We start from the raw sequence: 56,050 nt of genomic DNA on the forward strand, positions 1-56,050 counted from the left end.
TGGCCGCGTATTCGCCCGACAGGTTGGACGCCAGGTCCACCAGGCCCTTGGTGCGGCGCTGGATCAGCAGCAGGTTGGGGTCGCCGTCGGCGATGGCCTGGGCCTCGCCTTTTTCCACCGCCAGGCCCAGCATGTCGCCGGGGAACTGGCGCCAGGTCACGTCTTTTTCGGGGTTCAGGCCAGCCTTGGTCAATAGCACCGCGAAGAAGTTCTTGCCGGGGCTGTTGAGGTCCGACACCGCAATGGTCTTGCCCTTGAGCTTTTGCAGGCTGGTCACGCCCGCCGCCTCGTAGCCCACCAGGCGCGAGCAGCCGCCATGCGAGCTGCCCACCAGCTTCACGTCAAAGCCCGACTCCAGCGACTTGATCCAGCGGTGCACCATGCCCAGGCCCGCGTCGGCCTTGGAGGTGGCGATGGTTTCCAGCAACTGGTCGGTGGAGCCCGCAAAGTTGATCAGCTCGACTTTGAGGCCATGTTTTTCAAAAATGCCGCGCTCGATGGCGACCGGCGCGGCCGACAGGCAGATGGCGTTGGCGTTCCACGCCAGCTTCACTTCGCGCAGCTTGCCCGCGGCCAGCACGTGGCTGCCCACCACACTCGACGCCCCCACCACGCTGGCCGCGCCCGCTGTCTGCAACAGCTGCCGGCGCGTCCAGCGCCCTCCCACCCCACCTTGGTTTTGAAGCTTGCTCATGTTGTGCCCTTTTGGTTGTCAAATCCTGATCGGCGCTGCGATTGCCCGTGAATTCCTTGGGATGCCTGCGAGCCGGTCCGCGCCGCCGTTACGATGGATTGGCATTGAACTGAAAGACGCCTCGCAACAGAACGAAGAAAAACAGGGATGCATATGCAAAACACGCAACACACGGGCAGCCCGGGCGCTGGTGCAATACCGGGCATGAGTGCATTGCCCAACCCATCGACCCCACACACGTCCCCCTCCGCGCCGCAGGGCGCCCCCCACACCGCCCGCCTGCGCCACTTTGTGCAGCAGCTGGCCGCGCTGGTGGAGCAGCGCCTGCCCGAGCCCGACACCCTGGCCCAAGGCGCCACGCTGCTGCGCACGCTGGTGGCCCATGACGACTGGCTGCCCGACGCCTATGCCCAGCCCCACCCTGAGCGCTACCAGCAGTACCTGCTGCATGCCGACGCATTGGGGCGCTTTTCAGTCGTGAGTTTTGTGTGGGGCCCCGGCCAGGCCACACCCATTCATGACCACACCGTGTGGGGCCTGATCGGCATGCTGCGCGGCGCCGAGGATTCGCAGGCCTACTCCCGCACGCCCGACGGCCGCTGGACACCGCAGGGCGCGCCCGTGCGGCTGCAGCCGGGCCAGGTGGAGGCCGTCTCGCCCAACGACCCCGCCATAGGCGATGTGCACCGCGTAAGCAACGCGTGGGAGGGCCACACCTCCATCAGCATCCACGTGTACGGCGCCAACATTGGCGCGGTGCAGCGCAGCGTGTACCTGGAGGACGGCACGCGCAAGCCATTCATCTCGGGCTACAGCAACAGCACCCTGCCCAACCTCTGGGACCTGTCCAAAAACCCTGCACCGGCTGCCTGAAGCCGATCCGACCCAACACCAAGACCATGACCGCTCCCGCCCTGCCCCAGACTTCGTTCCACCAGGTTCGCGAGGCCCTGCTCGCCCGCCAGGAAATCGCCTTGCTCGACGTGCGCGAGGAAGACCCGTTTGCCCAAAGCCACCCGCTGTTCGCCGCCAACCTGCCCGCCGGCAAGATCGAGCTGGAGGCGTGGACGCGCATTCCGCGCCGCGACACCTTCATCGTGGTGTACGACAACGGCGAAGGCCTGGCCGAGCCCGCCGCGCGCAAGCTGCAGCAGCTGGGCTACACGCAGGTGACGCTGCTGGCCGGTGGCCTGCAGGGCTGGCGCGATGCGGGCGGCGAGCTGTTCATCGACGTGAACGTGCCCAGCAAATCGTTTGGCGAGCTGGTGGAGGCCGAGCGCCACACGCCCTCGCTGGCAGCCGAAGAGGTGCAGGCGCTCATCGACGCCCATGCCGATGTCGTGGTGCTGGATGCGCGCCGGTATGACGAGTACCACACCATGAACATCCCCACCGGCGTGAGCGTGCCCGGCGCGGAGCTGGTGCTGCGCGCGCAGGCACTGGCGCCCAACCCGGCCACGCGGATCATCGTGAACTGCGCGGGCCGCACGCGCAGCATCATCGGCACGCAGTCGCTGGTGAACGCGGGCATCCCCAACCCGGTGGCGGCCTTGCGCAACGGCACCATCGGCTGGCTGCTGGCCGGCCAGACGCTGGAGCGCGGCGCCACCCGCCGCTTTGACCCCGCCGTGCATGCCGACCGCGAACGCGCCCCGCAGCAGGCGCGCAGTGTGGCCGACCGTGCGGGCGTGCAGCGCGCCACCCGCGCCGACCTGGCGCGCTTTGCGGCCGAGGCGCAGCGCACCACCTACCTGCTGGATGTGCGCACGCCCGAAGAATTTGCCGCAGGCCACCTGCCCGGCTTTCGCAACACGCCCGGCGGCCAGCTGGTGCAGGAGACCGACCACACCGCCGCCGTGCGTGGCGCGCGCATCGTGCTGGTGGATGACGACGGCGTGCGCGCGAACATGAGCGCATCGTGGCTGGCGCAGATGGGCTGGGACGTGTGGGTGCTGGACGACGCGCCCGCCGCCGACTTCAGCGAGACCGGCGCCGTGGCCAACACCGTGCCCGAGCCCGAAGGCCCCATTGCCTGGGTCACGCCCGCGCAACTGGCGGCCTGGCTGAACGAAGAAAGCAAAGAGCGCCCCGGCCACACCGCCGTGCTGGACCTGACCACCAGCGCCAACTACGTGCAGCGCCACATCCCCGGCGCGTGGTTCGTGATCCGCTCGCAACTGGCGCAGGCGGTGGCCAGTATTCCCAAGGCGCAGCGTTATGTGTTGACCTGTGGCAGCAGCCTGCTGGCACGCTATGCCGCGCAGGACCTGGCTCGCCTGACGGGTGGTGCCGAGGTGGTGGTGCTGGAGGGTGGCACGCTGGCCTGGATCGCCCAGGGCCTGCCGCTGGAGCATGGCGAGACGCGCCTGGCCTCGCCCCGCATCGACCGCTACCGCCGCCCGTACGAAGGCACCGACAGCCCGCGCGAGGCGATGCAGGCCTACCTGGACTGGGAGTTCGGGCTGGTGAAACAACTGGGGCGCGACGGCACCCACGGGTTCCGGGTGATCTGATTCACTATCGATTTAATAGCTGCCAGCGCATGATTCACTAGCGCTACCGGCTGATTTCGCTACAAACCCTCTTCTGGGGCGCCCCAAGGGCGCTCACAACGCCCCGTACCGCCACGACACGTTCATCGCCAGCACCTCGCGCTGCGCCAAGGTGCGCAGGCCGGGCTGGCCCGGTTGGTGGAAAGCATCGATGGGCTGGGTGATGGGCTCAAAGCAGAACGCCGGGCCCTGCGGCGGGCGGTACACCAGGCAGTAGTGGTGGGCCGCGCCGCCGTCCTTGGCAAAGTCCGGCATGTGCGCGGTAAGGCGCAGACCGCGCTCGGGCCAGTCGATCTGCGCGGTGCCGCCCCAGCCGGTGTAGGCGTTGTCGATCAGGCCGCCGTTGGCGGGGGCGCCTGCATTCAAGTCCCAGCCAGGCGGAAACTGCTGCGTGTGCTCCGTGGGTAAAGGGTCGTCGCCACACAGCCACACGCCCTGCACCGGCGCCGTGATGCGCGTGCCGGGCGTGCGCGGAAACCAGGGGTGCAGGCCCAGGCCGTAGGGCAGCGGCTGCGCGCCCAGGTGCCGCACCTGCACCGACTGGTCCAGACCGCCATCCACCAGCCGGAAGGTCTGTACACATTCGTAGTGGTAAGGGTTGCCGTCAAAGCGCTCGGAGCGCAGCTGCATCTGCAGCGTGTCGGGCGCGGGCTGGGTCAGCTGCCAGGGCTGCAACCACCCGTCGCCGTGGATGGGGTACGGCTCGCCCACGCGGTTGGGGCGCATGGGGTGGAACTGGCCCGCGTGTTCAAACCCGCCGCTGCTGATGCGGTTGGACCAGGGCACCATGGCAAAGGATGCAAGCTGGTACAGGTCGGGCGTGGCGCCATCCCACGGCCGCCACAGGTCGATGCGTGCATCAGCCTCTTGCGGGTCGTCGATCTGCCAGGCCGCCACGCTGCCGCCCAGTGTGGGCACCAGGCCCAGGTGCTGCCCTGCGTGGTGCAGCCAGACGATGGGGTGGGATGAAGTGGCCTCGGTCATGGGCGGTGTGCTTTCTGCGGGATGGAGAAAAAAAGAGGCGGAGCCACGGCTCCACCGTTGCGTGTGGGGCCTGCCTTAGCCGCCAGTCATTCCGGAATCAGCCGCCAAAATGATGCGCGGGCAGGCCGGGCGTGCTGATGTCCACGGCAAACAGCGCACCCGCCAGCGGCTCGGCCGCGATCTGCTGGGGCGTGAGGCCGGTGCGGGCCGAGGTGATGTACAGCGTGCGCAGGTCCGCACCGCCAAAGGCGCAGTTGGTGACCTGGCTCACGGGCAGCGTGATGCGGGCCAACTCGTCGGCCGTGTCGGCGTCATGGCAGGTGACGCAGCCGCCGCCCCAATGCGCAACCCACAAGCGGCCCTGCGCATCGGTGGTCATGCCGTCGGGCACGCCGTCAGCCGCGGGCCAGCGCTTCCACAAGGTCTTGTCGCTCACGGTGCCGGTGGCCGGGTCGCAGCGGTAGCGGTAGGTGGTGCCCTGCACCGTGTCGTTGAAAAACATGGCGGGGCCCTGCGCGGTGGTGGCCCAGGTGGGGCCGTTGGTCACGGCAAAACCATCGTCGTGCCGCACGCAGTCGCCGCTGGCGGTGTAGGTGTAGAGCGCGCCTGTGGGGGCCTCACACGCAAAGTCCATGCTGCCACCCCAGAAGCGGCCCCAGGCGTCGCACTTGCCGTCGTTGAAGCGATTACCTGTCCGCTCTGGCTCGGGCTGGTGCAGGTAGCGCGGGGCGATGTCAGCAGCGGGGTCGAACAGTGCAAAACCCCGGCGCAGGGTGACGATGAAGCCGGGGGCGTTGGCGCGCTCGGCAATGGCGGAGATCTCTTCGTCAAACGTCCAGCGCTGGTGGGCCCCGGTGGCCGGGTCCCAGCGGTGCAGCTCGCGCTGCAGGATGTCCACCCAGTACACGGCCTGCTCGCGCACCGACCACATCACGCCCTCACCCAGTGCGTTGCCCAGTGCGACCACGCAGCGCAGGGCGCCGGTTGTTGTTGGAGCAGAGGCGGACGCGCCGCTGGACGGTGGGATGGGGGTATCCAGCGAAGGGCGCACGTTGGTTGTCTCCGGTCGTTTTTTTGCATCGGCCTGCGGCCAGGCACTTGACGAGCGGCATCTTATCAACGCCAATTGATGCTTGAAATGAATTTTTTTGCCATTGATTGATTGCAATATTGATATGACACAGCTTTTTACCCCCTCCTCTTCCTCGACCGACGCCACCGGCGCCCCCCAGGGCCTGGCGAAATTCCCCAGCCTGCAAGGCCGCGCCGTGTTTGTGACGGGCGGCGGCAGCGGCATTGGCGCGGCCATCGTGGCGGCGTTTGCCGAGCAAGGTGCCCGCGTGGCGTTTGTGGACGTGGCGCGCAACGCCAGCGAAGCCCTGGCCCAGCACATTGCCGACGCAGGCCTGCCCCGCCCCTGGTGGCGTGTGTGTGATGTGCGCGATGTGAACGCCCTGCAAGCCTGCGTGGCCGAAGCGGCCGCCGAGCTGGGCAGCGACTTTGCGGTGCTGGTGAACAACGTGGCCAGCGATGACCGGCACACGCTCGAATCCGTGACGCCCGAGTACTACGACGAGCGCATGGCCATCAACGAGCGCCCCGCCTTCTTTGCCATCCAGGCCGTGGTGCCCGGCATGCGCAGGCTGGGCGCGGGCTCGGTCATCAACCTGGGCTCCACGGGCTGGCAGGGCAAGGGCACGGGCTACCCCTGCTATGCGATTGCCAAGTCGTCGGTGAACGGCCTCACGCGCGGGCTGGCCAAGACGCTGGGGCAGGACCGGATCCGCATCAACACGGTGTCGCCCGGCTGGGTGATGACGGAGCGGCAGATCAAGCTGTGGCTGGACGCCGAGGGCGAGAAGGAACTGGCGCGCAACCAGTGTTTGCCGGACAAGCTGCGGCCGCATGACATTGCGCGGATGGTGTTGTTTTTGGCGTCGGATGATGCGGCGATGTGTACGGCGCAGGAGTTCAAGGTGGATGCGGGGTGGGTTTGATTTTTTGAAGTCTTTTTGGTCTCTGGCGCTTATGCATTAAGCGCTGGTAGCTATTGTTTTTGTAGTTCATAACGGTCCCTGCCCGGTCGGGCTGCGCGTGTCGAAGCCGAGGCGTGCTGGTTTGGGCGGCGTGCTTGGGTCAAGGGCGGAGGCCGGGAGTCGCCCGGCGTGCGAGTAACTTTCTTTCGCGTCGCCGAAAGAAAGTCACCAAAGAAAGGGCGACCCTACTGCGCGCGTCCCTTCGCTGCGCTACGGGCAACCTGCGATGCTCGCACAGAGGGTGCGCCGCAGAACTCACTGCGCGCTACGCGCTCCGTTCAAACAACTGCGGCAAGTCAGTGCACGAAGTACGTGTGTCCTTCGGCACACGCACGCACCCCCTGCCCTGCGCTTCTCGGCACGCGCAGAAGGGAACCCAAAAACGGACATCCACACGGGCCATTGCTTCGCTGCGCGGCGCTCGGCCCCGTCTCGCGGGCGCAAGCGCCACGCGCTGCGAAAGCTGGGCCGAGCGCAGCGATGGCCCGTGTGGCTGTTCGGCTGTTCGGCTGTTGGATGTTCGGCTCCTCACCCCTGCTGGCTGCGCCTGCGGCGGGGCGGTTGCGGGGTGAGCATGGGCGTCGCAGCGCCCATGCCTCATGCTCTGACTCGCCGTGGCTGTCTGAGCGGCGCGCGCAGCGCAAAGCGAGTTCCACGGCGCACCCCGCAACCGCACCGACGCAGGTTTGCCCCTTCGCAACGCGAAGGGGTCGCAGACTGGGGGGCGCCTTTTCTTTGGTGACTTTCTTTTGGCGAAGCAAAAGAAAGTTACTCGCTCGCCGGGCGACTCCCGGCCTCCGCCCTCAACCGAGGCATGCGGTTCAATCAGCGCACGAAGAAAAACACTACAAAATCAATAGCGACCAGCGCATATCCCACTAGCGCATCCAGCCAATATCAATTCAAAACCATCAATCCCCCACCTCCAGCCTCCGCCCATACTGCACCAGGCTCGTCTGCTTCAACGCCTTCATCATCACCTTCGCCGCCGGCGACAACAGCCGGTCCGACCGCGTGATGATCCCGAACGCATCCATATGGCACGGCATCGCCAGCGGCAACACCGTCACGATCCCATGCGCCGCGTAATAGCGCGCCACATCCTCCGCCACCACCGCAATCATGTCGCTCTGCTGCAGCATGCGCGTGATGAACAACAGGGCCGATGTCTCCACCGTGTGCAGCGGCGGCGCCAGCCCGTCCTGCTGGAACATCAGGTCAAACCGATGCCGAAGCACACTGCCCGCAGGCGGCACGATCCAGCTGGCCGACACCACATCGCGCAGCGTCAGCCCGCTCATGCTCGACAGTGGGTGCCCAGGACGGGTGATGGCGCAGACCAGCTCCTCCGTCAGCGACTGGTAGCGCAGGTTCTCCTTGTCGTGCTCCTCATACAGTCGGCCCACCACGATGTCGAGCTTGCCCTGCTCCAGCCGCTCCAGCAGCACCGGGCTGGTTTCGATGTCGAGCGAAATGCGCAGGCTGGGGTGCTCCTGCTTGACCAGCGCCACGGCGGCGGGTAGCAGGCTCAGGCCCGGTGAGGTGATGGCGCCGATGCCCACCTGGCCGTAGTGCCCGCGCTTGAGCGCGCCGATCTCGTCATGCGCCTGGTTCAGGTTGGCCAGGGCCATGCGCGCGTGGCGGATCATCGTTTCGCCGTACCAGGTGGGGCGCATGCCACGCGGCAGGCGGTCAAACAGCGACACCTCCAGCACATCCTCCAGGTCCTTGAGCAGCTTGGAGGCGGCCGGCTGCGTCATGCTGAGCACCTGGGCGGCGCGGTGGATGTTGCCCTCTTCGGCCAGAGCCACCAGCAGCAGCAGTTGGCGCGTCTTGAGACGGGCGCGGATGAACCAGTGGTTGTAGGTGCTCATGGATGGCGGAGGAGGAGGACGGGAAAAGGGAGGGGTTTTCCAGAATGCAAAGAACGATATGTATTTTGTCTAAAAAACGATTGGATTGATATCTAAACCTTCCATAGACTTCGCCGCAACTGCAACAAAGGCCTCTATCCATGAAGCTCGGCGACCTCCAGCTCAGCCCCCGGCACCTGATCAACGGCCGGTGGGAAATCGGCACCACCACCGGCGTCAGCACCAATCCGTCGGACACCCGCGAGGTGGTGGCCGAATACGCCCGCGCCGACCGCAACCAGACCGAATTGGCCGTGCGCACTGCGGCCGACGCCCTGCCCACCTGGAGCCAAAGCACGCCCCAACGCCGCGCCGACGTGCTGGACATGATCGGCAGCGAGCTGCTGGCACGCAAGGACGAGCTGGGTGCGCTGCTGGCGCGTGAAGAAGGCAAGACGCTGCCCGAAGGCGTGGCCGAAGTGGCGCGCAGCGGGCAGATCTTCAAGTTTTTTGCGGGCGAGGCGCTGCGCATACAGGGCGAGCTGCTGGCCTCGGTGCGCCAGGGCGTGCAGGTGGACGTGACCCGCGAACCCGTGGGCGTGGTGGGCATCATCGCGCCGTGGAACTTCCCGTTCGCCATCCCGGCCTGGAAGATCGCCCCGGCCCTGGCCTACGGCAACACCGTGGTGTTCAAGCCCGCCGAACTGGTGCCCGCCTGTGGCTGGGCGCTGGCCGAAATCATCAGCCGCAGCGGCCTGCCCGCCGGTGCCTTCAACCTCGTCATGGGCAGCGGCCGCGAGGTGGGCCAGACGCTGGTGGACCACCCGCTGGTCAACGCGCTGAGCTTTACCGGCTCTGTTTCCACAGGCGACCGCATCTTGCGCGCGGCCTCAGCACGGCGCGCCAAGGTGCAGCTGGAGATGGGCGGCAAGAACCCGCTCATCGTGCTGGCCGACGCCGACCTGGACCAGGCGGTGGACTGCGCGCTGCAGGGCTCGTATTTCTCCACCGGTCAACGCTGCACGGCATCGAGCCGTCTCATCGTCGAGGCCGAGGTGCACGACGCCTTTGTGGCGCGCCTGCGCAACCGGCTGGCCAGCCTGAAGGTGGGCCACGCGCTGGAGCGCGGCACCGAGATGGGCCCGGTGGTGGATGACAACCAGCTGGCACAAAACCTGGATTACATCGACATTGCGAAGAGCGAGGGAGCGGAGCATGTCTGGGGTGGCGAGCGCCTGGAGCGCCCCACCCCAGGCCATTACATGAGCCCCGCCCTCTTCCTGGCCCGCCCGGAGCACCGCGTGGCGTGCGAGGAAATCTTTGGCCCCGTGGCCTGCGTGCTGCGGGCTGACGACTACGAGCACGCACTGGCCTTGGCCAACGACACGCCCTTTGGCCTGTGTGCGGGCATCTGTACCACGTCGCTCAAGCGCGCCATGCACTTCAAGCGCCACGCTGCCGTGGGCATGACCATGGTGAACCTGCCCACGGCGGGCGTGGACTTCCATGTGCCGTTTGGCGGCCGCAAGGAGTCAAGCTACGGCGCCCGCGAGCAGGGGCGCTACGCCGCCGAGTTCTACACCACGGTCAAGACGGGCTACATGCTGGCTTGAGCCCTGCCCTTTTCGAGCGTTCCTTCTTTCCATCCCGCAACCGTCGTCAACCAACCATTACAGACAGGAGACAAGATGATGAAAATGAACCGCCGCACCGTTGCTGCCGCCTTGGCCAGCGTGCCCGTGGCCGCCTTGCTGCCCGGCACTGCCTGGGCGCAAAAGCCCCTCGTGCTGGGCTTCAGCCAGGTGGGGGCCGAGAGCGAATGGCGCACCGCCAACACCGAGTCCATCAAGTCGGCCGCCAAAGAGGCGGGCATCGAGCTGAAGTTCTCGGACGCGCAGCAAAAGCAGGAAAACCAGATCAAGGCCATCCGCTCGTTCATCGCACAGAAGGTGGATGTGATTGCATTCTCGCCCGTGGTGGAGTCTGGCTGGGAGCCCGTGCTGCGCGAAGCCAAGGCCGCCAAGATACCTGTGGTGCTGACCGACCGCGCAGTGAACACCAAGGACACGTCGCTCTATGTGACCTTCATGGGCTCGGACTTTGTGGAAGAAGGCCGCAAGGCCGGCCGCTGGCTGGTGGAGAAGATGAAGGACCAGAAGGGCGAGGTCAACATCGTCGAGCTGCAAGGCACCGTGGGCTCGGCCCCTGCCATCGACCGCAAGAAGGGCTTTGAAGAAGTCATCAAGGCCGACCCCAAGTTCAAGATCATCCGCAGCCAGACCGGCGACTTCACCCGCGCCAAGGGCAAGGAAGTGATGGAGGCCTTCCTGAAGGCCGAGGGCAAGAAGATCAATGTGCTGTATGCGCACAACGACGACATGGCGATCGGCGCCATCCAGGCCATCGAAGAGGCCGGCATGAAGCCTGCCAAGGACATCGTGATCATCTCCATCGACGCCGTGAAGGGCGCCTTCGAAGCCATGATCGCTGGCAAGCTCAATGTGAGCGTGGAGTGCAGCCCCCTGCTGGGCCCGCAGCTGATGAGCGCTGTGAAGGACATCAAGGCAGGCAAGGCGGTACCCAAGCGCATCGTGACCGAGGAAGGCATCTTCCCGATGGAAGTAGCGGCGAAGGAAATGCCGAATAGAAAGTATTAACCCCCTGAGGCGCTGCGCGCCTTCCCCCTTTCTCTCGCATCGCTGCGCGATGCGGGAAGGGGGACGCCACCAGTGCCCGCAAGTGAAACGCAGCCTTCGCTGCATGGCGCCCCTTGGGCGGTGGCACTGGCCTCAGGCCGCGCCAGTCCCCACGGGCAGTAGCAAGTCATAGACCATCCCCGAAAAACAAATTCAAAACAGGAGACAGAAATCCATGAAGCGTGCAATTTTCAAGGCCGTGTTGGCCACCGCGGCACTGGCTGCCATTGGCGCCACGTCCGTGGCATCGGCCCAGGACAAGGGCACCATCGGCATCTCGATGCCCACCAAGTCCTCGGCGCGCTGGATTGCCGATGGCGACAACATGGTCAAGGTTCTCAAGGACCGGGGCTACAAGACCGACCTGCAGTACGCCGAAGACGACATCCCCAACCAGCTCGCGCAGATCGAGAACATGATCACCAAGGGTGCCAAGGTGCTGGTGATCGCGTCGATTGACGGCACCACGCTGTCCAAGGCGCTGCAAAACGCGGCCGACAAGGGCGTGAAGGTCATTGCGTACGACCGTCTCATCAAGGGCTCGAAGAACGTGGACTACTACGCCACGTTCGACAACTTCCAGGTCGGCGTGCTGCAGGCCACCTCCATCGTGGACAAGCTGGGCCTCAAGCAAGGCAAGGGCCCGTTCAACATGGAACTGTTCGGCGGCTCGCCGGACGACAACAACGCCTTCTTCTTCTACGACGGCGCCATGAGCGTGCTGCAGCCCTACATCGACAGCGGCAAGCTGGTGGTGCGCAGCAAGCAGACCGGCATGAACAAGGTGGGCACGCTGCGCTGGGATGGCTCGGTGGCCCAGGCGCGCATGGACAACCTGCTGTCGGCCTACTACGGCAAGGACAAGGTGCATGCGGTGCTGTCGCCCTATGACGGCATCTCCATCGGCATTCTGTCCTCCCTCAAGGGCGTGGGCTACTGCACCGCCCAGCAGCCCTGCCCCGTGGTCAGCGGGCAGGACGCCGAGGTGCCTTCCATCAAGTCCATCCTCAAGGGCGAACAGTCTTCCACCGTGTTCAAGGACACCCGCGAGCTTGCCAAGGTGGCCGCCAACATGGTGGACGCCGTACTGACAGGCAAGCAGCCCGAGATCAACGACACCAAGACCTACAACAACGGCGTGAAGGTGGTGCCCTCGTACCTGCTCAAGCCCGTGTCGGTGGACGTATCCAACTGGAACACGGTGCTGGTGGGCAGTGGCTACTACAAAGAGTCCCAAATCAAGTGAGCGCGAGCGGCTTCTGCATGTAGAGCCGCCGCCTGCGAATGCTGCTGGGGCAGCGCAGGCGGCGTGCAACCGGGATGGGGCCAGAGGCCCCGCCAACAGACTGAGAGACCATGCTTCTTGAAATGCGGAACATCCGCAAAACCTTCCCCGGCGTGGTGGCGCTGAACCAGGTCAACCTGCAGGTGCAGGCCGGGGAGATCCATGCCATCGTCGGCGAAAACGGGGCGGGCAAATCCACGCTGATGAAGGTGCTGTCGGGTGTGTACCCACACGGCAGCTACAGCGGCCAGATCCTGTTCGACGGGCAGGAGCGCGAATTTGCGGGCATCCGCGACAGCGAGCACCTGGGCATCATCATCATTCACCAGGAGCTGGCGCTGGTGCCCTTGCTGTCGATTGCCGAGAACATCTTTCTTGGCAACGAAACCGCGCAGCACGGCGTCATCGACTGGATGGCTGCACACAGCCGCGCACAGGCGCTGCTGCACAAGGTGGGCCTGCGCGAGTCGCCCGACACACCGGTGGGCCAGCTGGGTGTGGGAAAGCAGCAGCTGGTGGAAATTGCCAAGGCGCTGTCGCGCAAGGTGCGCCTGCTGATCCTGGACGAGCCCACCGCCAGCCTCAACGAGAACGACAGCCAGGCCCTGCTGGACCTGCTGCTGGAGCTGAAAGCCCAGGGCATCACCTGCATCCTGATCTCGCACAAGCTCAACGAAATCTCGCGCGTGGCCGATGCCATTACCGTGCTGCGCGACGGCAGCACCGTGCAAATGCTGGACTGCCGAGAAGGCCCGGTGAGCGAAGACCGCGTGATCCAGGCCATGGTGGGCCGCGAGATGAGCGACCGCTACCCCCAGCGCCAACCGCAGATTGGCGACATTGTTTTTGAGGTGCGCAACTGGCGCGCCCACCACCCGCAGCGCAGCGACCGCGAGCACCTCAAGGGCATCGACCTGAATGTGCGGCGCGGCGAGATTGTGGGCATTGCGGGCCTGATGGGCGCAGGCCGCACCGAGCTGGCCATGAGCATCTTCGGCCGCTCGTGGGGCCAGCGCATCAGCGGCGAAGTGCGACTGCACGGGCAGCCCATCGACGTGAGCACGGTGGAAAAGGCCGTGCGCCATGGCCTGGCCTATGTGACCGAAGACCGCAAGGGCAATGGCCTGGTGCTGAACGAAGACATCCAGTTCAACACCTCGCTGGCCAACCTGCCGGGCGTGTCGTTCGCCAGCGTGATCGACAGCGGCCAGGAACACCGCGTGGCACAGGACTACCGCGAGAAGCTGCGCATCCGCTGCTCGGGCGTGGACCAGAAGACGCTGAACCTGTCCGGCGGCAACCAGCAAAAAGTGGTGCTGAGCAAATGGCTGTTCACCAGCCCCGAAGTGCTCATCCTCGACGAGCCCACGCGCGGCATCGACGTGGGCGCCAAGTACGAGATCTACACCCTCATCGCCCAGCTGGCGGCCGAGGGCAAATGCGTGATCGTGATCTCCTCCGAAATGCCCGAGCTGCTGGGCATCACGGACCGCATCTATGTGATGAACGAAGGCCGCTTTGTGGCCGAGATGCCAACTTCAGACGCCTCGCAAGAAAAGATCATGCGAGCCATCGTGAGTGCCCCCCCTGAGGCGCTTCGCGCCATCCCCCCCAAGGGGGACGCCGCCCGTGCGGCGGGGCGGCCCTTGCACAGCGGCCGCGCGTAGCTGCAGCGCCCCTTTTCAGCGCCTGATGAACCGCACAACGCATTGAACTGATAACCGAAATGAGCCAGACCACCCATCCTCCCTCCAGCACGCTGGCCGACGGCAACACGACAGCAGCGGCGCGGCACGACAAATCGCTGTTGCAGCACCTGCAGCACAACCTGCGCGAATACGGAATGTTGATCACGCTGGTGGCCATCATGGGCTTCTTCCAGTACATGACCGAGGGCACGCTGATGCAGCCCTTGAACCTGACCAACCTGGTGCTGCAGAACAGCTACATCGTCATCATGGCGCTGGGCATGTTGCTGGTCATCGTGGCCGGGCACATCGACCTGTCGGTGGGCTCGGTGTGTGGCTTCATCGGCGCGCTGGCAGCGGTGCTGATGGTCGAATACAACTGGCACTTCGTGCCTGCCACGCTGGTGTGCCTGCTGTGCGGCGGGCTCATCGGCGCCATTCAAGGCAGCTTTGTGGCGTTCTCGCGCATTCCGTCGTTCATCGTCACACTGGCGGGCATGCTGGTGTTCAAGGGCCTGGCGCTGGCGCTGCTGGCGGGTCAGTCGGTGGGGCCGTTCCCTTCGGCGTTCCAGATGCTCAGCTCGGGTTTCATCCCTGACCTGTTCAGCGTGGAGGGGCTGCGCCTGACCTCGCTACTGCTGGGCGCTGCGGTGGCTGCGGCCCTGGCCGTGGGCGGTCTGCGCCAGCGCGCCAACCGCCTGCACCATGGCGTGCAGACGGAGCCTGCTGGCCTGTTCGTCGCACGCACGGTGGTGTTTGGCGGGTTGCTGGTGTACTTCAGCTACCTCCTGGCCTCGTACAAGGGCTTGCCCAACGTGCTCATCGTGATGGCGCTGTTGATCGTGCTGTTCGACTTTGTCACCAGCCGCACCACCATTGGCCGCCGCATCTACGCCATGGGCGGCAACGAGAAGGCAGCCAAGCTATCGGGCATCAAGACCGAGCGGCTCACGCTGTATGCCTTCATCAACATGGGCGTGTTGGCAGCCCTGGCCGGGCTGGTGTTTGCGGCGCGGCTCAACACCGCCACGCCCAAGGCGGGCCTGGGTTTTGAGCTGGACGTGATTGCTGCCTGCTTCATCGGCGGCGCATCGGCATCGGGCGGCGTGGGCAAGGTGATGGGCGCGGTCATCGGCGCCTTCGTGATGGGCGTGATGAACAACGGCATGTCCATCCTGGGCATCGGCATCGACTACCAGCAGGTCATCAAGGGCGTCGTGCTGCTGGCAGCCGTGCTGGTGGATGTCTACAACAAGAATAAGGCATGACGGTTTCCATGGACGCATCCACCGTTCACGCCCCTGCTGCAGCGCCGGTGCTGCAGCTTTCGGGCATCCACAAGCAGTTTGCGGGCATCCCCGTGCTGCGCGACGTGCAGCTCAACCTCTACCCTGGCGAGATCCATGCGCTGATGGGGCAAAACGGTGCGGGCAAGTCCACGCTGATCAAGGTGCTGACGGGCGTGCTGGAGGCGAGCGGCGGGCAGATGCGGCTGGGCGGAGAATCGGTGTGGCCGGACTCGCCGCTGGCCGCGCAGCGCCTGGGCATCAGCACTGTGTACCAGGAGGTCAACCTTTGCCCCAACCTCTCGGTGGCCGAGAACATCTTTGCGGGCCGCTATCCGCGCTGCGGCATTGCGCAGGGCTTTCGCATTGACTGGGCCACGCTGCACCAGCGCGCCCGCGATCTGGTGGCGCGCATCGGCCTGCAGATCGACGTGACGCGCCTGCTGTCGGACTACCCCGTGGCCGTGCAGCAGCTGGTGGCGATTGCGCGCGCACTCAGCATCGAATCGCGCGTGCTGATCCTGGACGAGCCCACCTCCAGCCTGGATGACGACGAAGTGCAAAAGCTCTTTGAGGTGCTTCGGCGCCTGCGCAGCGAGGGGCTGTCCATCGTCTTTGTGACGCATTTCCTGAACCAGGTGTATGCCGTGTCCGACCGCATCACCGTGCTGCGCAACGGCAGCTGGGTCGGCGAGTGGCTGGCCAAAGACCTGGGGCCACAGGCGCTGATCGCCGCCATGCTGGGCCGCGACCTGGCCGCAGCATCGGAGCAACCCGCACCAGCGCCCGCCGTGGACAGCCGTCAAGCCACGCTGCTGCAAACCGAGGGCCTGGGGCAGGACACGCAACTGCAGCCGCTGGATCTGCAGATCCGCGCAGGCGAGGTGGTGGGCCTGGCGGGGCTGCTGGGCTCGGGCCGCACCGAGCTGGCGCGCCTGCTGTTTGGCCTGGAGCAGCCCGACCGGGGCGCGCTGCGCATCGACGGGCAGGTGGTGAAGTTTGCCAACCCCATGGATGCGATCCGCCATGGCCTGGCCCTCTGCCCCGAGGAGCGCAAGACCGACGGCATCGTGGCGGAACTGTCGGTGCGCGAGAACATTGCGCTGGCGCTGCAGGCGCGCATGGGTGTGAGCAAGTTCCTTTCGCGTGCCGAGCAGACTGCGCTGGCCGAACGCTATGTGAAGCTGCTGGGTATCAAGACCGAGACGGTGGATAAGCCCATCGGCCTGCTCTCGGGCGGCAACCAGCAAAAGGCGATCCTCGCGCGCTGGATGGCCATCGAGCCGCGCCTATTGATCCTGGACGAGCCCACGCGCGGCATCGACGTGGCCGCCAAGCAGGAAATCATGGACCAGATCCTGCGCCTGGCCCAGGCGGGCATGGCCGTGCTGTTCATCTCTTCCGAAATGAGCGAGGTGGTGCGCGTGGCGCACCGCATCGTGGTGCTCCGCGACCGCTGCAAGGTGGGTGAGCTGCCTGCGGGCAGCAGCGAAGACGCCGTCTACGAACTCATCGCCGCAGAACATGCTTGAACGTCCCTCCTCTCCTTCCCTTTTTGCCGCGCTGATGCGACACCGCTTGGCGTGGCCCGCCGTCACGTTGCTGCTACTGCTGGCCATCAATACGGCTTTCAACGCCAGTTTTCTGCACATCGAATGGCGCGATGGGCACCTGTACGGCAGCCTCATCGACATCCTGAACCGCGCCGCGCCGCTGGTGCTGGTGTCCCTGGGCATGACGCTTGTGATCGCAACGCGCGGCATCGATATTTCGGTGGGCGCGACGGTGGCCATTGCAGCGGCCGTGGCAGCGTGGCTGATCGGCGGCTCTGTGTCGGGCACCGAGAGCCGGTTTCCACTGCCTGTGGCCATCCTGGGTGCCATCGGCGTGGCGCTGCTGTGCGGGCTGTGGAACGGCGTGCTGGTGGCCAAGGTGGGCATGCAGCCCATCATTGCCACGCTGATCCTCATGGTGGCAGGCCGGGGCATTGCCCAGCTGATCACCGACGGGCAGATCATCACCATCTACTACACGCCCTACTTCTTCATCGGCGGCGGCTATCTGGCGGGCCTGCCTTTCTCGCTGTTTGTGGTGGCCGTGGTCTTTGGTGTGCTGTACCTCGCCATCACGCGCACGGCGCTGGGCCTGTTCATCCAGGCGGTGGGCATCAACCCCACGGCGGCGCGCGTGGCGGGTGTGCAGGCGGGGCGGCTCATCGTGGCGGCCTATGTGTTCTGCGGTGTCTGCGCGGGCATTGCGGGGTTGCTCATCAGCTCCAACGTGAAGAGTGCCGACGGCAACAACGCCGGGCAGCTGCTGGAGCTGGACGCCATCCTGGCCGTCACGCTGGGTGGCACCGCCCTCACGGGCGGCCGCTTCAGCCTGGTGGGCAGCGTGATTGGCGCACTCATCATCCAGACGCTGACCTACGCCATCTACTCCCTGGGCGTGCCGCCCGAGATCAACCTGGTGGTGAAGGCCGTGGTGGTGTTCATCGTGATGCTGCTGCAGTCGCCCGAGTTCCGGGCGCAAGTGGGCGCCCTGGCACGCCGCCCCGGCGCGGGAGCTTTGCCATGAGCGCCGTACCCAAGACCGCAGGCTTCGGCACCGTGAACCACCCTGCTCCACAGGCCACCGCCGAGCGCGCGCGGTTCAACCCCAAGTACCTGCCGCTGGCAGCCACCATCTCGCTGTTCGTGGCCATGGCCACGCTGGGTTCGGTGCTGTACACCGGTTTCTTCTCGGCCCAGGTGTTCCTCAACCTGCTGATCGACAACGCCTTCCTCATCATCGTGGCGGTGGGCATGACGTTCGTGATCCTGTCGGGCGGCATCGACCTCTCGGTGGGATCGGTGGTGGCGCTGACCACCATGGTGCTGGCCGCGCTGGTGGAACACCGGGGCTGGAACCCCATGGTCGCCATCCCGCTGGTGCTGCTGATGGGCACAGCATTTGGCGCGTTCATGGGCTTCCTCATCGAGCGCTTTCGGCTGCAGCCCTTCATCGTCACGCTGGCGGGCATGTTCCTGGCGCGCGGGCTGTGCTACCTGATCAGCATCGACTCCATCAGCATCACACACGAAGGCTACTCCGAGCTGGCCCAGTGGCGCCTGCCGCTGTGGGAAGGCGCATCCCTATCGCTGGGCGCGCTCATCGCCATCGCCGTGCTGCTGGTGGCCCTGTTCGTGGCGCACTGCACGCCGTTTGGCCGCAGCGTGTATGCGGTGGGCGGCAGCGAGCACTCGGCTGTGCTCATGGGCCTGCCGGTGCGCCGCACGCTCATTGGCGTCTACACGCTCTCGGGCTTTTGCTCAGCGCTGGCGGGCGTGGTGTTCACGTTCTACATGCTGTCGGGCTATGGCCTGCATGCTGTGGGCATGGAGCTGGACGCGATTGCCGCCGTGGTCATTGGCGGAACGCTGCTCACCGGTGGCGTGGGCTATGTGGCGGGCACGCTGTTTGGCGTGCTCATGCTCGGAATCATCCAGACCCTGATTTCCTTCGACGGCACGCTCAGCTCCTGGTGGACGCGCATCGTCGTTGGTGTGCTGCTGTTCGCTTTCTGTCTGCTGCAGCGGCTGCTTTCGCGCCGCTCGGGCAAGGCCCGTTGACTCTTCATTTCTCCTCTTTCTCTCGCACCCCACCATGACCACCCCCAAGCGCAAACTCCGCTCCGCCGAATGGTTCGGCACGGCCGACAAGAACGGCTTCATGTACCGCAGCTGGATGAAGAACCAGGGCATCCCCGACCACGCGTTCGACGGCCGCCCCGTGATCGGCATCTGCAACACCTGGTCCGAGCTGACCCCGTGCAACGCACACTTTCGCAAGATTGCCGAGCATGTAAAGCGCGGCATCTACGAGGCGGGTGGCTTCCCCGTCGAATTCCCGGTGTTCTCCAACGGCGAATCCAACCTGCGCCCCACGGCCATGCTGACGCGCAACCTGGCCAGCATGGATGTGGAAGAAGCCATTCGCGGCAACCCCATCGACGCGGTGGTGCTGCTGGTGGGCTGCGACAAGACCACGCCTGCGCTGCTGATGGGCGCAGCCAGCTGCGATGTGCCGGCCATCGTGGTCACGGGCGGCCCCATGCTCAACGGCAAGCTCGACGGCAAGGACATCGGCTCGGGCACGGCTGTGTGGCGCCTGCACGAATCGCTGAAGGCGGGCGAGATCAACGAGCACCAGTTCTTCGCGGCCGAGGCGGGCATGTCCCGCTCTGCCGGCACCTGCAACACCATGGGCACCGCCAGCACCATGGCCTGCATGGCCGAGTCGCTGGGCACCTCACTGCCGCACAACGCAGCCATACCGGCGGTGGACTCGCGCCGCTATGTGCTGGCCCACATGTCGGGCAAACGGATCGTGGAAATGGCACACGAAGGGCTCACGCTCTCCAAAATTCTCACGCGCGAAGCCTTCGAGAACGCTATCCGCACCAACGCCGCCATCGGCGGCTCCACCAACGCGGTCATCCACCTCAAGGCCATCGCAGGCCGTATCGGCGTACAGCTGGACCTGGAGGACTGGACGCGCATTGGCCGTGGTACGCCCACGCTGGTAGACCTGCAGCCCTCGGGCCGCTTCCTGATGGAAGAGTTCTACTACGCGGGCGGCCTGCCCGCCGTGCTGCGCCGCCTGGGCGAGAACGGCCTGCTGCCCCACCCCAACGCGCTCACCGTCAACGGCAAGAGCCTGTGGGACAACGTGCGCGAAGCGCCCCAATACAACGACGAGGTGATCCGCCCGATCAGCAACCCCCTGATTGCCGACGGCGGCATCTGCATCCTGCGCGGCAACCTGGCGCCGCGTGGCGCGGTGCTCAAGCCCTCCGCCGCCTCGCCCGAACTGCTCAAGCACCGGGGCCGCGCTGTGGTGTTCGAGAACCTGGAGCACTACAAAGAGCGCATCGTCGATGAAAACCTGGACATCGACGCGAGCTGCGTGATGGTGCTCAAGAACTGCGGCCCCAAGGGCTACCCCGGCATGGCCGAGGTGGGCAACATGGGCCTGCCCCCGAAGCTGCTGCGCCAGGGCGTCAAGGACATGGTGCGCATCTCCGACGCGCGCATGAGTGGCACCGCCTACGGCACCGTGGTGCTGCACGTGGCGCCCGAGGCGGCGGCCGGTGGCCCGCTGGCCGCCGTGCGCGATGGCGATTTCATCGAGCTGGACTGCGAAAACGGCCGCCTGCACCTCGACATCAGCGACGAGGAACTGGCAGCGCGCCTGGCTGCACTCTCGGCCAGTGACCACGGTGGCCGGGGTGGCTACCAGCGCCTGTATGTGGACCATGTGCTGCAGGCCGACGATGGCTGCGACTTCGACTTCCTCGTCGGCTGCCGTGGCGCCGCCGTCCCACGTCACTCTCACTGATGCCGACGGCCCACCCGCCACGGAGAATGCTACATATTTAATAGCTATTAGCGCTTGATAGACAAGCGCTAGAGCCGTATTTCACTCAAATTTTTACCTTTCCTCCGCATGCCAGCCACCCACACACTCCAGAACCCTCGCTACCGAGGCATCTTCCCCGTGGTGCCCACCACGTTCCATGAAGACGGCCGCCTCGACCTCGACAGCCAGAAGCGCTGCCTCGACTTCATGATCGACGCCGGTGTGGACGGCGTGTGCATCCTGGCCAACTTCTCGGAGCAGTTCTCGCTGTCGGATGCCGAGCGCGAAGTCCTCACCCGCACGTCGCTGGAGCATGTGGCGGGCCGCGTGCCGGTCATCGTCACCACCACCCACTATGGCACCCGCGTGTGCGCCGAGCGCAGCCGCGCCGCGCAGGACATGGGCGCGGCCATGGTGATGGTCATGCCGCCCTACCACGGCGCCACCTTCCGCGTGCCCGAGGCGCAGATCTACGAGTTCTATGCCCGGGTGTCCGATGCCATCCGCATTCCGATCATGGTGCAGGACGCACCCGCCAGCGGCACCGTGCTCTCGGCCCCATTCCTGGCCCGCATGGCGCAGGAGATCGAGAACCTGGCCTATTTCAAGATTGAAGTGCCCGGCGCCGCCAGCAAGCTGCGTGAATTGATCCGCCTGGGCGGCGACGCCATTGAAGGCCCCTGGGACGGCGAAGAAGCAATCACCCTGCTGGCCGACCTGGACGCGGGCGCCACGGGCGCAATGACGGGCGGCGCCTTCCCCGACGGCATCCGCCCCATCATCGAGGCGCACCGCCAGGGCGATATGGACCAGGCGTTTGCGCTCTACCAGCGCTGGCTGCCCCTCATCAACCACGAGAACCGCCAGGGCGGCATCCTCACGGCCAAGGCGCTCATGAAAGAAGGCGGTGTGATCACCTGCGAGGCGGGCCGCCACCCCTTCCCGGCCATGCACCCCGAGGTGCGGCGAGGCCTGATCGACATCGCACGGCGGCTGGACCCGCTGGTGCTGCGCTGGGCACGCTAAACGGAGCACCCATGGCGCCTGTGCGTTATCTGGTGCCCGCTGAAGCGGGCCTCATCGCCCTGGACTGGGGCACCAGCGCATTGCGCGCCTTCCGCATGGGCGCGCATGGCGAAGTGCTGGAAACCCGCCACCGCCCCTGGGGCATCATGAACCTGCCCCCCGCCACCGCGAGCGCGGCAGACGGCGAGCCTGGCGCCGCGTTTGAACGCGCACTGCAAGACACCTGCGGCGACTGGCTGGCCGCCACACCCGGCCTGCCCCTGCTGGCCTGCGGCATGGTGGGCAGCGCCCAGGGCTGGCGCGAGGCCAAGTACCTGCCGACGCCCACCTCGCTCGATGCATTGGCGCGGGGCCTGACGCTGGTGGAGCGGCGCGACGGCCCGCCGCTGCACATCGTGCCGGGCCTCTTGCAGCAGGGCGCACTGCCCAACGTGATGCGTGGTGAAGAGACCCAGGTGCTGGGCGTGCTGGCGGGCCTTGCGCTGCCAACGGACGCGCCCGTGCTCATCGGCCTGCCCGGCACCCACAGCAAATGGGTGCTGGCACGCCGGGGGCGCATCGAGCAGTTCCACACCTTCATGACCGGCGATGTGTTTGCCGCGCTGCGCGGCCACACCATTCTGGGCAAGACCATGCAGGCCACAGCCGCGCCCGACGACGCCGCCTTTGCGCGCGGGCTAAACGTAGCGCGGGGCAGCGATGCCGCACTGGGCCTGCTCTCGCACATCTTCAGCACGCGCACGCTGGGGCTGACCGGCGCGCTGGCGCCTACCGCGCAAGCGGACTACCTCTCGGGCCTGCTGATCGGGCACGAGGCGGCCAGCCTGGCACGCGCACAGGATCAAACCCAGGCAACACCACAAACGCTGGTGCTCTGCGGCGAGCCCGACCTGTGCCGCCGCTACGCCGTCGCACTGCAGACCTACGGTTTTGCCACACCCACCATCGCCACGCAGGCCACGGCCACCGGGCTGTGGCAGATCGCGCTGGCAGCAGGGCTGGTCGTTGCGCCCGCGCCCTCCCCCTCACACCCCTTCACCGCCGGGAGTCTGGCCGCATGAACCCCATCGACAAAGCCCTCTTCCACATCCTGCAGCGCTGCGGGCTCATCGCCATCCTGCGCGGCGTGCAGCCGCACGAAGTGGTGGCCATCGGCCATGCGCTGTACGACGCGGGGTTTCGCATCATCGAAGTGCCGCTCAACTCGCCCGAGCCGCTGGCCAGCATCCGCGCGCTGCGCGACGCGCTGCCAGCCGACTGCCTGGTGGGCGCGGGCACCGTGCTCTCCATCGACGCCGTGGCCGATGTGGCCGCAGCCGGTGGGCAGATCATCGTCATGCCCCACAGCGACCCCGACGTGATCCGCGCCGCCCGCGCTGCCGGCATGGCCTGCGCGCCCGGCGTGGCCACGCTGACCGAGGCCTATGCCGCGCTGGCAGCGGGCGCCAACATGCTCAAGCTGTTCCCAGCCGAGGCGCTGCCGCCCCATGTGCTCAAGGCCTGGCGCGCCGTCATCACGCCGCCCATGGCGCTGGTCCCCGTGGGCGGCATCGTGCCCGAAAGCATCGCCCCCTACGCAGCGGCCGGGGCCAGCGGCTTTGGCCTGGGCTCGGCCCTGTACCGGCCCGGCGACCAGGCCGCCGAGGTGGCGCACAAAGCCGCAGCGTTTGCGCGGGCCTGGCAGGCGTCATTTGGCACAGCGCCTGCCACTGCCTGAACCGCCCCTACTCGTTCCAGACAACCCAGCATTTCTGAACCGACTGCCCAGCACCCATGAAGATCACCCGACTCACCACGTTCATCGTTCCGCCGCGCTGGTGCTTCCTCAAAATAGAAACCGACGAAGGCATCACCGGCTGGGGCGAACCCGTACTGGAAGGCCGCGCCCACACCGTGGCCGCTGCCGTGGATGAGCTGGCGGACTACCTCGTCGGCAAAGACCCGCGCCACATCGAAGACCACTGGACGGTGCTGTACCGCGGCGGTTTCTACCGTGGCGGCGGCGTGCACATGAGCGCGCTGGCCGGCATCGACCAGGCGCTGTGGGACATCAAGGGCAAGGCGCTGGGCGTGCCCGTATCCGAGCTGCTGGGTGGCAATGTGCGCAGCCACATCAAGGTCTACAGCTGGATTGGCGGAGACCGCCCCAGCGAGACAGCCGCCGCTGCCCAGGCCGCCGTCGCGCGCGGCTTCACGGCCGTGAAGATGAACGGCACCGAAGAGGTGCAGTACGTGGACAGCTACGACAAGGTGGAGCGCTGCCTGCAGAACGTGGCCGCCGTGCGCGAGGCCGTGGGGCCGAATGTAGGGATTGGCGTGGACTTCCACGGCCGCGTGCACCGGCCCATGGCCAAGGTGCTGGTCAAGGAACTGGAGCCCTACAAGCTCATGTTCATCGAAGAGCCCGTGCTGAGCGAACACGAAGAGGCGCTCAAGGAAATCGCCCGCATCTCCTCCACCCCCATCGCCCTGGGCGAGCGCCTGTACTCGCGCTGGGACTTCAAGCGCGTGCTGCAAGGCGGCTATGCGGACATCATCCAGCCCGACCCGTCGCACGCAGGCGGCATCACCGAGACCCGCAAGATCGCCAGCATGGCCGAGGCCTACGACGTAGCCCTGGCCCTGCACTGCCCGCTGGGCCCGATTGCACTGGCGGCCAACCTGCAGCTGGACGCGGTTTGCTACAACGCCTTCATCCAGGAGCAAAGCCTGGGCATCCACTACAACCAGGCCAACGACCTGATGGACTATGTGTCCAACCCCGGGGTGTTTGCATACCAGGACGGCATGGTCGCCATCCCCACCGGGCCGGGGCTAGGCATTGAGGTGAACGAGGACTATGTGCGCGAGCGTGCGGCGGAGGGGCACCGGTGGAGGAACCCGGTGTGGCGGCATCGGGATGGGAGTTTTGCGGAGTGGTGAGGGGGTGGGAGCTTCGTTTACCAATTCAGCGAAATTGGGCTACTTCAGGCTGATTGCAGGCGGTCAGGTTCGCGGACCCCAATCACAGCCGCAGCCAGAACCTGCCACTCCATGTTTGCCGCGCGACCGACCGCTACACCACCAGCAGCGGCCACTCAACAGCGATGAGCCATATGAGGGGGCTGAGCGACTGCTTCGCACTGAGCGACCGGCTCTTCGCGACCCTGAACCGCCTACGTTGCATCGATTTGCTTGCCACAAAGCTGCCGATACAGCGCAATCGCGGGAACCCAAAGCGTTCGAACTAGGATGGGATTCGCCGGCGGACAGCCTCGGTTCAAGGTGACCTACGGTCTACCTTGCCAGCGACCTCCACAATGCGTTGGCGCAACCATTGCAACCCCGGGTCTTTGTCCTCTTTCGGATGCCAGTACATAGCCACCTCGAAATCTGGTATTGCGAGTGTTGGCTGTACCACCGTCATGTGGTCTGGCAATGACATGTTCTTGAGGAACCTCTGCGGAGCATTGAAGGCCCAGTGCCCGGCGCAGGCCAGTTCGATGGCGCTGGAGAAACTCCTGGCGCGACAAGCAATCTTGCGCTGGTGCATGCCAAACGTTGCGTCCGTCGGATTGGCCACTGCCTCCCCTGTCGCCAGCAGCACATGCTGCAAGCCAAGGTAGCGCTTTTGTGTCAGCGGCAGCGCTGCTTTGGGGACCAGCGTCTTGAATTGCTCTCGCAGCAACGGGCGCCGTTTGGCCCAAGGGTAGATCCCGTCCGGTGACAGCAGAGCGAGTTCGGCATCGCCTTGAACGCTGTCGACTCCGAGATCGCCGCCATTGAGCAAGTGAAAGCTCAAGCCAGGAGCCACCAAGCGTAATCGCTTCACCAACGGGGCCAACAGGACGTTGATCTCATAGTCGGTACAAGCGATGCGAAACACACGATCGCTTGTCGCCGGATCAAACAAAGTGGGCGCATTGAGCGCCTGCACGCGTTGAAGGATTTCCGCCAACTCCGGGCCCACGACCAGCGCGCGACTGGTAGGCACCAAGGTACGGCCTACGGCACACAGCAAGGGATCATCGAATGCCGCTCGCAGCCGGGTCAAGGCTCGGCTCATTGCGGACGGCGTGACGCCGCAAGCCGACGCGGCAGCGGCGACCTGACGATGCTGCAGCAAATGGTGCAACGCGATCAACAGGTTCAGGTCTAGGCCCAAGGCATCAATTTTGCGCATGTCACAAGTGAGTTGAACGCATTAATTATTGAACGAAGCCTCGCTAAAGTCACGCTCCATAAACCACGAACACCGGCCACGCTCCAGATGCCATAGAGCGTGCACGTGTGACTCTCATCCATCTCCGGAGACTTTGCATGCCTGTCCTGCTCCACAGTCCTTCAATTCTTGCCCTAGTGACCGCCTCAGCTCTTGTTCTCGGCGCCGCGCCCGCCCATGCAGCGGGCGATACACCGAAAGAGATCGTGGTCGCGTTTTTCGACCTGGCTTTCGTCAAGCGCAAGCCGACCGAGGCGGCGATGAAGTACATCTCGCCGACGCAGTACACGCAGCACAACCCCAACGGCGAGGACGGCCGCGAGGCCTTCATCAAGGGTTTCGCCGCCTTTCTGGAGAAGAGCAACTACCGCTGCAGCATCAAGAGGGTGATTGCCGAAGGGCCGCTGGTCGCCGTTCACAACCACTGCCAGGAGAACCCCGCTGATCCGGCGGATCGGGGTTCAGCCGTGGTCGACATCTTCCGCGTCGAAGCCGGCAAGATCGTCCAGCACTGGGACGTCGATCAAGCCGTGCCGGCGACCTCGAAGAATCGCAACTCAATGTTCTGAGTCGATCGCTGGAGGAAAAACATGAGTGAGCTCGAACGCCTGGACGATACCGGGCACCGCCGCGAGGCCCTGGGCCTGATCGTCAAGGCGGGACTGTTGACGGCCAGCCCCATGCTGTGGTCCGCCGCCAGCGCGCAAGGCCCAGGAACAGCAGGCTATTCGTCTGCACTGCTGAAGGGGTACACGTCCAACCAGGTGAAGATGAGTGCAGGCGAGTTCGGCGGCCGCCCGTGCATCACGGTGGAGCTCGCTGACGAGGTACAGCGGCGCATGCTGGCAGGCGGCGCGGGCAATGCGCCCAGCTTTGCCATCCGCGAAGGCGCGTTCACCGATGGCGTGATCGAGGTCGATGTCGCGGGCGAACTCACCGGTCGTGGCGTGGCCGACTCGCGCGCCTTCGTCGGGGTGGCCTTTCACTTGTCGAGCGACGCGCAGACCTACGAGGCCGTTTACCTGCGAATGACCAACGGCACGCTCAACGATCCGCCACCGCCGCCACCGCGCAACGTGCGCGCCGTGCAATACGTGGCGCATCCGGACTTTCACTTCGACGTGTCGCGTTCACGATCCCCTGGCCGCTACGAGAAGGCCGCGCCGGTGGCGCTGGGCCGCTGGCACAGGCTGCGCCTGGATATCAAAGGCAGGCGCGCTCAGGTACAGGTGGATGGTGCCAGGGTGCTGATCGTCGAGGACCTCAAGTACGCTGGCCGTACTGGTCGCATCGGATTGTGGGTAGACGACGGCACCAGGGGGCACTTTACTAATCTCAGCGTCACACCAGCTGGTTGAAGTCCCTTTTGTATCGGGTGGCAGAAAGCGGCGCGACTTCTAGGTGCATTGTCGCGGGGGACAGACTTCATTCAAGCGCTATGCGCTGACCATGACGGAATCAGCCTGCACGCTGCTATGCGATGCGCGCGCCTGCCCGTGCGTTGAGGCACGGTACGCAGACCCTACGTTATCGATGCTGTCGCGGCGGTGGGAGGCTGCGACGGATTCGACTGGAAAGCCGGAACGCCGACTGTAGCGACTGACAGCTCCTGGCCGTTATGGAAAGACTTGCATAACGGCCATCAGCGGCCATCTGATGCTCGAACTCGAATGGCTCTTGAAGGCGGAAAGCGGACTCCAATGTCAGACTGGCGCGGCCCAGGATGAAGCTCGCTGGTCGGGGTTTCGCGGCAGACTCCGGTTCGACTTGCAGCGCAGTTACGACAAACGAGCCTCGGGGCAATTCATGACATCCCCTTCGAACCTCGATACTCCAAGCTGATGACTGATACCCCACCCCACCCATTGAGCCATTCCTACGCCGTCGTCGATGTATTCAATGGCACGGCATTCAAGGGGAATGCCGTGGGTGTTGTCTTCGATGCAGATAACCTCTCCGATGCCGAGATGCTGTCCTTCACGCGATGGACCAATCTCAGCGAGGCGGTTTTCGTACTGACGGCTACGGATCCCCTGGCTGACTACCGCCTTCGCATCTTCTCTTCGCTGCACGAGCTTGACTTTGCAGGTCATCCAACACTGGGTGCCTGCCATGCCTGGTTGGAGAAGACCGGGCATCAGGCTCTGCGCGACTACGTGCAGCAGTGTGGTGTCGGCCTGGTGACTTTGCGGCGCTCGGTCGAGGGGCTTGCCTTCAGAGCCCCGCCTCTCATCAGGTCTGGGCTCATTGACGCGTCGTTGCTGGAACGGGTGTCTTCCGGGTTGAGACTTCAGGCTGTCGGGGCGCGCCTGGTGTCTGCCCAATGGGTGGACAACGGTGCTGGTTGGCTCGCCCTGATGATCGATGATCGCGACAAGTTGCTGGCCCTGAAACCCGATTTCGCTCAACTTGATGGGCTGGCCATCGGCGTTTTGGCACCGTGGCGCAGTCCGCCGTGCGACGGCGAGGTGGACTTCGAACTCCGCGCGTTCATCGCAGGCGACAGCTTGCCCGAGGATCCGGCAACGGGCAGTCTTGCAGCGGGCATTGCCCAGTGGTTCGCACAGACCGGTCAAGCACCCAGCTCCTACACGTTCAGCCAAGGCACTGCTCTGGATCGTCCCTGCCGGATTCGCGTTTCGACCATGGCTGATGGCATCTGGATCGGCGGTGCGACAAAGACATTGATACGCGGACAGGTGCAGTTCCCAGGCTCAGTTGCAAGTCGTGGATGAAGATCTCGGGATTGAAATGCCTTGACCAGCCATCAATAAAGCAAGGGCGCTTCGTCAGGCATCGACGAATATCACCTTGCCGGTGATGAAGCCATCAACCGAACGCTCGAAGGCTTTGCCTACCAGCGCGCTAGGGACGGGTTGGAAGCCCGGCATCATTTCCCCATAGACATCCCATGCCTCCTCCAGAACTGTGGGGTTGACTACGTTGATGCGAACCTGGCGTGGAAGCTCGTGCGCTACGCACTGTACGAAGGTGTCGATGGCGCCGCTCGTGGTAGCGTCCGCGATGGCCATGGGAATGGGTTTGACATTGAGAATGCCCGAAATCAGCGTAAATGAACCGCCGTCTTTGATGTAGTTCAGACCCACATTTACCAGATTGATCTGGCCGAGCATCTTGCTCTGGATAGTCGTGTCCCACTGCTCATCGGTCATTTCGCTGAAGTTGGCGTATTCGCAGTAGCCAACTGTATTGACGACGGCGTCGAACGACCCGACTTTTTCGAACAACGCCCTGATCGACGCCTTGCTGGTGATGTCGACCTTGTGGTCGCAGCCTGTGCCTGAGCGACTGGCGGTGATGACATTGTGCTTCTTGAGGCCTGTCATAGCGGCTTGGCCCATATGCCCTTGGGCGCCAATCAAAATTACAGTTTTCATAGAAATGCTTGGTTAAATGCTTGGGAACCAGTACTTTAGGCACCCACGGATACAATGCCAATCACGATTGGCTTGTATGAGATACAACTCAAATGACAGAAAGAATCGATGTAAGGCACATGCGGGTTTTGCTTCATCTCGTGCGCGAGAAAAACGTTTCTCGCGTTGCTGAGCAACTTGAGATATCGCAACAGGCGGTCAGCAATTACCTTAAGCGCTTGCGTGAAGTCTTTCCCTATGAGTTATTCCTGCGGCAGAGCGCAGGCCTACAGCCAACCGACTACGCGTATGAACTAGCAGCCAAATTCGAAAAAATAATAGAAGAGGTCGACGGTGTTTTCAATTCATTCCCATTCGATCCTGTAACGAGCGAGTACGTGTTCAGGGTCATCGCAAATGAATATGCACAACTGTCTATCATTCCGTCGCTCTCGCTGCTCATGCGCAAACGCGCAGCCGGGGTGAAGCTTGAAGTCATTGACTTCAATCCTACTCAACATGCCAAAATGCTGGAGCAAGGGGAGGCTGATCTGGTGATTGGTTTTTCTGACTACGTCGATTCAGGACTGGTACGAAAAACGCTGCGACGCGATCATTACTGCTGTGTCGCCCGGGAAGATTCGATTCTCTCTCGGCAGATAAAAGAGCTAGGCGATGTGTCTTCCCATCCCCATGTGGATTTCGCCAGCGGTGTAGGCAATTTGGGAAGCCGATTGGATGATTTCCTTGGCGCCCAGAAGGTGAGTCGCACCGTGATTGCCACTTTGCCCTGCTACACGTCTCTGCAGGCGTTTATGCGCGTGAACGACACATTAGCTTTTGTACCCTCGGCAATTGCCGCCGCTGGAGGCTTTCAGGTGATGGATATAGACATGTCTTCCCTGAGTTTTAATGTGGTTATGGGGCGGCATCGCAGAGCTTTGGGTAGTGCAGCCGGAGATTGGCTTGCCCGAGTGGTCGAAGAACTGGCCGCGTCGACTTAGTTATAAGTCACGCAGGGGATGCAGCGTATTTGTCGAGTCCCGGATGAATGGCTCCTCGGCGGACGATATGCGATCCTTGTGGGCCGGGAGGTCCTGAAGGGCCTTCTGGCAGACTTGAACCAGCGGAGGGCACGATGCTGATCAGCTTGCACAAGAACGCTACGACGACGCCTGCGACACGCTTGGCGATCCAGCCGGCCCACGGCACTGAGACCGAATTGGCGTAGCGCTTCGGTGTCGGCAAATTCACGATCCGCAAGTGGCGCAAGCGCAGCACGGTCGAGGATGGCAGCCACACACCTCACCGGCTGCAGACCACGCTCAATGCCGGCCAGGAGGAGATCGTCGTCTATCTGCGCACGCACCTGCGCCTGTCGCTGGACGACCTGCTGGCGGTGGTGCGGGAGTTCATCGAGCCGGCGATGAGCCGCTCTGCGCTGGACCGGCTGCTGCGTCGGCGTGGCGTCAACCGCTTGCCCGAGCCCGAAGTCGAGAAGACCCAGGTCAAGAGCTTTAAAGCCTACGAGCCGGGCTACGTCCACATGGACGTGAAGTACCTGCCCCAGATGGAAGACGAGGCAGATAGGCGCTACGTGTTCGTGGCCATCGATCGGGCCACGCGCTGGGTGTTCATCGCCATCAAGAGCAAGAAGACCGCCGCAGTAGCGCGCTCGTTCCTCAATGCCTTGCACAAGGCTGCGCCGTTCAAGATCAAGACGCTGCTGACTGACAACGGGCGCGAGTTCACCGATCGTGCATTTGGTCGGCGCGAGAAGGACGCCAGCGGGGAACACGAGTTCGACGCGCTGTGCCTAGCACTGGACATCGATCACCGACTGACCAAGCCCAAACACCCCCAGACCAACGGCATGGTCGAGCGCTTCAATGGGCGCTTGGCCCAGGTGCTCAAGACGCACCGCTTCAACAGCGCACATGATCTGGAGACGACGCTGCACCGCTTCGTCTGGCTCTACAACGAGCATCTGCCCCAGCGCGCTCTGGACCTGAACACGCCGATCCAGGCGCTCAAGAAATGGCAAGTCAGCCATCCAGATTTATTCGCCAAGAGGGTGGTCAATCACCCGGGACCTGACACGTATTGCCTCAATGCTTAAGTTGGTGATTCAGAGTCGCATCGCCGCGACCGTCTTTCGCCATTGAAGGGGTGACAAGCCAACTGGGCTTGATTCGCGCTAGATGACGGGTTTCAATGCACTGCTGTCATCGCCTCTCCCATGCCGAATGGCTCTGGCGGGTCGGTATCACCAGTACGCGCTGCAGGGGAGCAGTCGTCGGAGCATCGAGGCCACTCGGCAGCGACCCGAGGTCAGCTGTACATCGCATAGCTGCCGCCCGTGCCAGCGCTGGCGGCCGAATCGAGCGTCGGCTTGATGGGGGATACCGAGAGCGCGCCTGACGGCGGCGACCGGCTCCAATCGCTGCGTTGCAGCCTCTCGCAGCCCCTCTTAATTTGCCCTCCGCATGGACGGCCATATGACAACAGCTTCCGACTGCTTGCATCACGCAGGGCAAGAGCATCCTCATTCAAGCCCCATAAGACTCATTTCTGCCCTCTCGGAATGTCATAGCGAGAACGCTCCTATTTCAATAGCTACTAGCGCTTACCCATAGAGCGGCAGGGGCTAATTCGACCCATATTTCTCTGCTACCCCCTGTCCTCTCATCCAAAAAGCAGCACCCGCCAGACACTGTGATTAAAATCAGTGCTACGCCAGCCCATCCCCCCCACCATGACGGTGCTGACCTCCCCCACCTCAGACTCCCCGCCCTCCACCACCATCACCCGCTTTCACCGCACCCGCCTGATGCAGATCTGGCGCTCGGCGGGGTGGCCGTGCAAGGATGGGCTGGAGATTGACCTGCTGGCTGCGGGCCTCATCAATCAGCACATTGCGCCCGATGGTTGCGAAACCCTGCGCCTCACCGACGAAGGGATCCGCACGCTGGCACAAGCCCGCCAGCGCAGCGTGCGGGCGCTGAGCCTGCACGACCGGCTGGGGCAGAAGTTTGCGGCGCAGTTGCTGGCGGCGGGCCGCATCGTGTGGGCCGAGCTGTCGCTGCGTGCGGTGATCGACAGCGTGCCGATGGGGGATGTGGTGGTGCCTGCTGCCACGCCTGATGCGCCTGCCAACACGGCACCCGCCATGGCGCCCCTGTGGGCCGACGATGACCATGCCCCGGCCGCCCGCGCCGCTGCCAATGTGTGGCGCATGGCCCGGCCTGATCTTTTCTCGGTGCGCAACACCTCGGTGCCCGCCTACCTGCAGCCCATGGTGCATGAGGTGAAGGCGAGCCGGGCCGACCTGCTGTCGGACCTGCGGCACGACGCCAAGCGGCAGGCCTACCAGTGGTTGTGCGAGGAGTGCTACTACGTCTTCCCGGCGGGCATTGCCGAGCCCGACGAGATCCCTGAGCACTTCGGCATCTGGGTGCTACATGGCAGTGTGGAGGACGGGCGCTTTGAGCTGCTGCGCCCCGCGCGGCACAACCGCTGCACCCTGCCCTTTTCGGTGTGGATGGCGCTTTGCAAGGCCACGCCGCTGCGCAGCGATGACGACATGACTCAGACCCATTTGGGCGAGCCTGCTCCTCCCGCCACCCACACCCCGACCACCCCGCCATGACCTACACCGTGGCGGTGCGCGAACTGTGCGAGTTCACCGCCAAGCAGGGCGACCTGGACCTGCGCTTTACGCCCGCGCCCACTGCGCTGGAAGGCATGGCGGGTCATGCGCTGGCAGCGTCGCGCCGGGGTGCAGGCTACCGCGCCGAGGTGGCACTGAGCGGCAGTTACCAAAGCCTGCGCGTGCGCGGCCGGGCCGATGGCTACGACCCCGCGCAGCAGCGCATCGATGAGGTCAAGACCTTCAAAGGGCGGCTGGACCGCCAACCCGCATCGCACCGCCACCTGCACTGGGCGCAGGCCAAGGTGTATGGCTGGCTGCTGTGCGAGCAGGAGCAGCTGGCGCACATCGACGTGGCGCTGGTGTATCTGGACGTGGGCACGCAGCAAGAGACGGTGTTCACCGAACACTGCAGCGCCGACGACCTGCGCCAGCACTTCGAGGCCCAGTGCCAGCGCTTCATTGCCTGGGCCGAACAGCAGGTGGCCCACCGTGCCGCACGCGATGCGGCACTGACCACCTTGGCGTTTCCCTTTGGCGACTTTCGCATCGGCCAGCGCCCGCTGGCCGAGGCCGTGTACAAGACGGCAGTGGCGGGCCGCTGCCTGCTGGCCCAGGCGACCACGGGCATTGGCAAGACCATGGGCACGCTGTTCCCACTGCTCAAGGCTGCGCCTGCGCAGCACATCGACAAGGTGTTCTTTCTGGCCGCCAAAACCTCGGGGCGGCAGATGGCGCTGGATGCGCTGGCGCGCCTGTCCGACAGCGCACCCGCACTGCCGCTGCGTGTGCTGGAGCTGGTGGCGCGCGATAAGGCGTGCGAACACCCAGACAAGGCCTGCCACGGCGAATCCTGCCCGCTGGCCCGGGGCTTTTACGACCGGCTGCCTGCTGCACGCGCCGCTGCGGTGGCCACCACCATCGAAGGAAAAACCGTCACCGCTTTGCAACAAGCCCGCGTGCGTGAGGTAGCCCTGCAGCACGATGTCTGCCCCTACTACCTGAGCCAGGAGCTGGCCCGCTGGGCCGACGTGGTGGTGGGCGACTACAACTACTACTTTGACCTGGGCGGCCTGCTGCACGGCCTGGCCCAGGCCAACCAGTGGCGCACGGCGCTGCTGGTGGACGAGGCGCACAACCTGGTGGAGCGCGGCCGCAAGATGTTCACCGCCGAGCTGCACCCCGCAGCCCTGGCCCAGGCCCGCAGCAGCCCCACCGCTGCGCAGCATGCACCGGTGAAGAAGGCGCTGGACAAGGTGCGCCGCGCCTGGGTGGCGCTGGACAAGGCGCAGACCGCCCCCTATGCGGTGCTGAGCGACTTCCCCGACAAGCTGCTGGCCGCGCTGCAGCAGTGCACCACTACCCTCACCGAGCACTTCACAGACCACCCCACAGAGCCGGACGGCGCGCTGCAGGCGTTCTACTTTGACGCCCTGCACCTGCAGCGCATGGCCGACCTGCTCGATGCGCATTCGACGGTGGACATCACCCAGGCTTCTGCCGCCCACCACCAGCGGTCCTCCAAACCCGGCGATTCCGTGGTCTGCATCCGCAACGTGGTGCCCGCGCCCTTTCTGCAACCCCGCCTCGCAGCGGCACACACCAGCACCTTGTTTTCGGCCACGCTGCAGCCCTCGCGCTACTACGCCGACCTGCTGGGCCTGCCCGAAGGCCACATGTGGGTGGATGTGGAATCGCCCTTTGCCGCGCAACAGCTGCAGGTGCAGGTGGCGCGCCACATTTCCACGCGCTACCCGCACCGCGCGGCGTCGCTGGCACCCATCGCCACGCTGATGGCGCAGCAGTTTCGCGAGCGGCCCGGCAACTACCTGGCGTTTTTCAGCAGCTATGAGTACCTGCAGCAGGCTGCCGCATTGTTTGCGCAGCAACACCCCGACGTGCCGCACTGGTGCCAGTCGCGCCGCATGCTGGAGGGCGAGCAGCGCGATTTTCTGGCGCGCTTTACCGACAGCAGCCAGGGCATCGCCTTTGCAGTGCTGGGTGGCGCGTTTGCCGAGGGCATCGACCTGCCGGGCAAGCGGTTGATCGGCGCCTTTCTGGCCACGCTGGGACTGCCGCAGGTCAACCCCGTCAACGAGCAGATCCGCGAGCGCATGCAGGCGCTGTTTGGCGCGGGCTACGACTACACCTACCTTTACCCCGGCCTGCAAAAGGTGGTGCAGGCTGCTGGCCGCGTGATTCGCACGCCCAGCGACGAGGGCGTGGTGCACCTCATGGACGACCGGTTTGCGCAGACGCAGGTGCGTGCGCTGCTGCCCCCGTGGTGGAAGGTGGGGTGACCCACAAAAAAAGGCCGCCAAAGCGGCACACAGAGAGTCAATCTTCAGGATGCAACGGGCTCCGTCACCACCAGCTCTTTGGCCTTGCCACGCTGGCGGAAAAACGCCACCGTTTGCCACAAGACGAATGCGGCGATCAGGCTGATCAGCGTGCCGCTGATAGGACGGTTGATGAACACCTCAAAACTACCGCGCGACAGCAGCATGGATCGGCGGAAGTTCTCTTCCAGCATGGGGCCCAGGATGAAGCCCAGCATCAGCGGCGAGGGGTCCATCTCCAGCCGCATGAACAGGTAGCCCAGCGCACCAAACGCTACGGTGATGAACACGTCGTCCAGGTTGTTGTTGATGCTGTAGGTGCCAATGCAGCAGAAGAACAAGATCGCGGGGAACAACACGTTGTACGGAATCTTGAACACCGACAGCCAGTAGCGCACCAGCGGCACGTTCAGCACCAGCAGGAAGCAGTTGCCAATCCACATGCTGGCGACCAGACCCCAGAAGAGTTCGGGGTGGCCGGCAATCATGTTGGGGCCGGGCTGGATGCCCTTGATGATGAACGCGGCCATCATCAGCGCCATCACGGCGTTCTCGGGGATACCGATGCTCATCAGCGGGATGAAGCTGGTGCGTGCAGCCGCTTCGTCCGCTGCAGCCTGGCCAGCCACGCCTTCGATGCAGCCGGTGCCGATCTCGTGGCGGTACTTGCTGACCTTCTTGTCCAGCGCATAGGCCGCAAACTGGGCGATCACGGGGCCGCCGCCGGGCAGGATGCCCAGGATGGAGCCCACCACGCTGCCACGCAGGGCGCTGGGGATGATGCGCTTGAACTCCGGCCAGGTGGGCATGAGCTTGATCTTGCCGTTGAAGGGCGAGCGCTCTTCACGCGAGTCGAGGTTCTTGGCGATCTCTGCAATGCCGAAGCAGCCCAGCGCAATGCTCACAATGCCCACGCCGTCGGCCAGGAACGGAGCGTCCCAGGTGAAGCGGGCCAGGCCGCTGTTCACGTCGGTACCGATGGAGCCCAGCAGCACGCCCACCATGCACATGGCCAGGCCATTGAGCAGGCTGCCCGTGGTCACAAAGCTCACGCACACAAAACCCACCAGCATCAGCGCGCAGTAGTCGGCAGGGCCGAACAAAAAGGCCACCTCGCCCAGGCTGGGCGCCAGGAACGCCAGCACCACAATGGCCACCGTGCCCCCGATGAAGCTGGAGAACCCGGCGGTGAACAGGGCCAGCCCCGTTTTCCCTTTCAGCGTCATCGCATACCCGTCGATACACGCCACGATACTGCTCGCATGCGGGATCTTCATGGTGATGGCGCTCACGCTGTCGCCGTACTGCGCACCGTAGTAAATACCGGCCAGCATGATGAGTGCGCCGGTGGTGTCGATGGAATAGGTCAGCGGCAGCAGCAGGCTGATGGTGGCCAGCGGGCCCAGGCCCGGCAGCAAGCCCACCAGGGTGCCCACCGTGCAGCCCAGGGCGCAGAACATCAGGTTCTGCAGCGTCAGCGCGTGGCTGAAGCCAAACGCGAGGTTGTTCAAGACTTCCATGGCGGCGACCTCAGTACAGCGGCAGGCTCACGCCCAGCAGCTTTTGGAATGCAAACGCGATGCCGACCAGCACCGCAGCGATCTTCAGGTTGCGCTTCCACGAGTACGACGTACCCGCAAACCCCGAGCAGAACACCAGAAACACGATGCCCGCGATCATGTTCACAAAGTGCGACAGCGCCGCAAAGCCACACAGGCTGCCCAGAATGATGGCGATGTTGCGCACCTGGAAGTCCATGGGCACCGGAGCCACCAGGCGCGCGCGCACCACGGTGATGACCCCGATCACAAACAGCATGCAGCTGACGATGAACGGGAACATGCCCGGCCCTGCGCGGCCGAGCGTCCCCAGCGAATAGCTCATGGACGGCAGGCCAAAGCCCAGCGCCAAAGCCATGAGGGCAAAGCCTCTGAGTAGATTGCGGTTGATCATGTAAAGGTTGTCTCCTGATAGGCTGGACGACCCCATCCGGCGGTGCAAACGGCGCGCAGGGCTGGGGTATGCTGACGGGCAGACTATCTCCATCGAACCTGATCGCAGGCTGATCTTGGCCATGCGTAATTTCACGTAGAACCCCGACCCCCATGCGCCTCCTCCTGGTGGAAGACGACTCGGTGCTCAGCCGCACCATGGCCCAGGGCCTCGAAAACGCGGGCCACCGTGTCGAGCTGGCCCATACCGTCGAAGAAGCCCAGCACTGGTGGGCGGTACAGGCTTTCGACGCCGTGCTGCTGGACCTGAACCTGCCCCACGCTGCCCACGCGCGCAGTGGCCTGGGCAGCGGCCTCACCGCCCTGCGCAGCGCCCGTGCGCGCGGCGACCGCACCCCCGTGCTGGTGCTCAGTGCCCGCGACAGCACCGAGGAGCGCATTGCCGGGCTGGACGCCGGCGCCGACGACTATCTGGGCAAGCCCTATGAACTCAAAGAGGTGGAAGCGCGCCTGCGCGCGCTGCTGCGGCGCGCCAGCGGCACCGCCGACATCGTCACCGTGGGCCAGCTGGTGCTGGACCGCCAGGCGCGCCGCGTCAGCGTGGCCGGGCAACCGCTGGAGCTGCCCGCGCGCGAGTTCGATTTGCTGTGGGAGCTGATGACCCCGCCCGGCCGTGTGCTGAGCAAGGGCGACTTGTCCTCGCGCCTGTCGGACGGCAGTGAGGTGGTGGGCGAAAACGCGCTGGAGGCCTCGTTCTCCCGCCTGCGGCGCAAGATTGCGGGCAGCGGCGCGGCGATTCGCACGCTGCGCGGGCTGGGTTACGTGCTAGAGGATGACGTTGGCCAGTCCTGAAACCGGCCCCGCACCGCTGCACCAGCAGCCGCCCGACCTGCGCCAGCGCATCGGCCGGCGCGTGCTGCTGTCACTGGTGCTGATCTGGGGGCTGGGCAGCACGGTGGTGCTGGGCGTGGGCAACCACTTTGTGGCCGAGGCATTTGACCGAGCGTTGCTCGATGACGCACACGCCGTGGCCGCCCATGTGCGCGGCGGCCAGCCGACAGATCCTGCGCGCGACCCTTTGCGGCTGGACCTCACGCCGCGCGAGGTGGGTCTGCTGCGTTTTGACCAGAGCGAAACCGTATGGTTTGCGGTGTACGCGCCCGATGGCAGCTTCATCGCTGGCGACCCTCACTTGGCGCCGGGTGTGGTGGCGGCGGGCAGCAGCCACGCCTTTTCGCAGCTTTCGCAAGACGGGCGCGAGCTGCGGCGCGCCACCTTGCAGATTGCGGGGCCGCCCTCTTTCACCGTCGTCATGGCGCAGACCACCGCCGAGCGCACGCAGCTGCTGCGCAGGCTGCTGGTGTACTCGGGCCTGGCCCAGCTGTGGCTGCTGGTGGTGCTGGGGTCGTGGCTGCTGCGCGGCATAGAGCGCGACCTGCATCCGCTGGGTGCACTGCAGGACGCCATGGACCAGCGCGACGCTGCCGATCTGCAACCCCTGCCGCCCGCGCTGACACAACAAGCCAGCACCAGCGACGTGCAACGCCTGGGCGTGGCCCTGGACGGCTTGCTGGCGCGGGTGCAGCAAAGCCTGCATGCGCAGCGCGAATTTGCGGGCAACGTGGCGCACGAGCTGCGCACTCCGCTCGCTGGCATCCGCGCCCAGGCCGCCCACGCACTGGCCCACAACGACCCGGCCGTCTGGCGCAGCGAAATCGAGGGCATCGCCCAAGCCGAACAGCGCGCCAGCCGCACCGTGGACCAGTTGCTGGCCCTGGCCCGTGCGGCCGAGGGTGGCATCGCGCTGACGCTGCAGCCCTTGGCCTTGCACACGCTGGTGCGCGACGTGCTGTTGCGCTACCTGCCACGCGCCGATGCCCTGGGGGTGGACCTGGGCGCCGAGGGGCTAGACCACGCCGTGGTGGTGCGGGGCAACACAGCGCTGGTCGAAGGCATCCTGAACAACTTGCTGGACAACGCACTGCGCTACGGGCGCGGCACGCCGCCCCGCATCACCGTGGCGCTGCACACCGAGCCCGGCTTTGGCGTGCTGCGCGTGACCGACAACGGCCCCGGCGTGGATGCCACGCTGGCGCAGCAGCTGCAACAGCGCTGGGCGCAGGGCGACCAGGGCCAGCGCCTGGGCCAGGGTGCAGGGCTGGGCCTGGCCATCGTGGCGCGGTATGTGCAGCTGATGGAAGGACGGCTGGAACTGGCGGCAGCCAGCGACACAACCGACGGATCTGGCTTGGCGGCCTGCGTGTGGCTGCCGTTGGCGCCCAATGCGACTGCCCCCTCCAGCACGCTCCCCACAACCCCATGACGAGCCCGCCCAACCCAGCACTGACCGAGGCAGAGCAAGCGGCCTTCCTGCAGTCCATCGCCCGCGTGCGCAGCGCGGCCGGGCGGACCTTGCGGGCGGTGCAGGCCCACGCCATGCAGGGCGCAGCAGCCCATGGCACCGACACCAATGCCGCCACCCAGGCCGCCGAAGCCACCGAGCCCGCAGCCCAGGCCGCCGTCGATTTCATCGCCCAACTGCACAAGGGCCTGGATACCGTGGCAGAACAAGCCCGCGCCACCGGCCCACAGCCAGCGTGCCAGGCAGGGTGTGCGCACTGCTGCCACCTGCGCGTGGAGGCGACGGAGCCCGAGGTGCTGCGCATCGCCCAGCACCTGCGCACGCTGCCCGGCGCGGACCAGGCCACAACCACGCTGCGCCTGCAGCAGCACGTGGCGGCGGCAAGCGCGGGCACCACGCGCCAGCCCTGCAGCTTTCTCGTCCATGATCGGTGCGCCATTTACAGCGTGCGCCCCGCCGCCTGCCGCAAGGCGCATTCCTTGTCGGCTGCGCACTGTGCAGAGCAATCGCCCACCATCCCGCAAAACCTGCGCCTGCTGGTGGACGCCGAAGCTCTGATGGCCGGCACCGCCCTGGCCTACCGCGACCAGCCCTTGCCTGCCAGCGCCCACGAACTCAACGCCGCCGTGCTGGCAGCCCTGGACGGTACACCGCTCCACGCCCCCAGCGCTCTGCTGCGCTGGTACCGGGGTGACGAAGGCGCGCTGGCCCTGCCCACCACATTGCCGTAAAAGCCCACCCGCCTTGATGTCCGTCAAGACCCACCGCAACCAGCCGCCCACAATGCAGCCAGCCCCGCAGCAGCCTGGCCGTGCGGCCGAACTTCTCGACGAACCCCCGCCTCACGCCTGATGACCCAGCCCACCCTCCGCTCCTGCACCCCCCTCCACCTGGCAGCCGCTGCCGCCATGGTGGCGGGCCTGGCAGGCTGCAGCAAGCCCGAAGCCACCGGCCCCGCCACCACCAGCTTCGATGCCATCACCACCGCGTGCACCCAATTCCTGGCCGCACGGCAACCCCATGTACTGCCCGGCGCCGCGGGCGACTGGACCCTGACCGGCTACAGCCCTGCCCTGGTCCAGCCCGAAGTCACTCGCACCGAATCCACCGTGACACCGTACGTAGGCAAGCTCGTCATCAAGGACAACGAGGCCCAGGCCCACGCACCCACCGAAGCCGCAGCCCAGGCCATCACCCTCACCCCCGCGCACCTGCTGTCCAACCGCACGCACACCTTCATCTACAGTTTTGACGGCACCCAGTGGCGCTGGCAGAACGGCCAGCGGCTGACCAAGATACCGGGGCAGAACGACCGGCTGGAGGCCGTGACGCTGGCGGATGTCTCGGCAGCAGGGCCCAGGGGCTTTGCGGGGTGCTTGCCGCGTTGAGCCTGATCAGAACGCTCTCTTTTTGATAGCTACTACCGCATGATTCACTAGCGTTTCAGGCTGTTTTTGATCAAATTCCGCATCCACACAGCCCAGCGCGGCCTTGTACAGCCTGGTGCCGCACGCCAGCCCTGAGGGCCGTCGCGCAGCCAAGCCATTCACACCGCTCATTCCAGGTCGGCATCCAGCCGGGCGATCAGGCCCTGCGCATTCACGGTGATGTCGAGGTTGCCGATCTCGTGACCAAAGTCCCCCGTGAAGTCCACCCACACCCTCGCGCGCCGCGGCCCCGGGCCTTGCATCGACAGGAACCGGGTCACCGTCTGGTAGCCGACGAAGTACTGTTCGACATAGCGGCGTATTCCAGCATGGCCATCAAAACGGTGGCCCGTGGAGGGGTCGTCGATCACGGCATCGTGCGCAAAAAGGGCGAGCACCCGCTCCACCGCAAACGCATTGGTGGCGGCGATCAACGCATCGGCCACTTGGCGCAGGTGTTCGTGCGTGGTGTCCATCGCACCATGCCGCAGGCCTGCTGCGTCGCCCCTGCTGGCTGGCCCGCTGGCGCTTGCTGCCAAAGGTTGACCCGGCTGGCTCATGGCAGCACGCTCACCACCACCTTGCCACGGGCGCGGCCGCTGGCGACCAGGGCGTGCGCCGCTTCGGCCGTGTCCAGCGTGAAGCTGGTGGGGTCGAGCAATGGCTCTAGTTGCCCCGCTTCCGCGAGCAAGGTGGCCTGCGCCATGATCTCGCCGTGGTGTTCACGGAACTCCCCCGTGAGGATGGGAAGCAGCGTGAACACCCCCGAGAAAGTAGCACCCCGGAACGACAGCGGCGCCAGCTTGTGGGTGCCCCAGCCCAGCGAAGTCACCACGTGGCCTGAGTAGCGGCGGACCGCCACAAACGACGCGTCCAGCACTGGCCCACCGACGGTGTCGTAAACGATATCGAAGCCCTGGCCGTCGGTGAACGCGTGGACATAGGCCTCGACCGAGGTTGTTTCATGGTCAATCGGCGTGGCGCCCAGGGACCGGATGTAACCGGCCTGCGCCGCCGTGCCCGTGGCGAACACTTCGGCACCCCGCGCGCGGGCCAGCTGCACGGCCACATGGCCCACGCCCCCGGCGCCACCATGCACCAGCACTTTGTGCCCGCTGCGCACGTTGGCACGGTCCACCAGTCCTTCCCAGGCGGTGATGAAGACCAGCGGCAAGGCCGCTGCCTGGCGCATCGTCAGCCGGCCCGGCTTGTGGGTCAACAGCCGGGCATCCACCGCAGCGTATTGCGCCAGGCTGCCTTGCAGCCCGCCAATGCCGCCGGTAAAGCCATACACCGCATCCCCCACCCGGAAGCGAGAAACGCCCTGCCCGACCTCTTCCACCACGCCGGCGAGGTCCATGCCCAAAACGGCGGGCAGCGGCTGCTGGGCGTGCTCGGCGGCGCCCGCGCGGATCTTGGTGTCCAACGGGTTCACACCGCTGGCGTGGATGCGGACCAGCACCTGGCCCGCTGCGGACTGGGGCCGGGGCAGCCAGGTGGGGGTCAGTGCGCCGTGGGGGGATGCGAGCACCAGGGCCTGCATGGTGGGGGCGGGAGAGGTGGACATGGCGTTTTCCTTCGTTGCTTTGAACAGTGCCGCCAGTTTTCACCTTTCGCTTTTGAATGAAAAGCCACAAGATTGAAACCTTCTCATTCACTTTTGTATGATCCAGCCGATGAACTGGGATGACGTACAGGTGTTCTTGGCCATTGCCCGGCAAGGCACGCTGGGTGCGGCAGGCCGCGCCCTCCAACAAAGCCAGCCCACCATGGGTCGCAGGCTGAAGGCGCTGGAGCTTTCTCTGGGCCACACCCTGTTCCAGCGGACCTCCGAGGGCTTCGTGTTGACCGACGAGGGTGCCGCCGTGCTGCGCCACGCCCAGGGCATGGAGGCGCAGGCACTGTCGTTCTCCCGGCAACTGGACGGTGCAGACCAGCAGCTGGAAGGCGCGCTGCGGGTATCGACCTCTGACTGGTTTGGTCTGCATGTGCTGGCGCCGCTTTGCGCAGCGTTTACCAACAACCACCCTCGGGTCACCATCGAACTCCTGACCGATGCGCGCCTCTTCAGCCTGGCACGCCGCGAGGCGGACCTGGTGGCACGCATCGTTCCTTTTGACGAGCCCGACGTCATACAGCGGCGGCTGATGCATGTGCCCTACGCGCTGTACATGCAGCGAGGCGCAGACATGCCCACAGACGGCGCGGACGTTCGCCTCATCACCATGGACCTGGGCTTCAGCGAGATGCCGGACGCGGCCTGGCTGCGCGAGGCCTTTCCGTCGGCGCGCATCGCGTTTCGCAGCAACAACCGGCACGTGCAGGCCGTGGCCTGCGCATCGGGAGCGGGCCTGGCCGTATTGCCTTGCCCGTTGGGTGATTCGCACCCCGGCCTGCAAAGGGTGGAGGTCGCCCCAGCGCCGCCAGGGCGCGATGTGTGGCTGGGCTACCACCGGGACCTGCGCCGGGTGCCCCGGCTGCGCGCGCTGGTGGAAATGCTGATGCAAGCGCTGGGCCCTGCTCAGGGCGATGCAGGCGACCAGGGCGGCTGACAAAACGCTGGGAGCGCCGTCGCAGCGCTTGGCTGATGGCGGTCAGCGACCCAGCCCCGCCCCAACGGCCAGCACATGCTCGATGAAGCTGTGACACGGGTGGCTATGGTGTGCCAGCACATCTGCCTTGACCAAGATGCCCAGCGGCCCCACCGCCTGTGACTTCCACGGCAACACCGCCAGCTCTCCACGCTGAACCAGCGGCCGCAGCAGACTGGCGGGCGCGCACATCAGCATGTCGCTGTCGGCCAGCATGGCGTATGCGATCTCCGTCGAACGGCTCGACACGCGGCACAGCTCAGGCACACCACCCAGTTCATCGAAGAGGCTCTCCACCTGCTGGGGTCCCAGCCCGGTCAGGGGTGGGGCCAGCCAGCGCTGCGCCAGCAGCTCTGCGGCGGTGACGGTGGCCTGCCGGGTCAGAGGATGCTCCGGACGACAGGCCACCACAAACCCCTCCTGCAGCGCGGCGCAAAACGCGAACCCTTGCGGCAGCGGGGTCGGTTCGCGGCAGATGGCCAGGTCCAGCGTCCCCTCCTGGATGTTCTCCAGCAAATTGTCGATCGTGACCTCGTGGACATCGATGGCCGCATCCGGGTGTGCGGCAACGTAGGTCGGGATGGCCACCGTGAGCAGGCCGTTGATGCCCGCCGCAATGCTGCCAATGCGGATCAGCGCAGACGCTGTGCCCTGCTGCAACAGCGCAGCATTGCCTGCGGCGGCCTGGAGAGGAACCAGCGATGCGCGCAACAGCGGCAGGACCGCCTCTCCCAGGCGGGTCAGGCGCATGCCCTTGGAGTGCCGCTCGAACAGAGGACCGCCCAAGGAGCTTTCCAGCTCGACTAGCGCATGGGTCGCGGCAGGCTGGCTCAGGCCAATGGAAGAAGCCGCCCGGTGCAGGCTTTGCAGGTCGGCGATCGCAATGGCCAGCTGCAGGTGCTTGAGGCGCACCCGCCCCAGGATGCGGTTGAACAGGACGGAAGGCGTCAAATCCGGCATGGTCTATTCAAAAATTGAATTCACTTGAAAAAGAAGCATTGGCCTTGCGGAGCCTGCTATGGAACGATCGTGCGCTGGCAAGGGGCAAACCCACGCCAGATGCATTCAATTAACGAATCTTATTCCCGCACCAGCACGCCGCTGGATGCGAGAGATCTCAGGAGACAAACCACCATGCCATCACCTCAGCGTCAGCCCCTGCGCACGATCACCTTGCGCCCCACCCGCTTCCTGCTCGCCCCGGTCATGGGTGCCCTCCTGGCCATGGGCCAGGCACAGGCTGCAGACACCCTGGATACCGCCTGCAAAACCACGGCCGAATGCCAGGCACAGGTCGCCAAGATCCAGGGGCTGGTCAAGGGCGATGCCACCAGCGTCTTGTCCAAATCGCAGGACACCTTCTATTGGTTTGGCCGCATCAACATGGCATCGACCGTGGTCAACGTGGAGCAGGGCATCATCCCCAAAGCCCAGGCGGGCCGCATTGCGCGGGGCGTGGAGTTGTCGATCACGCAGGCGACGGCCCCGGGTGGCAAGCGCCCCACCGATGTTCTGCAGGTCGAGAAGATCATCACGGACGCCGTGGGCCCCGAGGCCACGCTGATCCACACCGGGCGCAGTCGCCAGGACATCCACTCCACCCTGAACGCCGCGCAGTTGCGCCTGGAGATGCTGGACTTTGCCGATGCCCTGGGCCAGGTGCGCGCACGGCTCATCACCATTGCACAGGCGCACACCGCCACCTATGTGCCCGCCTACACCAACGGCGTGCAGGCCATGCCCATCAGCTATGGGCACTATCTGATGGCTTTTGCAGATTCGTTCGCCCGCGACTCGGCACGCATCCGCGAGGCCTATGCCCGCATCAACCTCAGCCCCATGGGCACGGCGGTGCTGGCCAACTCCAGCTGGGGCATCAACCGGGAGCGCCTGGCGCAACTGCTGGGGTTTGACGGGCTCATTGTCAACTCGCTGGATGCCGGGCAGGTCAGCACCTACGACATTCCCATCGAGGCCACCTCCATCGCCAGCTCCACCGCCATCCGCGTGGGCGCGTTCATGCAGGACGTGCACACTCAGTACCACCAGACCCGGCCGTGGCTGCTGCTGGCCAGCTCCAAGACCTACACCAGCAGCGCCATGCCGCAAAAGGCAAACCCGGGCATCATCCAGAACACCCGCGCCAAGGCCAGCGATGTGGTGGCGTCGGCCCAGGCATCGCTGTGGCGCGCGCATAACGTCACGCCCGGCATGATCGACTACAAGAACACCTGGAGCCCAGCCAGCGCAAAAACCTTCGTCCAAGGTGTAGAGATGCTGCAGCAGTTGGCCGATGTGCTGGACTCGCTGCGCATCGACCCGGCCCGCGCGCTGGACGAACTGGAATCCGAATGGACGACGTCGATGGAGCTGGCCGAAGCACTGCAGCGCAGCCATGCCATTCCGTTCCGGGTGGGCCACCACTTTGCGTCGGACGTGGTGGTGTATGCCAAGGAACGCAATATCCGGCCCAGGGACTTTCCGTACGTCGAAGCCGTGCGCATCTACCGCGAAGCGGGCAAAAAGTACGACATCAAGGACCAGCGCCTACCGCTCACGGAGAAGGAATTCCGCCGCGCCCTGTCCCCCGCCGAGATGGTGCTGACCCGCACCGGCACAGGCGGGCCACAGCCCCAGGAGGTCACACGCATGGTGGCCATTGCCACAGATACCCTCGCCAAGGATCGCGCCTGGTCGGGCGAAGCACGGCAACGCCTGCTGACCGCAGAGGCTGCGCTCAATGCTGCGTTTGAGGGCGTGAAGTCGCTACCCTGAACTGAACACGCGGTGGAGAAGCCGCTTAGCGGGCCAATGCTGGCCTTGCAGCGCCGGGGCCACTGCCATTGCGCCTTGCCAGCGCAATGAGGATGTGGATCCCTACCGCCAGTGCCACCAACAACAAAGCACCCAGGCCCCACAAAGCCCAGGCCAGGAGGGTGACAGCGCCCGCCAGAGCTGGTACAGCCTCCAGTACGGCTTGAACCATGGGGCCCACAGACGAGACAAGGGCCTCCCACTGCCCCATCAGCTCAGGGGGCATCCACGCCTTGAGCCAGCCCGGCACCAGGATGATGTCTTCCACCGTGCTGCCGCCCGCCAATGCACCTGCACTGGACACCACCCAGACCGTGACTGCATGCATGGCCCAGCACGCCAGGGACCACAGGGCCAACAAAGACAACGAAAGAAACCAGTTGATTGCGTAGAACATGCGAAAGCTTCCTTTTGTTTTCCAATGGGCAAGCTGTGAGTATGGGCAAACCTGCGCGGCATAGACACCAGCCCCAGCCGCACCTAGCATTCGGTTTTATCGAACCTGAGCCCACACATGCTGAACTACCGCCACCTGTACTACTTCTGGATGGTTGCCAAGGAAGGTGGCTTTGCCCGGGCGGCAGACCGGCTGGAGATGGCCGTGCAGACCATCAGCGCCCAGGTGCGCGACCTGGAGAAGTCGCTGGGCCACCAGCTCCTCAAGCCCTCGGGGCGCGGTGTGGCGCTGACCGAAGCCGGGCAAGCTGCGTTCACCCGTGCCGAAGAGATTTTTCAACTGGGCCAGTACATCGAAGAAGAGGTGCGTGAGGCCGCTACGGCCCGTGTGGCCCGGTTGTCTGTGGGGCTGTCTGACGGTATTTCCAAACTCGCGGCGCACGCGCTGCTGGAGCCCGTGCTCGCAACGCCCCATTTGCGGCTGGTGTGCCACGAGGGGGAGTCGGACGAGTTGCTTTCCGAGCTGGCTCTGCACCAGTTGGATGTGGTTCTGGCCGGGCAAGCAGCGCCGCGCAACCCCCACCAGCGCCTGACCAGCGAGCGCATTGCCCGCTCGGCCCTGCAGTGGTATGGCCCGGCATCGCTGGTGAAAAAGACGGTGCGGGACCGGTTTCCTCAATCGCTGCAAGACTTGCCAGTGTTGCTGCCCACCCACCATGCGCCGCTGCGTGCCACGCTGGATGCCTGGTTTCAAGACCTGGGCTTTCAACCACGCGTGGTGGGCGAGTTTGAAGACAGCGCCCTGCTGGCCGTGTTTGCGGCACGGGGGCTAGGGGTATTTCCGGTGAGTCGGTTGGGTGCGCAAGATGTGGGGCTGGTGCGTGGGCTGCGCCTGCTGGGCGAATGCCCGCAGCTCTTTGAAGAAGTCCACGCCATCTGGTCGCGCCGGGGGCAGCACCACCCTCTGGTGCGGCAGTTGGTGGATGCTTCCGCCGGGCTGGGCACAGCCTAGCGGGCTTCCCACGCAACCAGCATCCCCCTTGTTGAAGGTTGCGCTTGCAGTTACAGCCGCGTCAGGCAGCCTGCGCCAGCTCGTAGCGGCCGAGCTCAGTGGGCATGAAGCCCGTTTGCCAATACTGGCGCGCTGCATTCATCAGCCACCACTCACTCTGCGCCAGGTGACTGTCAGCCGTAGCGGCTGCGTAAGCGAACTCCAGGGCCTTGCGCCGCAGGGCGGGGTCGGTCACCTCAGCCAGCAACAAGGTCAGCGTGGGGCCATCAATGCTGGCGGTCAAAACGCGCTGTTCATGCATACCCATCCACAGGTCTTCGCACAGGCCGTGCAACACCTTGGCAAAGCCGCCGTGCGGCAAGCCCAGGTCCAGCTCCATGTGAAGCCCATGCAAGGCATCCAGCTCGGACCGGCTGACATGGCCATCCGATATCAATAGCAAGGCGATGATTCGGGCTACAGCTTCGGGGCTGTTGCGGGGATAGCTACGCATTTCTGATCTCCTTGATATGGGGTACGTGCAATGACAAAGGTGACAAGCAAGCAATGGTTGACCAAGCGCGCCGCACTAGCGGCGATAGCGTGAACGCGGCTGCCAGCCGTCGCGGTATTGGGCTTGCACCCGCAGCGGCACTTTGACCGGCACGCGCCGCAGCACGGGTGCCCGAGCCACGGCGACACTGGAGAGCCAGCGCACAAGGCGATGACGCAGGGTGACAATGAGCGAAGAGATTCCAGACCAGGGTTTCACGGACGGCTCCTTTGAGGCGGAAAGTTGCGAACAGGAAGAAGCGTTGAATGTGTGCCCCCCACCCGCTGAAAAGAAGCAGGTTTTCTCTGACATACACATCCAGAAAATCGATGTGATTCATCGGCAGCGAAATCGCATCCAAAGCACAGAATTTTCAGAGATTCAACGAAGAAATTTCCTGCTGGTTGGCCGCCAAGCTGCGGGCTACGGTGTCATCCTCAACTCAGGAGATCGCAAATGCAGATTCTTTTCAGAACACGCCACCCCGAGGCCGCACTGATGCGCGATGCCGTGGAGCGTCGCGTTCGCTTTGCCTTTAGGCGGCTGAACGCTCTGGTGCCACGCGCTGAAATCAAGCTGGATGACATCAACGGCCCCCGGGGCGGCCCCGACAAGCGTTGCCAGATCGCCCTGCGCACCGACGGAGCAGGGGCGGTCGTGGTGTCTTCGGTGGCCAAAGACTGGCGCTGCGCACTCGACGAAGCACTGGCCAGCGCCGCCCGCCTTCTTCTGCGTACCTGGCGGCGCAACTCGACACCCCGCAGGCAACGGCGGGGCGACGGGGCCGTAGGCGCCGAAGGACAAGGCAGCGCGACTGCACACTTCCCATAACGCGACCTGGCTGCGACGCCCGGCACGGCGGTGGAAGGCATGTGCAGGCCCCTGCCCTCATGCCGTCGTCACCGCGGTGGACACGGAGATGTGCGGCTGCCCTGCCACCTGCCTGCCCAACCCGGGCGCGTCAAGCGCCCAACGAGGCTCCTCCATCCACGCTTGCGGACTGCACAACCGCCTGCTCCACAACGTCCCGTGTCAGCGTGGGTACAAAGCTCTGGATGAAGCTGTAGGCATACCCGCGCAACCAGGCACCTCGCCGCAGGCCCAGGCGGGTCAGATTCACCTCAAACAGATGCCCCGCATCAATCAGGCGCAGATGGCGGTCGCGGTCTTCATCGACAGCGATGGATGCGACGATGCCCACGCCCATGTCCAGCTCCACATAGGTCTTGATGACATCGGCATCCATGGCCGTGAGCACGATGTCGGGCGCCAGGCCCTCCCGCGCAAAGGCCTCGTCGATGTGCGCACGGCCGGTGTAGCCCAGCTCGTAGGTGATGATGGGATATTGCGCCAATTGCTCCAGCGTTACGGGGCTGGGCAGGTCCAGCAGGCGGTGGCCCGGGGGCACCACGATGCTGTGCGTCCAGCGGTAGCACGGCAGGGTGACCAGGGCGTCATAACCTGCCAGCGCCTCGGTGGCCACGCCGATGTCGGCCTCGCCGGACAACAGCATCTCTGCCACCTGGCGGGGCGATCCCTGGTGCAGGTGCAGCGACACCTGCGGGAACAACGCCCGAAAGTCGCGTACCACCTGGGGCAGCGCATAACGCGCCTGCGAGTGCGTAGCCGCCACCGACAGGCGCCCCTGCGCGCTGTCGCTGAAGTCCTGGCCCGCGCGCCTGAGGTTGTCCGCCTCCAGCAGCAGGCGCTCGACCGTGGGCAACAGCACTTCGCCAGGCGGTGTCAGACCCGTGAGGCGCTTGCCCGCCCGCACAAAAATTTCCACGCCCAGCTCTTCCTCCAGCTCGCGGATCTGGCGGCTCACCCCGGGCTGCGAGGTGTGCAGGATGTGTGCCACTTCGGTCAGGTTGAAGCCCCGCCGCACGGTTTCGCGCACAGAGCGCAGTTGCTGAAAGTTCATGGATAAAAGCCGGTCTCACAAGGTCGATGTGACTGCCACCGCGCGGGGCCGTGTTGGCGGCGGCCCCATGCGTTCCGTAGCCAGACAGCCCGTAGCGCAGGGGCCTGTAAATACTATGTTTTTAATAGCATTAAGCGCATATTCCACTAGCGCATCAGTCACTTTTCTTTGGTTTTTTTCCTGTGCGGGCCTTACATGCCCCGCTGGGACAGGTCGGGCACATAGCGGTCGGCCTGGATGTCGGGCGACAGCCCGTGGGTGATGACCTCGTCGGTGATGGGCAGGAACTGCGCATTCCACTGCTCCCACGCCGTGCGCAGGCGTTCAAACACTTCGGGGTGCTTGTGGCGCAGGTTGGCGCGCTCCAGCGTGTCGTCTTCCACGTCGAACAAAAACTCGTTGTCGTTGATGCGCAGGTACTTGAAACGGCCCTCGCGCACGGCGCGCTGGCGCTGCGACTTGTAGCGCCAGAACAGCGTGCGCGGGTGCGCAGGCGCATCGCCCAGCAGCACGGGCAGGATGCTCTCGCCGTCGGGCGGGTAGTCGGCATGGGGCGCCACGCCCGCAGCGGCCAGCAGCGTGGGCAGCCAGTCCATGGTGGCGGTGACCTGGTCGCTCACCTGCGGTGCAATGCGCGCAGGCCAGCGCAGCAGCGTGGGCACGCGGATGCCGCCTTCCAGCAGCTCGGTCTTCTGGCCGGTGAAGGGCCAGGTCTTGGAAAAGCGCTCGCCGCCGTTGTCGCTGGTGAAGACGACGATGGTGTTGTCTGCCAGGCCTTGTGCCTTGAGTGCATCCAGCACCTGGCCCACCGCCTTGTCGAGCGAGCGCACCATGCGCGCATAGGTGGCCAGGTTGCCGCCGTCGTAGTGAAAGAGGTCTTTCAGGCCCAGCGATATTTCTTCGTCCTCCGGCCCCACCCAGGGCCAGTGGGGTGCGGTGAAGTGCAGCGACAGAAAGAACGGCTTGGCCGCGCTGCGCTCGCCGATCCAGCGCGTGGCCTCATCGGCCAGCAGCTGGGTGTAGTAGCCCACGCGCTCCACCGGCACCTCGCCTTCGTACAAATCGCGCGCCACGGCATCGCCCACGCCGGGTTTGTGCGTGAAGTAGTCGATGGCACCGCCATAGTTGCCAAAGAAGCGGTCGTAGCCACTCTTGAGCGGGCCGAATGTGGGCAGGCTGCCCAGGTGCCACTTGCCAATCAGCGCCGTGTCATAGCCCGCATCGCGCAGCAACGATGGCAGCGTGGGGTGCTCCGGCGGCAGGCCGTGCACATGGGCCTTGCGCACCAGGGGTTCCTCCAGCCCACCACGCAGCCGGTACTGGTAGCGCCCCGTGATCAGCGCAAACCGCGTGGCCGAGCACACGGCCGAGTTGGCATAGGCCTGGGTAAAGCGCACGCCCTCGCCCGCCAGCGCATCCAGGTGCGGCGTGGTGAAGTCGGTCTGGCCGTACACGCTCAGGTCGGCCCAGCCCAGGTCGTCGGCCAGGATAAAAACGATGTTGGGCGCTTGGGTGGAAGCGGATGCGGCCATATTGGCAGTGATGCTCATGCAGCCCCCTTGGCCTTGCCAGCGGCATCGGTCTCGCGCCACTGCTTGTCGAGCTTGAAGTCCTTGACGGCCTGCTGCACGAAAGCGGGTTGGAACCAGGCCTTCACGTCAAACGTCTGGCGGATCAGCCCCAGCTTGACGCCGTCATCCAGCACGCCCTGGTAATCGGCGATGAAGCCCTCGTCGAGCAGCGGCGAATATCGGGCGTTCAGGTTGTCGCCCGCCAGCTCCTCGCGGAACGACAGCTCGGGGTTGCCGCTGTTGTCGGCGTAGAGCTTGATGAGCGACTCGCGGTTGCCCTCTTGCGAAGACCAGTGGGCGGCGCGCACCAGTTGGGTCACCAGGCGCTGGGTGAGCTGCGGGTTCTGTGCAACGAAATCCTCGGTGGCCAGGATGCCGGAGTTGATGGTGTAGTCCGGTCCACGGCCCTTGGTGCTCAGCGCAATCTGCGCGCCCTGCGCCTTGAGCAGGAACAGGTCCGAGCCGCCGAACGTGGCGTCGATCTGCCCGGCCACCACGGCGGCCTTGGAGGTGGGCCAGTCCATGTTGATGAGCTTCACGTCCTTTTCGGTCAGGCCCGCCGTGGCCAGCAGGTTGTCGAAGGTGCGCTGGTAGGCGGTGCCCTTGAGCACAGTGACCTTCTTGCCCTTGAGGTCGGCCACGGTCTTGATGCTCACGCCCGGCGCCGTGGCCAGATAGCTGTTGCTGCCCCGGCCCGTGGCCGCAATGAAGCGGGTGGGCAGACCGCGCGCACGGCCAATGACGGCGGCCAGGTCGCCCAGAGAGACGATGTCGAGCTGCTTGGCCGACAGCGCCTCGTGCACGGCCGGTCCTGCGCCGCGAAAGAAGTTCCACTCGATCTTGATGCCGTCCTTGGAAAATTCATCTTCCAGCCACTTGTTGGCCTGCAGCACCGCAAACACACTGCCGCCTGGCGAGGGCTTGCCGGCCGTACCCAGGTCGGGCGAGCCGATGCGGATGACCTTGGCGGGCGACTGGGCGCGCAGCACCATGGGGGCAGCCAATGCGGCAGCGCCAGCCACCAGCAGCGAACGGCGCGTGGAGAAAGCGAGGGGGTTTAGTTGTGTCATGGGAATCTCGGGAATCAGAAAAGGGAAAACAAAAAATCAAACGGCAAACTGCCACTGCGCAGCGGGTGCCAGCTGCTCGCCGCGCTTGAGCGGCGGCTCGGCCAGGTCGGCTGCCGGGTGGCCGGAGAACTCGCGCAGCACGCTGTCCTTGATGGCGGTGAACGCGTGGGAGGTGCGCTCGCGCGGATGGGGCAGCCCCACCGGAACGGTGCGGCGGATGCGGCCGGGGCGCGGCTCCATCACGACCACGCGGTCGCCCAGGTACACGGCCTCCTCCACGTTGTGGGTCACCAGGATCATGGTGATGCCCTCTTGTTGCCAGATGCGGTGCAGCTCCTGCTGCAAGTGGGCGCGGGTCATGGCGTCGAGTGCGCCAAAGGGTTCGTCCAGCAGCAGGATGTCGGGCCGGTTGACCAGCGCCCGCGCAATGGCCACGCGCTGCGACATGCCGCCCGAGAGCTGGTGCGGATAGGCGGTCTCGAACCCCTCCAGCCCCACCAGCGCAATGTGCTCGCGCACGGTGGCGCGCTGCTGTCCTTCGGTCAGGCTGGAGTTGAGCAGGCCCAGCGCCACGTTCTTCTCGACCGTGAGCCAGGGGAACAAGCGGTGCTCCTGGAACACGATGCCCCGGTTGAGGCTGGTGCCCACAATGCGCTGGCCGTTGAGCAGGATCTCGCCCTGGTAATCGCCCTCCAGGCCAATCACCAGCCGCAGCAGCGTGGACTTGCCGCAGCCGCTCGAGCCCACGATGCTCACGAACTCGCCGGGCTCGATGGTGAGGTGGATGTCCTGCAGCACGGGCAGGGCTTCGCCCTTGACCTCGTACTGCTTGTTCAGGCCGCGAATGGCCAGGGTACCGGCGTGTGCCATGTTGATTTCCTTGTGTTCGTATGCGTATGCGTATGCGATGCGTCAGCGGCATCAGTACCTGGCCACCGTGCGATCACGCCAGGCCAGCAGGCGCTTTTCCAGTGCTGCCAGCAGTGCGTTCAGTACAAAGCCCACCAGGCCCACCACCACCACGCCAAACAGCACCAGGTCCATCCAGAAATGCTCGCGTCCATCGATCAGCGTGTTGCCAATGCCCTTGCCCGAGGCCAGCAGGTATTCGGCCCCCAGCGTGGCCAGCCAGCTGTAGATGAGCGAGAGCTGGATGCCAGTAAACAGTGAGGGCGCGGCGGCAGGCGCCACCACACGGCGCAGCGTTTGCCACACGCTGAACTCGTACACGCGGGCCACCTCCAGGTACTCACGCGGCACGCTGCGCAGGCCCTCCAGCGTGTTGAGCACCACCGGAAAGAACGCCGCCATGGCCACAAACGCTACCTTGGCGGTATCGCCCAGGCCAAACCACATCGACAGCATCGGAATCCACGCAAACAGCGAGATCTGCTTGAGCGTGTGGAACGTGGGCCCCACCAGCCGCTCGGCCCAGCGCGACCAGCCCAGCAGCGCACCCACCGCCAGCCCGATGCCGGAGCCAATGCCGAAGCCCCAGGCCATGCGCCACAGGCTGGCCGACAAGGCCACCCACAGTTCGCCGCTGACAACCTGGCCCACACCGCGCTGCCATACGGCCAATGGCGATACCAGCAGGGGCGAATCGGACGCCCCCGAAGCCACCACCGCCCACCACACGGCCAGGATCAGCACGGGCAGCACCCAGCCCCGCAAGCGTGCGGGCACTTTTTGGAACACGTTGCGTTGCACGTTCACAGAAGACATTGGCACACCCCGTTCACAAACCCGGCTTGCGCCAGCGCAGCAGCCAGGCCTCGGACACGGCCAGCAGCTTGTCGATCACAAACCCCACGATGCCCACGGCCAGCACGGCGGCCAGCACCACGTCCAGCTGAAAGAGCTGGCGGCCATAGACGATGAGGAACCCAATGCCCTCCGATGACGCCAGCAGCTCCACCACCACCAGCGCCAGCCAGGCATGGGTGAGGCCATAGCGCACGCCGTTCCAGATGGGCGCAGTAGCCGCCGGAAACACCACCTTGCGCAGCATCTGCCAGCGGGTGAAGCCATACACACGCGCCACCTCCACCAGCCGGTTGGGTACGTTCTGAATGCCCTGGCAGGTGTTGATGGCCACCGGCACCAGGGCCGCCTTGGCGATCAGCAGAAACTTGAGCCCATCATCAATGCCCACCACCAGGATCAGCAGCGGCAGCCAGCCGATCACCGGCACCTGGCTGAAGGCCTTGAACAATGGGAAGAAGTAATCACGGAATGTCGGCGACAGGCCCATGGCACCGCCCAGCACCAGGCCCAGCGACAAGCCAATGCCGAAGCCCGCAAACACGCGGACCATGCTGATACGCAGGTGGTCCCACAACTCGCCGCTGGCCAGCAGCTCGCCAAACACCTTGAACACGGCGGCGGGCGGCGGCAGCACCTGCTCGGGCACCCAGCCCCACACGGCGGAGAGCTGCCACAGCGCCAGCACGGCCAGCGGAAAGGGCCAGGCCCAAAGCGAACGCCTCGCCCCAATCCAGGCAGCGTTTTGCCTTGCCGCTGCGGGGCGGCGCGTGGGGGCATCCGGCAGCGCGTCCAGCGGGCTCGCGGGGCTGCTTGGCCCGGCCGCGTTCAGTGCGGGTATCGCCATCTCTTGCATTTCCTTTGTGGGTGGTGGAGCTGCCACCACATGGGGTGAGCGCAGCGCCATCGATAACAACCAAAAGAAATGTAAAAGACGTTTGTTATAAAAATAAATGGTTAATACTCATATGCAATGACAAAGATGTTTGCGGCATGAGCAGCGACGCCTGCGTTATGAGGTTGCCTCGGCGCAGACACAAAAAACCCGCCGCGCACAAGGTGCGGGCGGGTTGCAACGAGCGGTGGTGAGCGGTTTTTCCTGGCTTGCGCACCGTAGTTCGGATTGGAGACCTGGATCAAGGGGCGGCGACCAGATCCCCGTTGGCGCCATACACGGGCCAGTAGCTCTCCAGTTTCAGCTCCTTGAGTGCAGCGTTCAGATAGCGGCGGTCAAACCAGCTATCGATCTCTGGCTTCTTGCGGATGAGTTTGAGCTTGTGGGCCTCGTCAGCCGCGTCCTTGTAGCGCGCCACCAGAAATGGGTCGAGCAGTGGCGACAGGCGCACGCGCAGCGGCTGGCCAATGAAGTCTTCGCGCCACACCTTCTCGGCGTACTCGGCCTTGCCCCACTGCGCAAACAGTTCGGCACGGCGGTTTTCGTCAGAGTATTTGTGGGCGTACAGCACAACGGTCTTGACCACGCGCTCCACCGCCTTGGGGTGGCGTGCGGCGAAGTCGTCGGTCACCAGCAGCGCCGTCTGGCGGGTGTACTTATAGGAATCTTCTGCAGCC

Annotated in this window: 51 protein-coding genes and 1 pseudogene (2 of these 52 cut by a window edge); 32 read left to right on the forward strand and 20 right to left on the reverse strand. The window is 65.1% G+C overall.

Translation table 11 applies throughout. The features are described from left to right. Positions 1-694: the 5' portion of an ABC transporter substrate-binding protein gene (locus tag AC1Q64_RS01010; RefSeq protein WP_492250140.1), read on the reverse strand. It extends 332 nt beyond the left edge of the window; the window shows 694 of its 1,026 coding nt (coding positions 1-694); its start codon is at positions 692-694; its stop codon lies off the left edge, out of view. 204 nt (positions 695-898) lie between these two features. Between AC1Q64_RS01010 and AC1Q64_RS01015 the strand changes: the two genes are divergently transcribed. Together AC1Q64_RS01015 and AC1Q64_RS01020 are read left to right on the forward strand one after the other, a co-directional pair. Then, positions 899-1,567, forward strand: a complete 669-nt coding sequence (locus AC1Q64_RS01015) for a cysteine dioxygenase family protein (RefSeq protein ID WP_492250141.1) — start codon at positions 899-901, stop codon at positions 1,565-1,567. Between the two features lie 26 nt (positions 1,568-1,593). Next, positions 1,594-3,207, forward strand: a complete 1,614-nt coding sequence (locus AC1Q64_RS01020) for a rhodanese-related sulfurtransferase (protein WP_492250142.1) — start codon at positions 1,594-1,596, stop codon at positions 3,205-3,207. A gap of 93 nt (positions 3,208-3,300) precedes the next feature. On the opposite strand, the gene AC1Q64_RS01025 is transcribed toward AC1Q64_RS01020, so the two are convergent. Both AC1Q64_RS01025 and AC1Q64_RS01030 read right to left on the reverse strand, forming a co-directional pair. Beyond that, positions 3,301-4,230: an aldose 1-epimerase gene (locus tag AC1Q64_RS01025; RefSeq protein WP_492250143.1), complete on the reverse strand. Its 930-nt coding sequence runs from the start codon at positions 4,228-4,230 to the stop codon at positions 3,301-3,303. Between the two features lie 97 nt (positions 4,231-4,327). Beyond that, positions 4,328-5,281, reverse strand: coding sequence for an SMP-30/gluconolactonase/LRE family protein (locus tag AC1Q64_RS01030; RefSeq protein ID WP_492250144.1), 954 nt, complete (start codon positions 5,279-5,281; stop codon positions 4,328-4,330). Positions 5,282-5,405: 124 nt separating this feature from the next. Here AC1Q64_RS01030 and AC1Q64_RS01035 point away from each other — a divergent pair, with 124 nt between their 5' ends. Beyond that, positions 5,406-6,227 (forward strand): SDR family NAD(P)-dependent oxidoreductase, encoded by an 822-nt coding sequence (locus AC1Q64_RS01035; RefSeq protein WP_055401789.1) that lies wholly within the window; start codon positions 5,406-5,408, stop codon positions 6,225-6,227. Positions 6,228-7,177: 950 nt separating this feature from the next. Here AC1Q64_RS01035 and AC1Q64_RS01040 read toward each other — a convergent pair. Then, complete coding sequence (locus tag AC1Q64_RS01040) at positions 7,178-8,140, reverse strand: LysR substrate-binding domain-containing protein (RefSeq protein ID WP_492250145.1); 963 nt, start codon at positions 8,138-8,140, stop codon at positions 7,178-7,180. Positions 8,141-8,280: 140 nt separating this feature from the next. Here AC1Q64_RS01040 and AC1Q64_RS01045 point away from each other — a divergent pair, with 140 nt between their 5' ends. The 13 genes from AC1Q64_RS01045 to dgoD all read left to right on the forward strand — a co-directional run bounded on the left by AC1Q64_RS01045 (position 8,281) and on the right by dgoD (position 24,422). Continuing rightward, positions 8,281-9,732 carry an aldehyde dehydrogenase family protein gene (locus tag AC1Q64_RS01045; protein WP_492250146.1) on the forward strand — a complete coding sequence of 484 codons (1,452 nt, stop codon included), beginning with the start codon at positions 8,281-8,283 and terminating at the stop codon, positions 9,730-9,732. Between the two features lie 78 nt (positions 9,733-9,810). Next, positions 9,811-10,776 (forward strand): ABC transporter substrate-binding protein, encoded by a 966-nt coding sequence (locus AC1Q64_RS01050; protein ID WP_116750363.1) that lies wholly within the window; start codon positions 9,811-9,813, stop codon positions 10,774-10,776. Positions 10,777-10,990: 214 nt separating this feature from the next. Continuing rightward, positions 10,991-12,061 carry a multiple monosaccharide ABC transporter substrate-binding protein gene (chvE, locus tag AC1Q64_RS01055; protein ID WP_492250147.1) on the forward strand — a complete coding sequence of 357 codons (1,071 nt, stop codon included), beginning with the start codon at positions 10,991-10,993 and terminating at the stop codon, positions 12,059-12,061. Between the two features lie 110 nt (positions 12,062-12,171). Further along, positions 12,172-13,767: a multiple monosaccharide ABC transporter ATP-binding protein gene (gene mmsA, locus AC1Q64_RS01060; RefSeq protein WP_492250148.1), complete on the forward strand. Its 1,596-nt coding sequence runs from the start codon at positions 12,172-12,174 to the stop codon at positions 13,765-13,767. Positions 13,768-13,826: 59 nt separating this feature from the next. Then, positions 13,827-15,056: a multiple monosaccharide ABC transporter permease gene (mmsB, locus tag AC1Q64_RS01065; protein WP_492250149.1), complete on the forward strand. Its 1,230-nt coding sequence runs from the start codon at positions 13,827-13,829 to the stop codon at positions 15,054-15,056. Further along, a complete protein-coding gene (locus tag AC1Q64_RS01070) occupies positions 15,053-16,606 on the forward strand; it encodes a sugar ABC transporter ATP-binding protein (protein ID WP_291437234.1) in 1,554 nt (517 codons plus the stop codon). Before mmsB ends, AC1Q64_RS01070 begins: the two co-directional genes overlap by 4 nt. Further along, entirely contained in the window at positions 16,599-17,651 is a 1,053-nt protein-coding gene (locus AC1Q64_RS01075) for an ABC transporter permease (protein WP_492250150.1), read from the forward strand. The genes AC1Q64_RS01070 and AC1Q64_RS01075 overlap by 8 nt, the downstream gene beginning before the upstream one ends. After that, positions 17,648-18,685, forward strand: a complete 1,038-nt coding sequence (yjfF, locus tag AC1Q64_RS01080; protein ID WP_228894946.1) for a galactofuranose ABC transporter, permease protein YjfF — start codon at positions 17,648-17,650, stop codon at positions 18,683-18,685. The genes AC1Q64_RS01075 and yjfF overlap by 4 nt, the downstream gene beginning before the upstream one ends. A 34-nt stretch (positions 18,686-18,719) precedes the next feature. Next, a complete protein-coding gene (locus tag AC1Q64_RS01085) occupies positions 18,720-20,453 on the forward strand; it encodes an IlvD/Edd family dehydratase (protein WP_492250151.1) in 1,734 nt (577 codons plus the stop codon). 108 nt (positions 20,454-20,561) lie between these two features. Then, entirely contained in the window at positions 20,562-21,500 is a 939-nt protein-coding gene (locus tag AC1Q64_RS01090) for a dihydrodipicolinate synthase family protein (RefSeq protein WP_492250152.1), read from the forward strand. Between the two features lie 11 nt (positions 21,501-21,511). Beyond that, a complete protein-coding gene (locus AC1Q64_RS01095) occupies positions 21,512-22,561 on the forward strand; it encodes a 2-dehydro-3-deoxygalactonokinase (RefSeq protein WP_492250153.1) in 1,050 nt (349 codons plus the stop codon). Next, on the forward strand, positions 22,558-23,217 hold the full coding sequence (locus tag AC1Q64_RS01100) for a 2-dehydro-3-deoxy-6-phosphogalactonate aldolase (RefSeq protein WP_492250154.1): 660 nt from the start codon (positions 22,558-22,560) through the stop codon (positions 23,215-23,217). Before AC1Q64_RS01095 ends, AC1Q64_RS01100 begins: the two co-directional genes overlap by 4 nt. A gap of 56 nt (positions 23,218-23,273) precedes the next feature. Beyond that, a complete protein-coding gene (gene dgoD / locus AC1Q64_RS01105) occupies positions 23,274-24,422 on the forward strand; it encodes a galactonate dehydratase (RefSeq protein WP_492250155.1) in 1,149 nt (382 codons plus the stop codon). 337 nt (positions 24,423-24,759) lie between these two features. On the opposite strand, the gene AC1Q64_RS01110 is transcribed toward dgoD, so the two are convergent. Next, the gene (locus AC1Q64_RS01110) at positions 24,760-25,662 is read right to left on the reverse strand and encodes a LysR family transcriptional regulator (protein ID WP_287383284.1); all 903 of its coding nucleotides are present in this window, start codon (positions 25,660-25,662) and stop codon (positions 24,760-24,762) included. 137 nt (positions 25,663-25,799) lie between these two features. Here AC1Q64_RS01110 and AC1Q64_RS01115 point away from each other — a divergent pair, with 137 nt between their 5' ends. The 3 genes from AC1Q64_RS01115 to AC1Q64_RS01125 all read left to right on the forward strand — a co-directional run bounded on the left by AC1Q64_RS01115 (position 25,800) and on the right by AC1Q64_RS01125 (position 28,436). Next, positions 25,800-26,270, forward strand: coding sequence for a nuclear transport factor 2 family protein (locus AC1Q64_RS01115; RefSeq protein ID WP_492250156.1), 471 nt, complete (start codon positions 25,800-25,802; stop codon positions 26,268-26,270). Between the two features lie 21 nt (positions 26,271-26,291). Next, the gene (locus AC1Q64_RS01120; RefSeq protein ID WP_287383282.1) at positions 26,292-27,059 is read left to right on the forward strand and encodes a hypothetical protein; all 768 of its coding nucleotides are present in this window, start codon (positions 26,292-26,294) and stop codon (positions 27,057-27,059) included. Positions 27,060-27,542: 483 nt separating this feature from the next. Continuing rightward, entirely contained in the window at positions 27,543-28,436 is an 894-nt protein-coding gene (locus AC1Q64_RS01125) for a PhzF family phenazine biosynthesis protein (RefSeq protein WP_492250157.1), read from the forward strand. A 54-nt stretch (positions 28,437-28,490) separates the two neighbouring features. On the opposite strand, the gene AC1Q64_RS01130 is transcribed toward AC1Q64_RS01125, so the two are convergent. After that, positions 28,491-29,099: a short chain dehydrogenase gene (locus AC1Q64_RS01130; protein WP_492250158.1), complete on the reverse strand. Its 609-nt coding sequence runs from the start codon at positions 29,097-29,099 to the stop codon at positions 28,491-28,493. A 92-nt stretch (positions 29,100-29,191) separates the two neighbouring features. Between AC1Q64_RS01130 and AC1Q64_RS01135 the strand changes: the two genes are divergently transcribed. The 4 genes and pseudogenes from AC1Q64_RS01135 to AC1Q64_RS01150 all read left to right on the forward strand — a co-directional run bounded on the left by AC1Q64_RS01135 (position 29,192) and on the right by AC1Q64_RS01150 (position 35,027). After that, positions 29,192-30,082 carry a LysR family transcriptional regulator gene (locus tag AC1Q64_RS01135; RefSeq protein ID WP_492250159.1) on the forward strand — a complete coding sequence of 297 codons (891 nt, stop codon included), beginning with the start codon at positions 29,192-29,194 and terminating at the stop codon, positions 30,080-30,082. A 134-nt stretch (positions 30,083-30,216) separates the two neighbouring features. Next, positions 30,217-31,197: pseudogene (locus tag AC1Q64_RS01140) on the forward strand (IS481 family transposase). A gap of 636 nt (positions 31,198-31,833) precedes the next feature. Beyond that, positions 31,834-32,727, forward strand: a complete 894-nt coding sequence (locus AC1Q64_RS01145) for a hypothetical protein (protein WP_492250160.1) — start codon at positions 31,834-31,836, stop codon at positions 32,725-32,727. Continuing rightward, positions 32,724-35,027 carry an ATP-dependent DNA helicase gene (locus AC1Q64_RS01150; protein ID WP_492250161.1) on the forward strand — a complete coding sequence of 768 codons (2,304 nt, stop codon included), beginning with the start codon at positions 32,724-32,726 and terminating at the stop codon, positions 35,025-35,027. Before AC1Q64_RS01145 ends, AC1Q64_RS01150 begins: the two co-directional genes overlap by 4 nt. Positions 35,028-35,071: 44 nt before the next feature. On the opposite strand, the gene AC1Q64_RS01155 is transcribed toward AC1Q64_RS01150, so the two are convergent. Next, complete coding sequence (locus tag AC1Q64_RS01155; RefSeq protein WP_056744313.1) at positions 35,072-36,586, reverse strand: tripartite tricarboxylate transporter permease; 1,515 nt, start codon at positions 36,584-36,586, stop codon at positions 35,072-35,074. Positions 36,587-36,596: 10 nt separating this feature from the next. Further along, the gene (locus AC1Q64_RS01160) at positions 36,597-37,019 is read right to left on the reverse strand and encodes a tripartite tricarboxylate transporter TctB family protein (protein WP_056067517.1); all 423 of its coding nucleotides are present in this window, start codon (positions 37,017-37,019) and stop codon (positions 36,597-36,599) included. A gap of 152 nt (positions 37,020-37,171) precedes the next feature. Here AC1Q64_RS01160 and AC1Q64_RS01165 point away from each other — a divergent pair, with 152 nt between their 5' ends. The 4 genes from AC1Q64_RS01165 (at position 37,172) to AC1Q64_RS01180 (ending at position 40,768) form a co-directional block, all read left to right on the forward strand. Then, complete coding sequence (locus tag AC1Q64_RS01165) at positions 37,172-37,870, forward strand: response regulator transcription factor (RefSeq protein ID WP_492250162.1); 699 nt, start codon at positions 37,172-37,174, stop codon at positions 37,868-37,870. Then, complete coding sequence (locus AC1Q64_RS01170; protein ID WP_492250163.1) at positions 37,851-39,341, forward strand: sensor histidine kinase; 1,491 nt, start codon at positions 37,851-37,853, stop codon at positions 39,339-39,341. Before AC1Q64_RS01165 ends, AC1Q64_RS01170 begins: the two co-directional genes overlap by 20 nt. Next, complete coding sequence (locus AC1Q64_RS01175) at positions 39,338-40,111, forward strand: YkgJ family cysteine cluster protein (protein ID WP_492250164.1); 774 nt, start codon at positions 39,338-39,340, stop codon at positions 40,109-40,111. Before AC1Q64_RS01170 ends, AC1Q64_RS01175 begins: the two co-directional genes overlap by 4 nt. Before the next feature lie 120 nt (positions 40,112-40,231). Further along, positions 40,232-40,768 carry a hypothetical protein gene (locus tag AC1Q64_RS01180; protein WP_492250165.1) on the forward strand — a complete coding sequence of 179 codons (537 nt, stop codon included), beginning with the start codon at positions 40,232-40,234 and terminating at the stop codon, positions 40,766-40,768. A gap of 167 nt (positions 40,769-40,935) precedes the next feature. Here the strand turns inward: AC1Q64_RS01180 and AC1Q64_RS01185 are convergent, their stop codons facing one another. Both AC1Q64_RS01185 and AC1Q64_RS01190 read right to left on the reverse strand, forming a co-directional pair. After that, entirely contained in the window at positions 40,936-41,283 is a 348-nt protein-coding gene (locus tag AC1Q64_RS01185) for a nuclear transport factor 2 family protein (RefSeq protein ID WP_492250166.1), read from the reverse strand. A gap of 80 nt (positions 41,284-41,363) precedes the next feature. After that, entirely contained in the window at positions 41,364-42,374 is a 1,011-nt protein-coding gene (locus tag AC1Q64_RS01190; RefSeq protein WP_492250167.1) for a zinc-dependent alcohol dehydrogenase family protein, read from the reverse strand. A gap of 109 nt (positions 42,375-42,483) precedes the next feature. On the opposite strand from AC1Q64_RS01190, the gene AC1Q64_RS01195 reads away from it, so the two are divergent. Further along, positions 42,484-43,359 carry a LysR family transcriptional regulator gene (locus AC1Q64_RS01195; RefSeq protein ID WP_492250321.1) on the forward strand — a complete coding sequence of 292 codons (876 nt, stop codon included), beginning with the start codon at positions 42,484-42,486 and terminating at the stop codon, positions 43,357-43,359. 42 nt (positions 43,360-43,401) lie between these two features. Here the strand turns inward: AC1Q64_RS01195 and AC1Q64_RS01200 are convergent, their stop codons facing one another. Next, entirely contained in the window at positions 43,402-44,358 is a 957-nt protein-coding gene (locus tag AC1Q64_RS01200) for a LysR family transcriptional regulator (protein ID WP_492250168.1), read from the reverse strand. Positions 44,359-44,532: 174 nt separating this feature from the next. Here AC1Q64_RS01200 and AC1Q64_RS01205 point away from each other — a divergent pair, with 174 nt between their 5' ends. Next, positions 44,533-46,173, forward strand: a complete 1,641-nt coding sequence (locus AC1Q64_RS01205) for an argininosuccinate lyase (RefSeq protein ID WP_492250169.1) — start codon at positions 44,533-44,535, stop codon at positions 46,171-46,173. A 25-nt stretch (positions 46,174-46,198) separates the two neighbouring features. Here AC1Q64_RS01205 and AC1Q64_RS01210 read toward each other — a convergent pair whose 3' ends face one another. Beyond that, a complete protein-coding gene (locus tag AC1Q64_RS01210; RefSeq protein WP_492250170.1) occupies positions 46,199-46,609 on the reverse strand; it encodes a hypothetical protein in 411 nt (136 codons plus the stop codon). Positions 46,610-46,726: 117 nt separating this feature from the next. Between AC1Q64_RS01210 and AC1Q64_RS01215 the strand changes: the two genes are divergently transcribed. Then, positions 46,727-47,620, forward strand: coding sequence for a LysR substrate-binding domain-containing protein (locus AC1Q64_RS01215; protein WP_492250171.1), 894 nt, complete (start codon positions 46,727-46,729; stop codon positions 47,618-47,620). A gap of 61 nt (positions 47,621-47,681) precedes the next feature. Here AC1Q64_RS01215 and AC1Q64_RS01220 read toward each other — a convergent pair whose 3' ends face one another. Continuing rightward, positions 47,682-48,113: a TerB family tellurite resistance protein gene (locus AC1Q64_RS01220; protein WP_492250172.1), complete on the reverse strand. Its 432-nt coding sequence runs from the start codon at positions 48,111-48,113 to the stop codon at positions 47,682-47,684. Positions 48,114-48,339: 226 nt separating this feature from the next. On the opposite strand from AC1Q64_RS01220, the gene AC1Q64_RS01225 reads away from it, so the two are divergent. Together AC1Q64_RS01225 and AC1Q64_RS01230 are read left to right on the forward strand one after the other, a co-directional pair. Next, positions 48,340-48,651 (forward strand): hypothetical protein, encoded by a 312-nt coding sequence (locus AC1Q64_RS01225; RefSeq protein WP_291439081.1) that lies wholly within the window; start codon positions 48,340-48,342, stop codon positions 48,649-48,651. Further along, positions 48,609-48,983: an HPF/RaiA family ribosome-associated protein gene (locus AC1Q64_RS01230; RefSeq protein WP_492250173.1), complete on the forward strand. Its 375-nt coding sequence runs from the start codon at positions 48,609-48,611 to the stop codon at positions 48,981-48,983. Before AC1Q64_RS01225 ends, AC1Q64_RS01230 begins: the two co-directional genes overlap by 43 nt. Positions 48,984-49,113: 130 nt before the next feature. Here the strand turns inward: AC1Q64_RS01230 and AC1Q64_RS01235 are convergent, their stop codons facing one another. The 7 genes from AC1Q64_RS01235 to AC1Q64_RS01265 form a co-directional block, all read right to left on the reverse strand. Beyond that, positions 49,114-50,073 (reverse strand): CysB family HTH-type transcriptional regulator, encoded by a 960-nt coding sequence (locus AC1Q64_RS01235; RefSeq protein WP_291439078.1) that lies wholly within the window; start codon positions 50,071-50,073, stop codon positions 49,114-49,116. Positions 50,074-50,264: 191 nt separating this feature from the next. Then, positions 50,265-51,623, reverse strand: coding sequence for a sulfatase family protein (locus AC1Q64_RS01240; RefSeq protein ID WP_492250174.1), 1,359 nt, complete (start codon positions 51,621-51,623; stop codon positions 50,265-50,267). Continuing rightward, positions 51,620-52,714: an ABC transporter substrate-binding protein gene (locus AC1Q64_RS01245; protein ID WP_492250175.1), complete on the reverse strand. Its 1,095-nt coding sequence runs from the start codon at positions 52,712-52,714 to the stop codon at positions 51,620-51,622. The genes AC1Q64_RS01240 and AC1Q64_RS01245 overlap by 4 nt, the downstream gene beginning before the upstream one ends. Before the next feature lie 36 nt (positions 52,715-52,750). Then, entirely contained in the window at positions 52,751-53,584 is an 834-nt protein-coding gene (locus AC1Q64_RS01250; RefSeq protein ID WP_492250176.1) for an ABC transporter ATP-binding protein, read from the reverse strand. A 51-nt stretch (positions 53,585-53,635) separates the two neighbouring features. After that, on the reverse strand, positions 53,636-54,439 hold the full coding sequence (locus tag AC1Q64_RS01255) for an ABC transporter permease (RefSeq protein WP_492250177.1): 804 nt from the start codon (positions 54,437-54,439) through the stop codon (positions 53,636-53,638). A 13-nt stretch (positions 54,440-54,452) separates the two neighbouring features. Then, positions 54,453-55,334: an ABC transporter permease gene (locus tag AC1Q64_RS01260; protein ID WP_492250322.1), complete on the reverse strand. Its 882-nt coding sequence runs from the start codon at positions 55,332-55,334 to the stop codon at positions 54,453-54,455. A 280-nt stretch (positions 55,335-55,614) separates the two neighbouring features. Next, positions 55,615-56,050: the end of an ABC transporter substrate-binding protein gene (locus tag AC1Q64_RS01265; RefSeq protein ID WP_492250178.1), read on the reverse strand. The gene runs 671 nt beyond the window's last position; the window shows 436 of its 1,107 coding nt (coding positions 672-1,107); the start codon falls outside the window, past its right edge; its stop codon occupies positions 55,615-55,617.

Source organism: Acidovorax sp. GW835-FHT14G06 (genome assembly GCF_058793595.1).

Excerpts from the sequence above, each read along its gene's own strand:
- AC1Q64_RS01035 (WP_055401789.1), top strand. The coding sequence starts at position 5,406 with ATGACACAGCTTTTTACCCCCTCCTCTTCCTCGACCGACGCCACCGGC.
- AC1Q64_RS01180 (WP_492250165.1), top strand. The coding sequence starts at position 40,232 with ATGACCCAGCCCACCCTCCGCTCCTGCACCCCCCTCCACCTGGCAGCC.
- AC1Q64_RS01015 (WP_492250141.1), top strand. The coding sequence starts at position 899 with ATGAGTGCATTGCCCAACCCATCGACCCCACACACGTCCCCCTCCGCG.
- AC1Q64_RS01070 (WP_291437234.1), top strand. The coding sequence starts at position 15,053 with ATGACGGTTTCCATGGACGCATCCACCGTTCACGCCCCTGCTGCAGCG.
- AC1Q64_RS01090 (WP_492250152.1), top strand. The coding sequence starts at position 20,562 with ATGCCAGCCACCCACACACTCCAGAACCCTCGCTACCGAGGCATCTTC.
- AC1Q64_RS01155 (WP_056744313.1), bottom strand. The coding sequence starts at position 36,586 with ATGGAAGTCTTGAACAACCTCGCGTTTGGCTTCAGCCACGCGCTGACG.
- AC1Q64_RS01220 (WP_492250172.1), bottom strand. The coding sequence starts at position 48,113 with ATGCGTAGCTATCCCCGCAACAGCCCCGAAGCTGTAGCCCGAATCATC.
- AC1Q64_RS01210 (WP_492250170.1), bottom strand. The coding sequence starts at position 46,609 with ATGTTCTACGCAATCAACTGGTTTCTTTCGTTGTCTTTGTTGGCCCTG.
- AC1Q64_RS01040 (WP_492250145.1), bottom strand. The coding sequence starts at position 8,140 with ATGAGCACCTACAACCACTGGTTCATCCGCGCCCGTCTCAAGACGCGC.
- dgoD (WP_492250155.1), top strand. The coding sequence starts at position 23,274 with ATGAAGATCACCCGACTCACCACGTTCATCGTTCCGCCGCGCTGGTGC.
- AC1Q64_RS01145 (WP_492250160.1), top strand. The coding sequence starts at position 31,834 with ATGACGGTGCTGACCTCCCCCACCTCAGACTCCCCGCCCTCCACCACC.
- AC1Q64_RS01200 (WP_492250168.1), bottom strand. The coding sequence starts at position 44,358 with ATGCCGGATTTGACGCCTTCCGTCCTGTTCAACCGCATCCTGGGGCGG.
- AC1Q64_RS01195 (WP_492250321.1), top strand. The coding sequence starts at position 42,484 with ATGAACTGGGATGACGTACAGGTGTTCTTGGCCATTGCCCGGCAAGGC.
- AC1Q64_RS01125 (WP_492250157.1), top strand. The coding sequence starts at position 27,543 with ATGACTGATACCCCACCCCACCCATTGAGCCATTCCTACGCCGTCGTC.
- AC1Q64_RS01240 (WP_492250174.1), bottom strand. The coding sequence starts at position 51,623 with ATGAGCATCACTGCCAATATGGCCGCATCCGCTTCCACCCAAGCGCCC.
- mmsB (WP_492250149.1), top strand. The coding sequence starts at position 13,827 with ATGAGCCAGACCACCCATCCTCCCTCCAGCACGCTGGCCGACGGCAAC.
- yjfF (WP_228894946.1), top strand. The coding sequence starts at position 17,648 with ATGAGCGCCGTACCCAAGACCGCAGGCTTCGGCACCGTGAACCACCCT.
- chvE (WP_492250147.1), top strand. The coding sequence starts at position 10,991 with ATGAAGCGTGCAATTTTCAAGGCCGTGTTGGCCACCGCGGCACTGGCT.
- AC1Q64_RS01020 (WP_492250142.1), top strand. The coding sequence starts at position 1,594 with ATGACCGCTCCCGCCCTGCCCCAGACTTCGTTCCACCAGGTTCGCGAG.
- AC1Q64_RS01045 (WP_492250146.1), top strand. The coding sequence starts at position 8,281 with ATGAAGCTCGGCGACCTCCAGCTCAGCCCCCGGCACCTGATCAACGGC.
- AC1Q64_RS01110 (WP_287383284.1), bottom strand. The coding sequence starts at position 25,662 with ATGCGCAAAATTGATGCCTTGGGCCTAGACCTGAACCTGTTGATCGCG.
- AC1Q64_RS01260 (WP_492250322.1), bottom strand. The coding sequence starts at position 55,334 with ATGCAAGAGATGGCGATACCCGCACTGAACGCGGCCGGGCCAAGCAGC.
- AC1Q64_RS01250 (WP_492250176.1), bottom strand. The coding sequence starts at position 53,584 with ATGGCACACGCCGGTACCCTGGCCATTCGCGGCCTGAACAAGCAGTAC.
- AC1Q64_RS01235 (WP_291439078.1), bottom strand. The coding sequence starts at position 50,073 with ATGAACTTTCAGCAACTGCGCTCTGTGCGCGAAACCGTGCGGCGGGGC.
- AC1Q64_RS01150 (WP_492250161.1), top strand. The coding sequence starts at position 32,724 with ATGACCTACACCGTGGCGGTGCGCGAACTGTGCGAGTTCACCGCCAAG.
- AC1Q64_RS01050 (WP_116750363.1), top strand. The coding sequence starts at position 9,811 with ATGAAAATGAACCGCCGCACCGTTGCTGCCGCCTTGGCCAGCGTGCCC.
- AC1Q64_RS01190 (WP_492250167.1), bottom strand. The coding sequence starts at position 42,374 with ATGTCCACCTCTCCCGCCCCCACCATGCAGGCCCTGGTGCTCGCATCC.
- AC1Q64_RS01230 (WP_492250173.1), top strand. The coding sequence starts at position 48,609 with ATGCAGATTCTTTTCAGAACACGCCACCCCGAGGCCGCACTGATGCGC.
- AC1Q64_RS01075 (WP_492250150.1), top strand. The coding sequence starts at position 16,599 with ATGCTTGAACGTCCCTCCTCTCCTTCCCTTTTTGCCGCGCTGATGCGA.
- AC1Q64_RS01245 (WP_492250175.1), bottom strand. The coding sequence starts at position 52,714 with ATGACACAACTAAACCCCCTCGCTTTCTCCACGCGCCGTTCGCTGCTG.
- AC1Q64_RS01255 (WP_492250177.1), bottom strand. The coding sequence starts at position 54,439 with ATGTCTTCTGTGAACGTGCAACGCAACGTGTTCCAAAAAGTGCCCGCA.
- AC1Q64_RS01185 (WP_492250166.1), bottom strand. The coding sequence starts at position 41,283 with ATGGACACCACGCACGAACACCTGCGCCAAGTGGCCGATGCGTTGATC.
- AC1Q64_RS01115 (WP_492250156.1), top strand. The coding sequence starts at position 25,800 with ATGCCTGTCCTGCTCCACAGTCCTTCAATTCTTGCCCTAGTGACCGCC.
- AC1Q64_RS01215 (WP_492250171.1), top strand. The coding sequence starts at position 46,727 with ATGCTGAACTACCGCCACCTGTACTACTTCTGGATGGTTGCCAAGGAA.
- AC1Q64_RS01135 (WP_492250159.1), top strand. The coding sequence starts at position 29,192 with ATGACAGAAAGAATCGATGTAAGGCACATGCGGGTTTTGCTTCATCTC.
- AC1Q64_RS01165 (WP_492250162.1), top strand. The coding sequence starts at position 37,172 with ATGCGCCTCCTCCTGGTGGAAGACGACTCGGTGCTCAGCCGCACCATG.
- AC1Q64_RS01225 (WP_291439081.1), top strand. The coding sequence starts at position 48,340 with ATGAGCGAAGAGATTCCAGACCAGGGTTTCACGGACGGCTCCTTTGAG.
- AC1Q64_RS01170 (WP_492250163.1), top strand. The coding sequence starts at position 37,851 with ATGACGTTGGCCAGTCCTGAAACCGGCCCCGCACCGCTGCACCAGCAG.
- AC1Q64_RS01205 (WP_492250169.1), top strand. The coding sequence starts at position 44,533 with ATGCCATCACCTCAGCGTCAGCCCCTGCGCACGATCACCTTGCGCCCC.
- AC1Q64_RS01175 (WP_492250164.1), top strand. The coding sequence starts at position 39,338 with ATGACGAGCCCGCCCAACCCAGCACTGACCGAGGCAGAGCAAGCGGCC.
- AC1Q64_RS01160 (WP_056067517.1), bottom strand. The coding sequence starts at position 37,019 with ATGATCAACCGCAATCTACTCAGAGGCTTTGCCCTCATGGCTTTGGCG.
- AC1Q64_RS01130 (WP_492250158.1), bottom strand. The coding sequence starts at position 29,099 with ATGAAAACTGTAATTTTGATTGGCGCCCAAGGGCATATGGGCCAAGCC.
- AC1Q64_RS01100 (WP_492250154.1), top strand. The coding sequence starts at position 22,558 with ATGAACCCCATCGACAAAGCCCTCTTCCACATCCTGCAGCGCTGCGGG.
- AC1Q64_RS01095 (WP_492250153.1), top strand. The coding sequence starts at position 21,512 with ATGGCGCCTGTGCGTTATCTGGTGCCCGCTGAAGCGGGCCTCATCGCC.
- AC1Q64_RS01085 (WP_492250151.1), top strand. The coding sequence starts at position 18,720 with ATGACCACCCCCAAGCGCAAACTCCGCTCCGCCGAATGGTTCGGCACG.
- AC1Q64_RS01120 (WP_287383282.1), top strand. The coding sequence starts at position 26,292 with ATGAGTGAGCTCGAACGCCTGGACGATACCGGGCACCGCCGCGAGGCC.
- mmsA (WP_492250148.1), top strand. The coding sequence starts at position 12,172 with ATGCTTCTTGAAATGCGGAACATCCGCAAAACCTTCCCCGGCGTGGTG.
- AC1Q64_RS01025 (WP_492250143.1), bottom strand. The coding sequence starts at position 4,230 with ATGACCGAGGCCACTTCATCCCACCCCATCGTCTGGCTGCACCACGCA.